Raw genomic sequence first — 56,743 nt, forward strand, 5'->3', positions numbered from 1 at the left:
GGCATGAAAATATGACTCCCGCAGCCTCACCCTCCGCGGTCACCCAGCAGAACCGTGACATGCGGACAGACCGCCCAAAACGCGCTATTGGCACCAATGCGCCGGATCTCCACCGCCGGGCCCGCTGTTCCTGGGATCGTCGGTACGGCTGGCGGGTGTTGGGGGGTGGGAGCGGGCGTTGGGCGAGGAGCGGGACGATGCGGACCGGGATAAGCCGACCACATCCCTGAGCCCATCGGCGGAGTTCCCGCCCCTGTCGGCGCAGGACGTCGAGGCGCTGCGCCGGTTCGGTGAGCAGTGGCAGGTCGAGGCACCGGTACGGGCGCTTCCGGTCGATCCCGAGCTTCCCCCCTCCGGGCCGAGTGCCGCCCACATCCGGCGGCCGAACGAGCGGTTCCGGCCGGACCAACCTGGCGAGCTCACCGCGACGCCGGCGGCGGAGTGGCCAGACACGCGCCTGGGCCGGCTGACCGTCCGCGTGCGCCGGGTGTTGCTCGGACCACCCCTGACCACCAAGGCCGTGCTGCGGGAACGGTTGCGAAAGCTTGTCGCGCTGCCGGTCCTGTCGTCCGACCTGCTGTCGTCGGTGGCGTACGGACCGGAGGCGTTGCTGACCGTCCTGGTCCTGGCCGGGAGCGCGGCCCTGGGGCTGTCCCTGCCGATGGCCGCCGTGCTGGTGGTGTTGATGTTGGCGGTCGGCGCCTCGTACCGGCAGACCGTGCGCGCCTACCCGCACGGCGCCGGCTCCTACCTCGTGGCCAGCGACAGCATCGGGCCGCGGGCCGGGGTGACTGCGGCGGTGGGACTCATCCTCGACTACGTACTGACCGTGGCCGTGTCGGTGTCGGCGGGAATCGCCGCGATCACGTCGGCGATGCCGGCGCTGGCCCCGCTGACCGTACCGCTGTCGTTACTGATCGTCGCCGTCCTGCTCACCGGCAACCTGCGTGGGATCCGCGCCGCGGGAAACATCTTCGCCGCCCCCACCTACCTCTTCCTGGGCGCGATCGGGGCGACGATCGTTGTCGGGCTCGCGCAGGCCGGAGCGCGCGGTTTCACCGTGGTCCAGCCGCCACATGTGCCCCCGACCGAGGCGCTCGGCGTGCTGCTCGTCGCCCGCGCCTTCGCCTCCGGCGCCACCTCGATGACCGGCATCGAGGCGGTGTCGAATGCCGTACCGGCCCTGCGGCCCACCGAGTGGCGCAACGCCCGCACGGTGCTCACCTGGATGGTCAGCTTCCTGGTACTCCTGTTCGCGGGCCTGATCTTGCTGATCTACCTCAACGGCCTGGTCCCCCGACCCGGCGAGACCATGCTGTCCCAGCTCGCACACCACACGTTCCCCACGGACCGTGGTATGTGATCATCCAGGCCACCACCGCGCTGATCCTGCTGCTGGCCGCGAACACCGCGTACAACGGTCTGCCCAGGCTGCTGTTCTACATGGCCCGCGACGCCTATGTCCCCCGCCGATTCCTTCAAATGGGTGACCGGCTGGCCCTCACCAACGGGCTTGTCGCCCTCTCCGTCGCCGCCGCAGTGATCCTCATCGTGTCGCGAGGGCGGACCCAGGCCCTGATCCCGCTCTACGCGGTCGGTGTCTTCCTAGCGTTCACGCTCTCGCAGATCGGCATGGTGAACCACTGGCGGCGGCACCGTAAGCCGGGGTGGCGGCGCAGTGCCGCGATAAACACGGTCGGCGCGACACTCTCGGCAATCGTGCTGGTCTCCGCCGCGGTCACCAAGTTCATCGCGGGCGCCTGGGTGGTGGTCATCGCCGTCCCGGCGCTCGTGTTCCTGTGCATACGGATACGACGGCACTACGACCGGGTACGGCAGGCGCTGTCCCTGCGCCCCGACGAAGGTGAGAAGGAGTTGACCCAAGAACTCGTCCCCAACAAGTACGCCACCTGCTCGTCGTCCCGGTCGCCCGGTTCGACGAGGCGAGCCTGCGTGCCCTGGCGTACGTGGTGTCCCTTGGCAAGCCATCACTCGCCATACACGTCAGCCCTGAAGACCAGGAAGCGGACCGGCTCCGCGACGAGTGGACCGCGTGGGGCGACCACATCCGGCTGGAAACCGTGGTGTCGCCGCACCGCGAGATCCTCGAACCCCTGACGCAGTACATCGCCCAGCTGCACGACAGGAGCCCGGACGTCACCCTCACGGTGGTCATCCCCGAGGTGTTCGCGGACACGCTCTGGCAGAAGATCCTGCACGCGCCGATCGAAAAACGCCTTCGCAAAGCCCTGCGTCGCATACCCGGCGTCGTCGTCACCAGCATGCCGATTCACCTGCGCAAAGCCTAGGTGTACCCGCGCTCAGACCTTGAACTGGACGATGCGGCGCGGCGGGAGCCCGGCCGCGGCGCGCGCCCGGCGGGTCCGCCACACCGCGAACGGCCAGAGGATCAGCGCGAGCGGGAGCGCCAGCGCCGTCCACCACGGCAGCCTCGCCACGGCGAGGAACCAGTCGCCACCCGCGTACTCACTGGTCACCGCCGTATCACCGATGGCGAACGCCTCGACCGGCTTGTCGGTCAGCACGGTGCCGGTCGCGCTGCGCCCCAGCGCGGTCAGCTCGCTGTAGCTCGCGTAGAGCGTGCCCCGGACGGTGGCGCCGTCGACCTTCCAGCTGGCGTCCTCGCAGGTGGTGGAGCCGTTCCCGGACCTGACCGACCGCTGCACGCACTCGCTCGGCAACGTGACCGTGACGGGCGTGCCGTGAGCCTCGGTGTACGCCGCGCTGTAGCGCTGGGTGACCGCGACGATCCCCACCGCCCCGAGCGCGACGAGCACACCGACGGCGAGCCAGATGACCAGCTCCCGCGCCGGGACGGCCCGGGCGCCGGAGGCTCGCGCGTGGGTACCGGCGAACAGCGCGGCGGGAAACACGAGCACCACGCCGAACGCCGTCGCGACGAGGCCGGCGACAGCGGTCGGCGCCATGAGCATGAGGCCGACACCGCCGAGGATCGCGAGACCCATGAGCACGAGCAGCACGACCGCGACAGCGGGCGCTGTGGCCCGGCCGACACTCTTAGTAGACGACATCCGTTCACCGATTCCCAGGCAGGGGTGCAAACGGCGAACAGCGTATCGATACGCAGAGTGGCGACCAACCCCTTTGCATGATCATGCAATGGGGTCTCCGCTACTTCTGGTAGCCGTAGTTGTCGCAGGTCCTGCGCTGGAAGACGCAGTTCTTGGTGCGCTTGTTCATGGTGGCGGCGTCCCACACGACGAAGGCGTCACCGTGCATCGACGACGCGCTCTTTCCCTCCTTGTCGGAGGAGAGGTAGTAGCCGGCCGGGGTTCCCTTCACTCCGTACTGGATGTCGAAGGTGATCGCCGGGATCTTCACCGGGTGGCTGCGCGGGCAGGCCTCCCCGAGCCGTACGACACGTGGTCCTTGTGGTTGGGGCTGTCCAGGTGCTTGCCGTCCCAGCAGTCCGGAAACTGCATCATGTAGTGCAGCGTGGCGTCCCCGCCGCAGATGGGCCAGTTGCCGTTGGTGCTGCGGGCGATGCCGTCGAGATCGCCGGGGCCGTAGAAGGCGCAGTAGAACTGCCCGCGCGCGCCGCGCGGTGTCGGCTGCTTCTTCTTGGCGTCGCCGCTGATCATGCGCAGGCCGTTGGGCATCGGCATCTGGCCGGCGGGGTTTTTCATCAGCGAGCGGTAGTAGACCCGGAAGCCCGTGGTCTCGACCGGCTTGCCGGTCCCGTTGTCGTAGAGGGTCGGCACCCAGTAGGCCGAGTGGTCCTGGACCGGCTTGCACGAGGTGGCCGTGAACTTCATCAGATCGCCGGCCACCGTGTCCGCGTCGACGGCCTTGTTGCCGACGAAGGAGTGCATGTGCGAGGCGCCCGGGAGGCCGGGGAAGACGATCGGGTCGTCCGGCCGCCGGTGGCTGTACTGGCAGTCCGCCCGGAACTCCGGGAGGTTGCCCACACCCGCCGGGACAGGGTCGATCTTCAACGCGTTGTACGCGTCCACCTGCGCCTTCCAGGCCGCGCGGTCGACGGGGAGCCACCCGGTCGGTGGGATCTTCGGCGCGGCAGCGGCCTGCGGCGTGGCGGAGGCCGACGGCGCCACGGTGGCGGCCGAGGCGGACGCGGTCGGCGGCGCGCTCGGCGACTCCCCCGGCGCGGCCGACGCCGACGTGTACGGGATGGCGTTGGCCGCCTTCGACGTTTCGGGCTCGGACCCGGTGCCGCCCAGGTACACCGCCGCGGCCCCGACGACGATCACGGCGGCGGCCGCACCCGCGATCACACCCCGCTTGCTCCGCGCGCCCCGCGCCGGCAGGTCCGGACGTGGCGGCGCCGGACTCGCCTCGGGTTCCGGAAACGAGATGTAGGACACGGGTCACTCCCCAACAAGCAAGACGCCACGAGTTGGCCTGACGGCCAGGGCCGCCGGAATGTTAGGCACTCCACGCCCGTACCTGATAGGTCTTTAAACCTCGCTTAAGCCATGCATTACGGCTTTCGCCGGCGCCCCCGACGTACGGCTCTCGTTGGCTGGGCCGGCATCGTCCGTTCGTGGTCGACCGGTAGGGTGCCCGGATGGCGGTCCGCATTGATGTCGAGGCGTTTCGTGAGTCCCTCCCACCTGCCGTGGCGCAGGCCGCCGAGCGGTTGCGGGAAGACGGCGGGCTCGGTGAGCTCGATCCGGTCGACGGCGGCGTGCGAGCGTCGTCCCTCACCCCGGACGGCGTGGTCCGGACCTGGGTAGGCATCGTCGACGGGGACTTCACCGGCAGGTGCACCTGCCCGGACGCGGGCGAAGACCTGTGCGCCCACGCGGCCGCGCTCGTGGTGGCCGCTGTCGCCGAAGGCATCCACCTCTCCGCGGACGCGACACCCCCGACGACGCGGACCGCGCCATCTTCGCGGAGGCGGTACGGCGGCTCACGCCCGAGCAACTGGCCCACCTGGTGGTGACAACCGCGTTGCGCGACGACCTCTTCGCCACCCAGCTGCTGAGCGAGGCGGGCCTGCTGGAGGACCCCACCGACCTCTAGTCTTGTCGCGGATAAAGATCCAAAATCAAGGACGTCGGGCTACCGCGATGTCCGTTGTGGTCCAGACCGTCGCTCCCGCGGCCTCACCCTTCGCTGTTGGGCAAGCTCACCCCAGGCGTCGTGGTCGGCCGACCGCGACCTTCGCTGCCGGGTCCGCGCTCCGGCCAGCCTTGACCTAGCTCGGCGGTTGGGCGGGTTCCATCCAAAGGGGCGCTCGGTTTTGCCTTGATCGACGCTACGACGGGCCGCCGTCTGGCAGATCGTGGTACCGAGCGGCCCCTCCGGGGGCAGTTGGGTACCACGATCTTTCGCGTACGCCCAGCCCGACCGCGCCGATCAAGGAAGCGGGTCCGCCCTGGCAGCAACAAAGTCTTCCCAAAGCCCGACGAGCCACTTCCGCAGAGCTCTGGTGATCGTTCGCCCAGAATCCGCGGGGTCGTCGGCGTGTCGTGTAGGTATCGGGCGAACGATCGCCAGAGAGATCCCCACCGGCGCGCGACACCAGGCGCACAACCCACCCGCAGTGCCGTCCCGTCGGCCCTCGACCCGCTTGCTCCTTGGAGCAGGCCAACGCCTGGGGCGCCACCACCCACAAACCCGGAACAATGGCACGGACGCTGGCGCCCCGGGCGTTGGCCTGCTCAGCTCTTGACGGGTCGAGGGCCGACGGGACGGCACTCCCCATCCCGGAGGCCGGAGATCCCCGCCGGAGGCAAAGAAGGGGTAACCGCAACCCCGAGGCCCACAGAGCGACCCACCACCTTGATGCCGAAAGATCTCCAGACCGGCCGGGGCGCTTCCGGCCGAGTGTCTTCTTTGGGATACAAGTGGACGATCGCTGTGCCCTTCGTCAATGATGGGACGCGCCGAAAGCATCTGTATTCACGGGGGAATCGTGGTGCTTCGACTGCATCTCACGACGGACGACCTTGCCCAAATTCGGGTAGCCACCGCGCCCGATCCCATGTGGGAGATCCTGCTCAGCCTGCACATGCTCCGAAGCCGCGCCGCATCGGTGACCTTCGGGGCGTGGCGCCGGGCGATGCGTGGCCGGCTGGCCGGCGCGGAGCGGGCGCGCATCGAGCCGCTGGTGCCGCTGGCGCCACCGGTCGGCTACTCGCCGGACTTCCTGACGCCGTCGCCGGGCGCGGCCGGTGCGGCGGACGGCATCGAGCGGGTCCTCGCGACGCCTCGGCGGCACCTGCGCGCCGATCTGACCCGGCTCGCGGCGCAGCGCCGCCTGCCCGGCTGGACCAGCGGGTTGGCCCGCGGTGACCCGCCGACCCTGCGCCGGCTCGGCGACGCGATGACCGTGTACCACCGAGTGGCGCTGACGCCGCACTGGGAGCAGATCCACGCCCGGTTCGACGCCGACCGGGCGCTGCGCGGGCGGCTGCTGCTCGACGGCGGCATCGACCGCCTGTTGAACAGCCTCAACCCGGCCATCCGGTGGCGCCCGCCGGTGCTGGAGATGCGGCACTACCGCGCCGACCGCGACGTCACGCTGGGCGGGCGCCCGCTGCTGCTGGTGCCGTCGTTCTTCTGCTGGGAGCACCCGATCAGCCTCTTCGACTGGGGCCGCGCGCCGATGCTCGTGTACCCGATCAGCCACGACGTGAGCTGGTTCGACTCCACCAAGCGCGGCGACCCGGAGCGCCGGCTCAGCGCCCTGCTCGGGCACAGTCGCGCCGCCGTGCTCGACGCGATCGCCGCCGGGGTCACCACCACCGAGCTGGCCCGCCGGGTCGGCATCTCGCAGGCCGGTGCCAGCCAGCACGCCACCGCGCTGCGCGACGCCGGCCTGGTGGTGACGGCACGGCTGGGCAAGGCCGTACAGCACACGCTCACGCCGCTCGGTGCGGCGCTCCTCAATGGTCCAAACAGGACGGTGGCCTGATTTCAGCGTGACGTGAAAGGAGTGGCTGGCTCCCGTACCGCGGGCGGAGGGTGACATGCACAAGCGCACCACAAAGCACCGTTCAGAAAGGACGGCAATGTCACTCCTCCGTCGTCTCGCCATCCTCGGCGCCGCCCTCACCGCGGCGGCCGTGGCCGTACTGGCCAATGCCGCGCCCGCCCAAGCCGCCGACGCGTACCCGTGCGGTCCGCAGTGGTGGCACTCGGGTCAGGGCGTGTACGTGCAGACGTGCCCGGACTGGTCGCCGGACAACTGGATCCCGGTCTACGAGTACAACAACGCCAGCTCGCGCCAGGTGGGCTCGATCTACGCTCCCGGCGACGACTGGTACGTCTGCGACTACCCGGGTGCGTCGCTGACCCGGCACGGCGCCACCAACAACTGGTGGGCGCTGACCGTCGCCGACAACGGTGCGGCCGGCTGGGTCAACGAGATCTACTTCCGCGGTGGCGGCAACAACGAGCCCGACGCCGCGCTGGTGGTCTGCCCGTTCTTCGCCTCCGGCAAGACCCTGCTGGGCGCGTCGGTCAGCTAAGCGAGGGCACTGAAAAGGTCCACCCCGGCCGCCTCGTGGCGCGGCCGGGGTGGGTCCACCTACCCTTGCGGGGTCAGCTGGCGTACGCCTCCAGCTCGAAGATCCGGGCCGCGCGGTCGCTGTCGCTCGTCGGGGTTATCACGTTCACGCGGATATATCGGGCGCTCACCGGGCTTATCGTGTGGGTCGTCGTGTCGGCGGTGTTGCCGCGCGCGGTCACCACCGTCGACCAGATGTTGCCGTCCTGGCTGACCTGGATGTCGTAGTCCCGGGTGTTCCAGGTGGCCTTCTCACCGCCGGCTCCGGAGTGCCGCAGCACGAACCGGCCGACCGTCTGGGCCGACTGGAGGTCGACGCGCAGCCACTTGCTGGCGCCGAGCGAGCACCACTTGTCCGAGTTGCCGCCGGTCCAGCTGCCGTTCACCGCCTTGGCCGGGGCCTCCGCCGCCGCGCACTGGCTGTCCGCGGTGGCGGGCCGGTTCAACGCCAGGTTGGTGCCGCCGGAGGTGGACGGGACGTACAGGCGCACGTCGGTCAGGCTCGCGCTGCCCTCGTACACGTTGGTGTAGAGGTCGCCGATGACGAACCAGTCCGGGTACGAGGAGCCGGCCGGCCACTGGTTGGGCCACGTGGTGCTGCCGTTGTAGTCGTTCTGCACCAGGTTGCCGTTGAAGCGGCCGTCGTACTCACTGGGCTTGACGTTGTAGTGCCAGATCGGCGCGTTGCCCACCACGAACGGGCGGTGGAAGCGGATCGTCTTCTGCCCCACGCGGGCGAAGTTGCCGGTCGCCTCCAGCACGTAGCCGGTGGCGTCCCGCTCGATCGCGAACGTGTAGAACGTGTTCGGCATCAGCTCGGGCTGGAGCTCGGCCGCCGAGGAGAGCTGCTGCTCGGCCACGCCACCGGAGCAGTTGGTCATGAACCACTGCGAGTTGCCCGCCAGGCCGCCACGGCCCGGGTTCCAGTTGGGCATGCCGCTGATCCACATGTTGACGGTGTTGAAGTTGCCGTCGCGGTAGTTGTAGTACGTGTTCGTGTTGGAGTTGCAGACGCGGCCGCCGGTACCGGTGCCGACGCGGTCGGGGTGCTGGGAGAACGAGTCCATCAGCACCTTGCGGCGGTAGTGCCAGAAGTGGTTGTTGCGCGGGGCGGGGTTGGCAAAGTCCACGATGGACATGAAGTGGAAGCCGTTGTAGCCGTAGTTTCCCCGGCGCACGTCCTGCCACTCGCAGTACGGCGCGGACGCCTCGCCGCTCCACCCTGGACTGTCCGAGCCCTCGCCCCACGGGTGCTGGGTCTTGCATCCTGTGGTGGAGTAGCCGTTGGTCCGCCCGTTGTAGTCGATGGTGCCGTTGCGCTTGCCGCCGAAGTCGAGCGTCTTCAGCTTGTACTCGACGCGGTAGTAGTCGGGCAGCTTCTGGGTCGGCCGCAGGATCACGCCGCCGGTGTGGTCGGGCACGTTCATCTTCGCGACGAACTCACTGCCCAGCGCCTCCCGGCTCAGCGAGGGAGGCGACTCGATGACGCCGTCCTTGTTCCAGTCGCGGGCCGAGAGCGAGGCGGTCAGCCACCCGTTCTGGCCGATCTGAAACTCCTTGCGGTACGTGTGGAACGAGTCGAACGCGGTCTGCCAGGCCGGCCCGTAGTCGTTGCGGTACCACTGCCCGTTGTCGTCCATGATGGTGTCGAACGGCTGCGCGTACGTCTCCCGCACCCACGGTGTGGTCGTCGGCAGCGCGTTGGCGAAGTTCTCGTTGTAGAGCAGCGTCCACCCAGGACGGACGGGATCGTCGGCCAGAGCGGGGGCGGCGGGCGGCACGACGGCACCCGCGAGCACGAGCACCATAACCGCGAGGGCCCGCTTCATCAGAAGGCCCCGTTCGGGTCGAAGTACTGGGACGCGTTCTCCTTCGTGACCTTCGGCGACGGCACGACGGTGTCCTTCTCCACCTGCTTGCCGTCGAGGATCTCCACCGCCCGGTCGAGGCCCATGCTGCCGATCTGGTCGGCGTCGTTGAGGCCGGTGACGGCGAAGTTGGTGCCGTCCATGATGGCCTTGAGCGCCTCGTTCTGGCCGTCCACGCCGGCGATGATGATCTGCTTCGCCTTGCCCGCGTCGGCGATCGCCCGCTGCGCTCCCAGGCACATCGCGTCGTTCTCGCAGAAGACCGCGGCGAGGTCGGGGTTGGTGGCAAGCAGGCTCTCCATGACGGTCAGCCCGCCGTCGGAGCCCCAGTTGCCGAAGTCGGGCGCCTCGACGAGCGTGATGCCGGGCTTGCCTTGCAGGACGCCCTTCACGCCGTTGGTGCGCGCGAGGCCGATGCTGTTGTCGGCCGGGCCGCCCTTGATGATGCCGACCTTGCCGCCGTTCGGCAGCTTCTCCGCGAGGAACTCGCCGTCCTGCCGGCCGATAGCCTCGTTGTCGGGGCCGATCCAGCTCGTGTACTCGCCGGTGGCGAACTTGCGGTCGACGAGCACGGCCGGCTTGCCCGCCGCCTTGATGGCGTTGAGCACGGCCGGCGCGGACTCCAGTGGGCCGCCGGAGATGATGACCGCGTCGACGTTCTTGCTGAGCAGGTCCTCGACGTTCGCCGCCAGCTTCGCGGCGTCACCGTTCGCGTCGGTGCTGATGATGTCGACGTTGCCCTTCTTCGCGGCCTGGGCCGCGATGGCCTTGTCCATGCCGCTGAAGTAGGGCCCGCTCAGCATGAAGTTGGCGACGCCGATGGTGTAGCGGCCGTCTGAGGCGGGTTCGTCGGAGGAGCAGGCGCCGCTGAATGCGAGCGCGCCTACGAGAAGCACCGCGCCGAGCCATTTGCGTGGTGTCATGTCAGGGTTCTCCCGGGGAGTCGTGTGCGCTGGACGAGAATCACGGCGATGATGATCAATCCCTTGAGGACCTGCTGCCAGAAGCTCTGCACGCCGTAGAGGTTGAGCAGGTTGTTGATCACCACCAGGACCAGGACGCCGCCGAGGGTCGCCTTCGCCGACCCGCGTCCACCGGCGAGGCTCGCCCCGCCGATCACGCATGCGGCGATCGCGTCGAGCTCGAACGCCACCCCCACGCTCGGCTGGGCGATGCCCACCCGGCTGGCGAGGATGACGCCGGCGAGCCCGGCACAACCGCCGCTGATGGTGTAGGCGAGGATCACGTACCGCCGAACGTTGATCCCCGCCAGCCGCACCGTCTCGGCGTTGCCGCCGATGGCGATGATCGAGCGGCCGGCCGGGGTGCGACCGAGGAACACCCCGCCGGCCAGGAACACGGCCAGCATGATGAGCGTGCTGACCGGGATGGGTCCGAGCAGCGCCGAGCCCAGCCGGAAGAAGGCCGGGTCCTCGGGCGCGATCGGGACCTCGGAGTAGACGAACGCCAGGCCGCGGATCGTGGTGAGCGCGGCCAGCGTCACCACGAACGGCGCCAGCCCGAAGCGGGCCACCAGCGTGCCGTTGATCAGTCCAAAGAGGATGCCGCTGGCGACGCCGACCGCCATCGCGACCGGGATCGGCAGCCCCGAGACGAGGCCGGCCGTGACGATGCCGGCGAACGCGACCACCGAGCCCACCGACAGGTCGATCCCGCCGGTCAGGATCACCACCAGCATGCCGAACGCCAGCAGCCCCGTCGTGACCATCTGCTTGAGCAGGTTGGTCAGGTTGGTCTGGGTGAAGAACGTGTCCGACGTCAAGGCCGCGACAAGAAGCAAAATCCCCACCAGGCCGACGAAGACGGCCTCCGCGGTGAGGTCACGGCCGCGGATCATCAGGCGAGGCATCCGGTACGCGCGGCGGGGCGCGGCGTCCACGGACTTCGACTCGGCCGTCGGGGTGAGCTGGTCTGTCATGCCGCTTGTCCGATCGAGTACGCGAGCACCTCGTCCTCGGTGGTGCGGTCCGGGTCGAGCTCGCCGGTGATCCGGCCCTGGTTCATCACCAGCACGCGGTCGCTGGCGCCGAGCACCTCGGTGAGGTCGGAGGAGATGAGCAGTACGGCCAGGCCGGTACGGGCCAGGTCGTCGACGATCCGGTACAGGTCGACGCGGGTGGCCATGTCGACGCCGCGGGTGGGCTCGTCGAGGATCAGCACCGTCGGCTCGCGCAGCAGCCACTTGGCGAGCACGGCCTTCTGCTGGTTGCCGCCGCTGAGCGTGGCGACCGGCATGCCCGCGCAGTGCGGCGGCTGGATGCGCAGCCGCTCGATCATGCCGGTGACCGCGCGCCGCCGCCGGCCGGTGTCGATCAGGCCGGCGCGGGTGGTGGTGTGCATGGTGGTGAGCGCGATGTTGTCCCGCACCGACATCCCGGGGACGAGGCCGGTCCGCTTGCGGTCCTCGGTGACGAGCGCCATCCCGGCGGCGACCGCCCGCTTCGGATCGCGGAAGCGCACCGGGCGGCCGTCCAGCCGGACCTCCCCCTCGGCCGGCTGGGTCGCGCCGAACAAACACTGGGCGAGCTCGCTGCGCCCCGAGCCGACCAGCCCGAAGAGGCCCACGATCTCCCCGGCGTGCAGGGTGAGCGACACCTCGCGGAACTCCCCCGCCCGGCTGAGCCCGCTCACCTCCAGCCGGGCCGCGCCACGGCCGGGCCGGCGGTCCGGGTAGATCTGCTCCAGCCGGCGGCCGGCCATCAGCCGGATCAGCTCGTCCTCGCTCGTCCGGTCCGGCTCGGTGACCGCCGCGACCTTGCCATCCTTGACCACGACGATCGAGGTGGCCAGGTCGAGCACCTCGGCGAGCCGGTGCGAGACGTAGATGACCAGCGTCCCGCGCGCGGCCAGGTCACGGACCAGCGCGTACAGGCGGTCGAGGTCGCTGCCGGCCAGGACCGCGGACGGCTCGTCCAGGATCAGCACCGTCGGCTCGCTGACCAGCGCCTTGGCGATCTCGACCATCTGCTGGCGGGCGACGGTGAGCCGGCCGGCGGGGGTACGCGGGTCGATCGCGTCGAACCCGATCCGCGCGAGCAGCTCGCGGGCCTGCCGGTGCGCGGCCGGCCAGTCGATCAGGCCGGCGCGGCGCGGGAAGTCGCCGAGCAGCAGGTTTTCCGTCACGGACAGCTCGGGCACCAGGCTCAGCTCCTGGTACACGGTGCGGATGCCGTACGCATGGGCGTCGTGCGGCGAGCGCAGCTCCACAGTGGACCCGTCGATGCGCAGCTCCCCGCGTCCATGGACTCGGCGCCGGAGAGGATGCGGATGAGCGTCGACTTGCCCGCGCCGTTCGCCCCCACAACGGCGAGCACCTCGCCCGACCGTCCAATGAGGTCGACGCCGTGCAGCACCTCCACGCCGCCGAACGCCTTGCGGACGCCGCGCAGCTCGAGAGTCATGCGAACGCGTCCATCACGATGATGGTCTTCTGCTTGGTGAGGTCCAGGACGGTGTCGTGCAGCCCCTCGCGGTAGCCGCCGGTGTCCTTGGTGCCGCCGAAGGGGAGGTTCTCCGCGCGCAGGGCGGTCGAGCCGTTGACGACCACGCCGCCCACGTCGAGCTGCTTGGCCAGCGTGAACGCCCGCGACACGTCCCGAGTGAAGACGGCCGCCTGGAGCCCGTACGGCGACTCGTTCGCCATCCGTACCGCCTCGGCCGGGTCGGCGAAGCGGGCCACCGGCGCGACCGGCCCGAAGATCTCCTCGGCGAACGCGGGGCTCTGTGCCGGCACGTCGACAAGTACCACCGGGTCGACGAACGCGTCCCGCCGCCCGCCGCCGGCCACCATGCGCGCGCCGTCGTCCACAAGCCGGCCGACCGCCGCCGCCACCCGCTCGGCGGCCTCGGTCGCGATCAGCGGGCCGACATCGGTGGACTCCAGCAGCTGGTCGCCGACGCTCAGCTTCGCGGTCTGGTCCACGAGGGACGCCACGAACGCGTCGTGCACGCCGTCCTGCACGTACACCCGCTTGACCGCGCAGCAGATCTGGCCGTTGCCGCGGGCCAGCCGGCCGAGCACCACGGCCTGCGCGGCGGCGTCGACGTCGGCGTCGTCGCAGACGATGAGCGCGTCGTTGCCACCCAGCTCCAGCAGCACCTTCTTGAGCGTGTCGGCGCCCCGGCGGGCGATCTCGCGGCCCGCGGCGGTGCTGCCGGTGAGGCTGACCGCGGCGATGCCGGGCAGCTCGGCGAGGAGCTGGGAGACCTCGACGCCGCCGGGTACGAGCTGGTGGGCACCGGCCGGCGCGCCCGCCTCCTCGACGATCGCGGCGATCCGCACGAGCGCGAGCGGGCAGCGGGCCGGTGGCTGTACCAGCACCGCGTTGCCGGCGGCGAGCGCGGCGGCGGCCTTGTGCGCGTACAGCTCGACGGGGTAGTTGAACGGGACGAGCGCGGCCACCACGCCCAGCGGCTCCCGCACGGTCACCGCGAGGTGCCGCTCCAGCCCCGGTACCGCGTCGAGCGGCACCTGCCGTCCGAAGATGCGGGTCGCCTCCGCCGCGTACCCCCGAAAGATCCTGATGGCCGCGTCGACCTCGCCGCGGGTCTGGAGGATGGGCTTGCCGTTCTCCGAAGCGAGCAGCCGCGCGAGGTTGTCCCGCTCCGCCTCGACGAGCGCGGCGATGCGGGTGAGCAGCGCGGACCGTTCGTGGGCGGGCAGCGCGCCCATCTCGCGCTGCCCACCCGCCGCGGCCTCGACTGCGGCGGCTACCCGCGCGGCGTCGAAGGCCTCGATCTCGCCCAGCACCTCCCCGGTGCCGGGGTTACGCACGGTGATGGTCGGCTCGGCAGGCATGGAAACTCCTCGGGCGTATGGGGGCGGCGGCGCGGCAGCTCGATCCATTTCGATGCGCATATTCGGGTACCGGCGATGTTGCGCCGCGCAAAACGTTTTGTCAATACATCCGATGTCTGGTGGGAAACCCGTAACACGTTGAGCGGGGATCGACGTTTCGCCGCGGTACGCGCGGGTAGCCGCTTCCGGTGACCTGCGTGGCGGCGTTGGAGGCCGAGGCATACAAGGTGCCCACCGAGCGGCCCGAGGCGGATGGCACCCAGACCTGGGCCTCCACGACCGCGGTCGTCGTTACCGTGACCGGGGATGGCGGGACCGGACTCGGTTGGACGTACGCCCCGGCCGCCGCGGCCGACGTGGTCCGCGACCTGCTCGCGCCGGCGGTGACCGGCACCGACCCGATGGACGTGCCGGGTGCGTACCGGGCGATGCGCCGCGCGGCCCGCAACGCCCTCGTCCCCGGCCTGGTCACCGCGGCCATCTCGGCGGTCGACGTGGCGCTGTGGGACCTGAAGGCGATCCTGCTCGGCACGCCGCTGGCGGCCCTGCTCGGCCGGGTCCGGCCAGCCGTACCGCTGTACGGGTCGGGTGGCTTCACCACCTACGACGACGAGACGCTCTACCGGCAGCTGAACGGCTGGGTGTTCGACGACGGCATCCCCAGGGTGAAGATCAAGATCGGCGAGTCGTGGGGGCACGCCGCGGATCGGGACCTGGCCCGGATGCGGATCGCGCGCGAAACCGTCGGCACGAACGCCGAGCTGTACGTCGACGCCAACGGCGGGTACACGGCCAAGCAGGCCATCCGCGTGCTGCGCGCGGCCGAGGACCTCGACGTGCGGTGGTTCGAGGAGCCGGTCTCCTCCGACGATCTCGCCGGCCTGGCGCAGGTGCGGGCCGAGGTGACCGCGGACGTGGCGGCCGGCGAGTACGGCACCGACCCGGTGTACTTCCGCCGGATGTGCGCGGCCGGCGCGGTGGACTGCCTCCAGGTGGACCTGACCCGGTCCGGCGGTTACACCGGCTTCATGTACGCCGCGGCGGTGGCGGACGCGTACAACCTCCAGGTCAGTACGCACACCGCACCGCAGCTGCACGCGCCGGTCGCGGCCGCCATCCCCAACGCCCGGCACATCGAGTGGTTCGCCGACCACGTACGCCTGGAGCGGATGCTCTTCGACGGGCTCGCCGACCCGGCCGGCGGCGATCTCGCCCCGCAGTACGAGCGCCCGGGGCACGGCCTCACGCTCCGCCGCGAAGACGCGGCACCGTACCGGACCGGCTGATGCGGCGCGGGGCGGTGAATCACCGGCCGCGCAGGCGGTTGGCGAGGGCGGCGACACCTCCGGCGGCGCTCATTGTCGCGCCGACGACCGAGCCGCGGTGCTTCGACAGCCACACTTGCGGACCGGCCTGACGGGACCGGTCGTCGAAGCTCCCGTGCGCGCCGTGGACATCGCCGTCCGGCCCGTCCACCGGCCGCCACAGGTTCGACGGCCGATCGGGATCGCGGGGTGCGTCGGTCTGCTGCGATCCGTAGCCCGTGCGCGCCAGGTAAAAGTCCATGAGCCTGGGAACCAGCCGGTTGCCGAGGATGCTCAAGGCGGTCGACCAGCCGACCCAGAACTCGCGGCGTTGCGGGTGGTCGGCGGCGAACACGATCGCGTCGGCGGCCACCTCCGGCTGGTAGATCGGCGGCACCGGCTGTGCGCGGCGGGGCAGCCGGGACAGCACCCAGTCGAACTGCGGCGTGTTCACCGCTGGCAGCTGGACCATCGTGACGTTTACGTTCGTCCGGTCGTGGATCATCTCGCAGCGCAACGCCTCGGTGAAGCCCTGGATCGCGTGCTTCGCCCCGCAGTACGCGGTCTGGAGCGGGATCCCCCGGTACGCCAGCGCCGATCCCACCTGCACGATGGTCCCCCACCTCCGGGGCACCATCCGCTCCAGCGCCACCCGCGTGCCGTTGACGTAGCCCAGGTAGGTGACCTCGGTGACCCGGCGGAACTCCGCGGGCGTGACCTCCTGGAACGGCGCGAAGACCGACGTGAACGCGTTGTTGACCCAGCAGTCGATCGGCCCCAGCTCCGTCTCGAACCGGTCGGCGGCGGCCCGTACCGCGTCGGGGTCGGACACGTCGACCGGGATGGCGAGTGCTTCGCCGCCGGCCGCGCGCACCTCCTCGGCCGCCTTCGAAAGGCCCGCCTCGCCCCGTGCGATCAGGCCCAGCTTGACCTTCCGCTGCGCGAACCGGCGAGCGACCGCCCGGCCCACCCCGGCGCTCGCGCCGGTCACCACGACGACGCTCGGATAGCTTTCGGCTCGCTTGTCGAAAAGCATCAGCTGCCACTCCCCCACGGCGAGGCGTTACCTCGCCGGCGAAACCAGCGTCCGGCGAGGTACCCGGCGGTGACAGCGGCCAGAAGCAGCAGCACCCGGGGCGTCGTCGCGCCCGCCCGAGCCTTGCTCAGACCTGTCTTCGGGTCGACGACGGTGCCAGCCGCGGCGCCGGCGACACCGGTCGCCCAGTCGGCCAAGTGGTCCTTCACTCGCGTGGCACCCATGCTTCCTCCTCAGCGTGTAGACCAACGGCGCAGCGCGTACATCAGCGCCGTGCCGGCGCCACCGATTGCGACAGCGGTGGTCAGCAGGCGTACCGGCCGCGGCGGTGCCGAGGGCCGGCGGGTCCAGCTCTCCTCCGGGATGCCGGCGCCGCCGTCGCCGTCCATCCCCGCGCGCAGCAGCTCGGCGAGGTGTACGCCGCGCCGGCCGCCGGCGTCGCTCTGCGCGATCTGGATCCGGCAGCTGAACCCGTCGGCCAGGATGGCGTCGCCCGGTCCGGCTTCGCGGACCGCCGGCAGCAGTACCCGTTCGGCGCACGCCTCGGACACCTCGTAGTGGCCTTGCTCGAACCCGAAGTTGCCGGCCAGGCCACAGCATCCGGAGTCGAGCACCTTCGCGTCGACCCCCGCCGCGGCAAGCACCGCCTGGTCGGCCTGGAAGCCGAGTACCGCGTGCTGGTGGCAGTGTGTCTGGACGTAGGCCGTGCGGGCCACCATCGGTGGCGTCCAGCCGGGGGTGTGGTCGATGAGCAGCTCGGCGAGTGTGACGGTCTGCCGGCGCAGCCGTCGCACGTCCTCGTCGTCGGGGAACAGCTCCTCGGCGTCGCCCCGGAACACCGCCGTGCAGCTCGGCTCCAGGCCGAGGATCGGGGTGCCGGCGCGCAGGTGCGGGCGGAGGATGTCCACGGTACGCAGCAACACCCGCTTGGCGGTGTCGAGCTGGCCGGTCGAGATCCAGGTCAGCCCGCAGCAGACCGGCTGCTCGGGTACCACGGCTCGCCACCCGGCGGCCTCGATAAGCTCGACCGCCGCCCGCGCGATCTCCGGGTCGAAGCGGTTGGTGAAGGTGTCCGGCCACAGCACCACGTCCCCACGCTCGCCGGTGCCGCGCGGCCCCCGCTCGGCGTACCACCGCTGGAAGCTCTGGGGTGCGAACACCGGCAGCTGGCGCCGGGTGTCTACCCCGGCCGCCTTCTTGGCCAGCCAGGCCAGGCCGGGTGCGTGCGCGAGGGCGTTGACAAGCCTCGGCGTCGTGGCGGAGACCACGGCCGCGGCGAGCGGCAGCCAGCCCATCGAGTAGTGGGCCCGGGGCCGCAGCCGACCCTCGTAGTGGTGGGACAGGAACTCGGCCTTGTACGTCGCCATGTCCACGTTGACCGGGCAGTCGACTTTGCAGCCCTTGCAGGCCAGGCACAGGTCGAGCGCGTCCTTGACGGCGTCCGAACGCCAGCCGTCGGCGATAGTGCCGCCGCGGACGGCGCCGTCGAGCATCTCGAACAGCAGCCGCGACCGCCCTCGCGTGGAATGCTCCTCCTCCCCCGTCGCCCGGTACGAGGGGCACATCACGTCGCCGGAGTGCCGGCGGCAGCGGCCGACACCGACGCAGCGGAGCACTGCCCGTCCGAAGCTGCCCTCGTCGTCCGGGTACTGGAAGTGGGTGGCCACGCCGCCGTGGTTGTAGTCGACGCCGAGGCGCAGGTTGGCATCCATCGGGTTCGGCGCGGTCACCTTCCCCGGGTTCATCCGGTTGTCCGGGTCGAAGATGGCCTTGAACCGACCGAACGCCTCGACCAGCTCCTCGCCGAACATCTTCGGCAGCAGCTCACCGCGCCCCTGCCCGTCACCGTGCTCGCCGGAGAACGAGCCGCCGTAGCGGACCACCAGGTCGGCCGCACGCTCCAAAAAGGACCGGAACCGCGCGACACCGTCCGGGTTCACCAGGTCGAACGGGATGCTGCAATGTATGCAGCCCTGCCCGAAGTGCCCGTACAGCGACGTCTCCGCCAACCCGTACTCGGCGAGCAAGCTCCCCAGGTCACGTAGGTAGTCGCCGAGGTCCGCCGGGGCGACCGACGAGTCCTCCCAGCCCGGCCAGGTATCGGCCATTCCGGATACCCGGGCGGTGGCGCCGAGCCCGGACTCGCGGATGTCCCAGATCGCCCTCTCGGCGCCCGGTTCGTCGAGGAACCTGACGTCCGCGTCGTCCCGGCTCTTGCCCAGATCGCGCAGCAGCCGGTCGGCGGCCGCGTCCACGTCCCGCCTCGTGTCGCCGCCCATCTGCACCAGCAGGTAGGCGCCTTGCCGCTGGGGCAGCAGACGCAGCGCCTCCGAGTTGAGGTGCTTGCGCCCTTCGTAGTCGAGGAGCTTGGGGTCGATGCCTTCCAGCCCGATCGGCGCGTGCGGCAGGATCTTCGGCACGTGGTCGCCGGCGGCCGCGATATCCGGGTACAGGAGGAGCACGACCGTCCGGGCCTTGACGACCGGCACCAGCCGCAACCGCGCCCGGAGCACCGTGACGCAGGTGCCCTCCGTGCCGACCAGCGCCTGCGCGACATGGAAGTTCTTCTCCGGCAGCAGGCTGTCGAGGTTGTAGCCGGAGACCCGCCGGGGGATCGGCGGATACCGCGTGCGGATCTGTTCCAGGTACTCGTCGCGCAGCGCGCGGAGCTGCCGGTAGACCTCCGCCTCGCGGCCGCCGCGCGCGACGATCCGCTCGTACGCGTCGTCCGGTGTCTCGCCGACCCACATCCGCGTGCCGTCGTAGAGCAACACCTCCAGCTCGACGATGTTGTCCACGACCTTGCCGGTGCGCTGCGCGGTGGCACCGCAGGAGTTGTTGCCGATCATGCCGCCCAGCGTGCAGTGGTCGTGCGTGGCGGGCTCCGGCCCGAAATTCCAGGCCGGTCCGCTTGAGCTGGTCGTTGAGCAGGTCGAGGACGATCCCGGGCTCCACCAGGCAGGTCCGGTTGCCTGCGTCGACCTCGAGGAGCCGGTGGCAGTACTTCGACCAGTCGATGATCACGGCGACGTTGGTGCACTCCCCCGCCAGGCTCGTGCCACCGCCCCGGGAGGTCACCGGCGCGCCGTACCGCCGGCACACCGCGACCGCCGCCACGCCCGCCTCCACGGTCCTCGGCACGACCACCCCGATGGGTACCTGCCGGTAGTTCGAGCTGTCCGTGGAGTAGGCGCCACGGGATCCCGCGTCGAAGCGGACCTCGCCGTCCACCTCTGCCGCCAAATCCCGTTCGAGGCCGGCGACGTCGATCTCGTCCGTGGCCGGGATGCGGACGGCCGGGTCCGGCAGCTGCACCGCGGTCACGCGCGCAGCTCGCTGATCTTGTCGCGGACCACCGTCGCCACGGTGGCCACCTTGTGCGGCTGACCGCGCAGGAACGCCTCGGTGAAGTACTTGGCCTGCTCGTACTTCACCTTCCCGGGCATCGGCGGCTCGTTCGGGTTGACGTCCACGTCGACGAGCGCCGGCCCGCTGTGGGCCAGCGCGTCCCGGACCGCGCCGGCGACGTCGCCCGGCCTGGTCACCTTCGCGCCGTACGCGCCGCACCCGCGTGCCCAGCTGGCGAAGTCGGCCTCCGGCTGGCGATGTCGCACCGCGTACTCCGGGTAGCCCAGGATGATCTGCTCCCACAGGATCTGCCCGTACGAGTTGTTGTTGTTGACGATCACCTTGATCGGCAGCTCGTGGCGGACGGCGGTGAGGAACTCGGCCATCAGCATCGCGAACCCGCCGTCACCCACGAACGCGATGACCTGCCGGCCGGGGAAGGCGTGCTGGATCCCGATCGCGTACGGCAGCCCGGGAGCCATCGTGGCGAGGTTGCCGGAAAGGTAGTACCGGCGGTCGCCCCGAATCGTCCACTGCCGCGCCGACCAGGTGGCGATGGTCCCCGAGTCGCAGGTCAGGATCGCGTCGTCGGCGGCCAGGTCGTCGACCACCCCCATCAGGTACTGCGGCGCGATCGGGTCCCGGCGCTCGTCCCGCAGCGACCTCATCTCGGCGCGCCAGTCGTCCATCTCCTTGCGGTACTTGGCCAGGAACGACCCGTCGCCTCCGCGCAACAGCGGCAGCAGCCCTCGCAGGCCGCGCTTCGCGTCCGCCGCGATCGGGGCTTCGACCGGCAGCCGCAGCCCGATGAGCGACGGATCGGAGTCGATCTGGGCCACACGCGCCTGACCCGGCTCCGGGAGGTACTTGGAGTACGGGAAGGAGGTGCCCACCATGAGCAGCGCGTCGCACTCCTCCATGGCCTCCTCGCTCGGCCTCGTGCCGAGCAGTCCCAACCCGCCGATGGTGACCGGGTGCTCGTCGGGCACCACCGCCTTCCCCGACAGCGTCTTGACCACCGGGGCACCCAGCTTCTCCGCCACCGCGATCACCTCGTCGCGCGCGTGCAGCGCACCCGCCCCGACCAGGATCACCGGCCGCCGCGCGGCGTTCAGCAGCTCGGCGGCCGCACCGAGCTCGTCCTCGCCGGGCGGCAGGTGCGGCCGGTCCAGGTTCGGCCTTCCATTTAGCGGCAAGCCCGGGCTCGGATGCCGGTACGGATCCTCGCCCATCGCCGCGACCTGGATGTCGTTGGGGAACGTCAGGTGCGACACGGTCTTCTTCACCAGCGCGTTGCGCACAGCCAGGTCCACCACGCCCGGCAGCTGCTGCGGATTGGTGACCATCAGGTTGTAGTCCGCCACGTCCTCGTACAGCCGGTCCAGGTGGACCTCCTGCTGGTACCGCGTGCCGAGCACCGACGTTTCCTGCATGCCGGTGATCGCCAGCACGGGTACGTGGTCCAGCTTCGCGTCGTACAAGCCGTTCAGCAGGTGGATCGCTCCTGGTCCGGATGTGGCGGCGCAGACGCCCAGCTTTCCGGTCGCCTTCGCGTAGCCGGTCGCCATGAAGGCAGCCGCCTCCTCGTGGTGTACCAGCACGAACCTGAGCTCCTGGGCGTGGCGGCGGAACCCCTCCATCAACCCGTTGATGCCGTCGCCGGGGAGGCCAAAAACGGTGTCGACACCCCAGGCGACCAGCCGCTTCGCAAGGCTCTCGCCCACGATCTCCGTCATTGGAAGCTCCCCCTCGCTCGCGGCAAACCGCCGTCCGCGCGCGGCTACCCGTCAGGGCAGCAGCCAAACGCAGGTGCTTTCATTCGCCGCTGATCGGACCCCGGTCTATCAAGCCCTCGTCCGGCCCGCTCGCGGTGGCCGGGAGGCGGGCGTGGCGTCGCTTGATCAGAGCCTCCCTCGCGATGGTCACGCCGATCACCACCAGCAGTGCGGCGACCGCCGTGACCGCCGGGATCAGGGTGGCCAGCGGCACCAGAGCGAAGCAGACGACACCGCCACCGAGGCAGATCCCGGCGATCTCGCGGAACATCCGCCAGCGGGTATAGGCGAAGGTGAACAGGAACAGTGCGGAGCCGCCGAAGAGCAGGACCGCCTGATCGCCGGTCAGCGCGCCGGCTGGCTCGAGCACCGCGTCGGCCAGTCCGACGGAGGTGGTGACGATGCCGAAGCTGAAGAGCAGGTGGCTGTAGATGAGGACCGCGCGGCGCAGGTCCGGCTGGTCCGGCGCCACTTCGAGTGCGCGCCGGATTTCCGGCAGGCCGTAGCGGAAGTACGTCCACCAGAGGGCGGCGGCCACCGCGTAGGCAGCGGCGATGGCGGTGAGTCGCAATGGCGTCAGCGTGCCCCCGGCGGCCACCATGCCGGTCTGGATCATGGATTCGCCGAGCACCAGGATGATCAGTAGTCCGTAGCGGTGGGTGTAGTGCAGGGGCTGCGCCCGGCGTGGAGCGACCAGGTAGCGCCCCGCCCAGGGGCTCAGCAGGTCGGTGGCGGCAGCGGCGGCCCAGAAGGCGATCCGCGCGGTGCCGTGCAGGAGGGCGCCGGTGAGCAGCAGTGGCCCGGTGACGAGGAAGACACCGTAGGGGCCGATGAACACCGACCGCCAGTCCGGGAGCCCGCGCAGGGCGAGGAAGGACAGCAGCGCCCGGGCAGCGAGGTAGACGACGACGAAGAGCAGCCCGAGGTCTTCGTACGCGTGCGGGATGGTCAAGGCCATCAGCAGGCTGCCGAGGCCGAGCACCAGGACGCCGAGCCGATCCACGAGGCTTTTGAGGTCACGCTGGTTGGCGTAGAGCGTCACGCCACCCCACGCCCAATAGACCGGAATGAATAGAATCAATGTCCGGACGATTCCCCACCCGCCGTGCTCGTCGTGCAGCAGGTGGGAAAACTGAGTGAGGGCGAAGACAAAGGTGAGGTCGAAGAAGAGCTCTTCCCAGATGACAATCTTGGGGGCGGTCCGGGAAGCGTCGCTAGCCTTCACGGCCCGAGTGTGACGGCCCGCGACGGCGCGTGGCGCCGAAGATCCACCACGCGCCGTCTCCCAAACTCACGCTCATACCGGCGGGGTGACGATTGTCAGAGGTTGTACCCGCCGGAGACCTCGATGTCCTGCGCGGTGATCCAGCGGCTTTCCTCGCCGAGCAGCATCGCGATGGCCATGCCGACGTCGTCCGGCTCGCCGATCCGGCCGAGGGCGGTCTTGGCGGCGATGCCGGGAATCAGGTCGGGGAAACGCTCGAACGCGTTGTCGCCGATGCGGGTGCGGGTGGTGCCGGGCGAGACGGAGTTGACGCGGATGCCCCGCCTGCTGAGCTCCTTGGCCATGTAGCGGGTCAGCACCACAAGGCCGCCCTTCATCGCCCCGTACACGGAGTAGCCGGCCTCCAGACTCAGGGGCTGGGTCGACGAGCTCGTGGTGTTGACGATCGCGCCGCCGTCGACCATCAGCGGCAGGAGCGTCTGCGTCAGGAAGAACGGTCCTTTGAGGAGTACCCGCGAAAGCCTGTCGAAGTCCGCCTCCGTGGTGTCCTCGATCATCGCCATGTGACCGGCCCCGGCGTTGTTGACCAGGAAGTCGAAGCTGTCCCGCTGCCAGGTGTCACGCAGCGCCGCGACCACCGAGTCGCGGAAAGCCGGAAACCTCGCGGAGTCGCCGAGATCAAGCGGGAGTGAGACGGCCGTGCCGCCGTCCTTTTCGATCGTCGCGACAGTGTCCAGCGCTCCGGCTTCGTTGCCCTGGAAGGTCAGGATGACGCCGGTCTCGCGCCGCGCGAGCTGGACGGCGGCGCTCTGCCCGATGCCCGAGCTGGCCCCGGTGACGATGGCGACGCGCATGGTTGAACCACCCGTTTCGTTCGTGGACTTGATCCCCGCAATAACAACATCTCCACCTGCGCGGGCAGTACACGAAAACTCGCAATGCCTTGCACATTCCTCTCCTCCAAAACCAATGAAGTCGAGCTACCGCGATGTCCGCGGTGGTCCGGACCGTCGCTCCCGCGGCCTCACCCTCCGCTGTTTCACAACCCCGCCCCGCCCGTGGGCATCCGGCGGCCCGTCGGTGGGCCGCCAGTCGGCGGGCCTCTGGAGCTGGGCGCACCGATGCGCCCGCCCCCGGGGCCGCGTCGGCGGTCGGGCGGTCCACCCCGGTCCTCCCGGCGCTGCCCACTCACCCGGCCCCTGACCACACCGGACCGCCGCGTGGTCGCCCCTGCGCGTCAGCGCCCCCGATCCAGGCCCGATTTCCGCCGCCCGCGTCGCGGCATCCCCGCAGAGTTCTGGATGCGCGGAGGGTGTGGACGCCGCCCGCTACTCCCGCAGCCTCACCCTCCGCGGCTGGCAAGCCCACCCCCGGGCCGCGGTCGGCGATCGGGCGCGGAAATCGGGCCTGGTCGCGGGCGCTGAGGCGCCGGGGGGGACCGCGCAGCGGCCTGCTCTGGTTAGGGGCCGGGTGAGTGGGCAGTTCCGGGAGGACCCGGCGGGTGCCCGGCCCACCCGTCCGAGGGCGGGCGCATCGGTGCGCCCAGCTCCAGAGGCCCGCCGACTGGCGGCCCACCGACGGGCCGCCGGATGCCCACGGGCGGGGCGGGGGTTGTGAAACAGCGGAGGGTGAGGCCGCGGGAGCAGCGGTCCGGACCACGACGGGCATCGCGGTAGCTCAATGTCCTCTGATCTGGATCTTTATCCGGGACATGACGCTGAGGCCACCCACTTCAAAAGTTCTCTAGCTCCTGGCCGGCGTACCGCCCAGGCACGGTTACAGGTCGTTCCCGGCGTAGGAGAGGTTGAAGCTTTTGTTGGTCAGGGGAAGTCCGGAACGATCGTGTCGGCGAGCGCGACCGGCAGGGCCGGCCAGTTGAGGAAGGACGGGTCGACGATCTTGACGCGGGTCAGGGTGCCGTCGGGCTGGGCTTCGACCCGGTGGACGACGGTGCCGCGCCAGCCTTCGACGATCCCGACCCCCGATGCCGGCCGGTCCGCACGTGGCTGTCGTACGCCGGCGGTGACCGTGCCGGCCGTGAGGGTGGGCAGCAGGGCGGCGAGCAGGGCGGCCGAGGCGCGGATCTCCTCGGCCCGGACCAGGAAGCGGGCCAGCACATCGCCGTCGCGGTGGACGGGTACGGCGAGGTCGTCGATGCCCGTGTGGGGGTGGGCGACGCGGGCGTCGAACGGCAGGCCGCTGGCGCGCGCGACGTAGCCGAGAGTGCCGATGTCGGTGGCTTGCCGGGTGCCGAGGATCGCGGTGCCCGTGAGCCGGTCCCGCACAAGCGTGTTGTCGAGCGCGACGGCGACGATCTCGGCGATGTCCCCGGCGATGGCTGTGACCGCGGCGGGGTCGGGGACGGTGAGCAGGTGGGCGCCGCCCGGGAAGACGCCGCCGCGCAGCAGCCGGTGGCCGGTGGTGTCGCGGTTGAGCCGCAGGAGCTGTTCGCGGATGCGTTGGGTGTGCGCGTGCGCGATGCCGTACCCGACGTCGTTGCAGATGGCGCCGATATCCGCGACGTGGTTGTGTAGTCGTTCCAGCTCCAGCAGGGCAGCCCGGGCGCGCTGCGCGGGGGCGGGCACGGTGATGGAGAGGGCGTCTTCGACCGCCAGGCTGTAGGCGAGGGCGTGGCCGACGGCGGTATCGCCGCTGACCCGCTCGGCCAACGCGACGCGCTGGTCGGCGGGGTGGCCTTCGAACAGCTTCTCGATTCCTTTGTGGACGTACCAGAGCCGGGCCTTGAGTTTGAGGATTGTCTCGCCGACCACGGAGAAGCGGAAGTGACCCGGCTCGATCAGTCCAGCGTGGACCGGACCGACCGGGATCTCGTAGACGCCAGGCCCTTCCACGGTGACGAACGGAAACGGCTCCGCGCCGGACAGCGAAGGGCGTGGTCCGGCGTCGGCGCGCATGGGGTACCAGCCGCTGGGCCAGTGCGGGTGGCGGACGAGGCGGCGTGGCAATGGATGGTTCTCCGGTTGGACGCCGTACAGGTCGTGCATCTCGCGTTCGAAGCGGCTGGCCGGAAACGACTGGGCGGCGAGGCTGGGCACGACCGGCCGGGCCGCGTTGGTACGCAGGTGCAGTTCGGTGCGCTGGTCCGGCGGGCCCGACGTGAAGAGGTACACGACCCGGATGCTGTCCAGGTCGTGGTGGGCGGCGACGACCGCGAGCCGGGCGCCGCCGCCGAGCAGCCGGGCGGCCTGCTCGGGCAGTTCGGCGGCGGTGACGTCGACGGCGGTGGCCGACGGCGGGTGTACTTCGGTCATGGTCACCTGCCCTGCACGATCGTGTCGGTGGCGGCCAGCAGCAGGTCGTGCAGCGGGCCGAGGCTGACGCCGAGCGCGGTCGCCGCGGCCAGACCGACCGCGAGCGGGACGATCGCCATCGCGCGGGGGCGGGCGGGTGCCGTGACCGGGGCTCCGGCTGGCGCGGGGTCCGGTGCGCCGAGCAGCATCGCGGCGCCGTGCCGGGCGATCGCGGCGAAGGCGACGAGGACGAGAGCGAACGCGGCGGCCACGGCCCAGCCCTGGCCGGCGGCGAGCCCGGCGCGGGCGATGCCGAGCTCGGAGGCGAAGAGGCTGAACGGCGGCAGGCCGAGCAGCGCCGCGACCGCGAGCCCGAACGCGCCGGCTAGGGCCGGATGGCGGCCCGCGAGCCCGCGGATGGCGGCGATCCGGGAGCTGCCGGACAGGTGCAGCAGCTGTCCGGCACCGCAGAACGCGACGGCCTTGCCGAGGCCGTGGCCGAGCACGTGCAGCAGTACAGCGGCCATGGCCAAGCGGCTGCCGGTGGCGGTGCCGAGGGCGACGAGGCCCATGTGCTCGATCGAGGAGTAGGCGAGCATCCGCTTGTAGTCGCGCTGGCTGATCAGCAGGATCGCGGCGACGGTGAGCGAGGTGAGCGCGGCGACGAGCAGCAGGGTGCGGGTGTAGCCGGGGCCGAGGACGGCGTCGGTGATGGCCTTGTACCGCCAGATGGCGTAGAAGGCGACCGACAGCAGGACGCCGGACATGAGGGCGGAGACCGGGGCGGGTGCCTGGCTGTGCGCGTCGGGCAGCCACGCGTGCATGGGGGCCAGGCCGGCCTTGGTGCCGAAGCCGACGAGCAGCAGGCCGGTGGCGAGCCGGACGAGGTCCGGGTCCAGGGCGGTGGCGTGGCCGGTCAGGTAGGTCCAGTCGAGGGCGGACGGGTCGCCGTCACCGCCGGCGGCCACCGCGGCCGCGTACACGCACACCGTGCCCAGGAACGCGACCCCGATGCCGACCGAGCAGAGCACGACGTACTTCCAGGCCGCCTCCACGCTGGCCCGGCTGCGGCGGTGCCCGACCAGGAACGCGGTCACGATGGTGGTGGCCTCGACGGCCACCCACAGCAGGCCGAGGTTGTCGGCCAGCACCGCCAGGCTCATCGCGGCCAGGAAAAGCTGGACCAGGATGAGGTACCGGCGGGCGGTGGCCGGGGTGGCGGTGCCGGCGGCTGACTCGTCGGCCAGGTGGTGCACGCCGGCCCAGCAGGCGATGGTGGCGACCGCGCCGATGACGACGAGCATGAAGGCGGTGAGCGGGTCGGCACGCAGCAGCCCGCCGGTCACCGCCGGTCCACTGTGTACCGTCGTGGCGAGCCCGACGCCGGCGCCGAGGATGCCGGCCGCGGCGGCGACTCCGGCCCACGCCGCCGCCCGCCACGGAAGCACCGCGGCGGCCGAGGCGGCCACGAGCGGCGCGGCGAGCGGCAGGTACAGGGCGAGCAGGTCGAGGGTGTCGGTCATCAGTCGTGCAGCTCTCGTAGGTCGTCCAGGTCGGTCCCGCCGAACACGGCCCGCAGCCGGGTGGTGAGCACCTGAAGCACAAGTACCGCCAGCAGCAGGTCGGCGCTGACGCCGAGCTCGACGACGAGGGGTACGCCGCCGGTGGCCAGGAACGCGACCGCGGCGATGCCGTTGTCGACCAGCAGCACGCCGACGATCTGGGAGACGGCGCGGCGGCGGGTGGCGGCCAGGAAGAAGCCGATCAGCACGACGGCGAAGCCGACCGGGGCGGCGCGGGCGGTCGGCGACGGCGCCAGGTCGACAAGCGGCCGGGCGGCGGTGTACGCGAGCAGGGTCAACGCCGCGGCGGCCAGCATCGAGGCGGCGATGTTGACCAGCGGTGCCGTCTCCCGGGCCTCGGGGATCCGGGCCAGTACCCGGCGCAGCAGCCACGGCAGCACGCCGATCTTGAGAATCCCCACCACGGCCGCCACGAACAGCGTCTCGGCGTGCCGGTGCTCGACGGCGAGCAGCACGGCGATACAGGTGAGGGCGGCGCCCTGGACGGTGAGCAGGGTGATCAGCGCGGACAGCTCGCGGCGCCAGAGCACGCCGACGGCGGTGAGCAGCAATAGGCCGCACGCGAGGTCGAGCAGCTGGTCGGTCATGGCTCTCCCCCGCTCAGGCCAGCACGGACGAGGCGATCACGGCCAGCAGGCCCAGCACGAACGAGCCGGCCAGCAGCTCCGGTACCCGGAACAGCCGCAGCTTGGCCACGAACACCTCGCCGGCCGCGACAAGGCCGCCGAGGGCGGCCAGCTTCACCACGAACACCCCGGCGGCCAGGACGAGGGCGGCCGGCTGCGCGCCGGAGGCCACTCCCCAGGGGATGAACAGGTTGGCCAGCAGGCCCAGCAGGATGGTCAGCCGCATCGACGCCGCCCACTCCACCAGGGCCAGGTCGCGGCCGGCGTACTCGAGCACCATGGCCTCGTGCACCATGGTCAGCTCCAGGTGGGTGGCCGGGTTGTCCACCGGCAGTCGCCCGGCTTCGGCCAGCGTGGCGATCGCCAGCGCCGCGGCGGCGAGGGCGCCGGCCGGGGTGAAGACGCGGGCCGGGTCGGTGGCGCCGGCTGCGACGATCGCGCCGAGGTCGGTGGCGCCGACCCTCGTGGACAGCGCGAACACGGCCAGCAGCAGCGTCGGCTCGACGAGCGCGGCGATGGTCATCTCCCGGCTGGCGCCCATCCCGCCGAACGCGGTACCGGTGTCCAGGCCAGCCAGCGCGAGCGCGACGGTACCGAGCAGCAGCAGCCCGACCACCACGACGAGGTCGGCTACGCCGGGCAGTGGGCCGGCCGTGGACAGGTACGGTGCGGCACCGGCGACGAGGACGCTGGTCGCCATCAGCACCACCGGGGCGGCGGTGAAGAACATGCCGGCGTCGGCCGGGATCACCGGCTCCTTGCGCAGCTGCTTACGCAGGTCCCGCCACGGCTGGGCGAGCCGGCCGCCGGCGCGCCCCTCCAGCCTGGCCCGCACGGCGCGCATCAGGCCGATCACCAGCGGGGCGACGGCCGCCACGAGCACGGCCTGGACCGCCGCCGTCACCCACGCGCTCACCGGATCACCCCGGCGACAAGGACCGCCACGAGGGCCGCGAGCATGTAGGCCAGGTAGCGGTGCACGCTGCCGTTCGCCAACCGCCGGCCGGCCCGGCCGACCGCGTCCGCCGCGGCGATGACCGGTCCGTACAGGTGCGCCTCGATCCGGTCCGGCAGCCGGCGCCGGTACGCCACGGCCCGCACGATGTACGCCGACTCGGCGGCCGGGGTGACGTCGACATCCTGCTCCGGCGCGAGCACGTCGTCGAAGACCCGCTGCAACGGCTCGGCGAACGACGTCGCGGTGTACTCCATCCGGGCGGTCAGCGGACCGTCGCCGCAGTCCCACGCCGGTGCCCGCCGCCGTGCCCGGCCCAGCGCCCGCCCAGCCGCCGCGAAGCCGACCGCCAACCCGATCACGCCGACCGCGACCCACAGCGGCGAGACGATCGAGCCGATGCCGGCCAGCCGCAGGTCGACGCCGCCACCGGCGAACAGTTCCGGCCCGGCCCGCAGTTCGCCGGCGATCCGTTCCAGCGCCGGCGCGGCCACCACCGGAACTATCGCGAGGCCGGCACACGCCGCCGCGGCCAGCCCCATGGCCACCAGCATCGACCTCGGTGACTCGACGGCCGTGGCGGCACCGTCACCGCGCGGCCGAGCCAGAAAGCCCGTGCCGAGCACCTTGACGTAGGTGGCCACGCCGACGCCGGCGGTCAGCGCGACGACGGCCACCGCGACCGGCGCGGCCACGGTCAGCACCGTGCCGGCCTGCGGGGCCTGGTGCAGCAGTGCCTGCAACAGCAGCCACTCCGAGACGAACCCGTTGCCGGGCGGCAACGCCGCCGCGCACAGCGCCCCGACCGTGAAGAGCGCCGTGGTGGCCGGCATGCGGCGGGACAGACCGCCCAGCGCGTCGAGGTCCCGGGTGCCGGTCGACCGCAACACCGAGCCGGCGCCGCAGAACAGCAACGTCTTGAATCCGGCGTGGTTGGCCGCGTGCAGCAACGCCGCGGCCAGCGCCACTCCCGCGACCCCGTCCTGGCCGGCGCCGGCCCACACGCCGGCGGCGGCGAGCCCGAGCAGGATCAGCCCGACGTTCTCGCTGGTGGAGAACGCGAGCAGCCGCTTCAGGTCGGTGGCCACCGCCGCTTGCAGGATCCCGTACAGGGCGGAGACCGCACCGAGGGCGCCGAGCAGCAGCCACCACCAGCGGGCACCGCCGCCGAGCAGGTCGAACCCGACCCGCACGATGCCGTACACACCTAGCTTGACCATCGCGGCGCTCATCAGCGCCGAGACGTGCGAGGGCGCCTCCGCGTGCGCGCGCGGCAGCCACGGATGCAGCGGTACCGCCCCGGCCTTCGACGCGAACCCCGCCAGGCACAGCAGGAACACTCCGCCGGCGGTCACTGGTGACAGCCCCGCCCCGGCCGCGCGGATCGCCGCGAACGACTCGCCGCCGGCGGCCGCCGCCAGCCGGGTCAGACCGAGCAGCACGGTCACGAACCCGGCCTGCGTCATCGCCGCGTACCACAGCCCAGCCGTGCGGACCGCGGGGCTGTGCCGGTGCTCGCCGAGCACCAACAGCAGCGACGTGACCGCCATCAGCTCCCACGCGAGCAGGAACGTGGACACGCTGCCGGCCGCGGGCACCAGGAGCATCGCCGCGACGAACACCGGCAGCACCGCCAGCGCGCCCCGCGCCGCCGGTCCGTGGCCGTCGCGGCCCAGGTACCCGATCGTGTAGACGCCGACAACCGCGGCGACCCCGCCGACCAGCAGCAGGAACCAGCCGGCCAGCGGATCGACCGCCAGCCTGACCCCGGCCAGCGGCAACAGGTCCGGCAGGTAGGCCTGCCAGACCGTGCCGGAGACCGCGGCTCCGCCGGCCGCCGCGCCGGCGATGCCCACCCCTGCCGTCGCCGCACCGACCACCGCCGGACCCCACCGGGCCGGTGCCGGCAGCGCCGCGATGGCGCCGGAGCCGGCGAGGGCGAAGGCGGCACCGAGCGCCGCGGCGACCGGGTTCACCGGCCGGACACGCCGCGCAACGCGGCCACGATCGCCGCCGGCTCCGGCGGGCAGCCGGGCACTCGAACGTCCACCGGCACGACGTCGCCGACCGGACCGAGTACGCCATGCCCGCCGGCGAACACTCCGCAGTCGCGGGCACAGTCCCCCACCGCGACCACAAGCCTGGGCCGCGGCATCGCCTCGTACGTCGCGCGCAACGGCTGGGCCATGTTCACCGTCACCGGACCGGTCACCGTCAGCACGTCCGCGTGCCGCGGCGAGGCCACGAGCCGGACACCGTGCCGCTCCGCGTCGTACACCGGGCCGAACGCCTGCCCGATCTCGATCTCGCAGCCGTTACACGACCCGGCGTCCACATGCCGCACTTGCACGGACCCGCCCAGCCCGGCCCCGAGGGCAGCCGCGGCGGCGGCTCGGGAGCCGGCTCGGCCGCCCGCCCCGCACGCCGGATCCTGCCCACTAAGCCCACCGTCCACCCCTCCCAGCCTCGTAACTTGCAAAACTTAGCAACTAGGCAAGACTGCAAATCCGGAGGGGCGGTGCTAGGCCTGCCTCGCAGCGGCGCCTAGAGCTTCGACAGGAAGCCTTCGGCTCGGTGGGCGAAGAGGTGGGCCCCGCGTTCGACGGACAGCTGGCGGGCCTGCTCGGCGGCGGCCCGGACGACGGCTACGGGCTCGCCGCGAGCGAGCAGCACCTGGGCTCGCAGCAGAAGGAGTAGGCCCTCGGCGTAGCGCTGGCCCTGCGCGTCGAGGAACCAGTCGGCCCGGTCGAGGACGGCGGCGGCCTCGACCGGCATCCCGGCCGCCAGCAGCATCTCGGCGACTAGCCCGTAATAGAAGGCTATGCCCCATCGCGGCGGGTCGAGCAGCGTCGCGACCAGGAGCTTTTCGGCCTCTGCCGCGGCGCCGGCCGGGTCGTCGCCGGTCAGGGCTCGCGTCCAGCACGATGTCTGCCGCAGGTACGGGTCGACGTGGACGAAAAGGTGCTCGGGGTCCGCGGCGAGCCACCGCTCCACCGCACGCCGCCCCAGGGCCGGGTCGCCCACCATCGACGCGGTCATGCCGGCGTAGTACGCCCAGACCGAGAGCGCGTAGGGATCGTCACCCACGATCGCCTCCGCGGTGTCGAGCAACGCCAACCCCGCGTCGACGTCACCGTGCAGCGCGGTCAACACCGCCTGCCACGCGGGCCAGGCCAGCTGGAGGTCGCGCCGGAGTGCGTCCTCCTCGCTGCGGGAGGAGTCGTCGAACATGGTCCGCTTGTCCTCGTGCAGGTACCGGAAGGCCTCGCCGATGTCGCCAAGGTCCCACTGGTGCAGGCCCCACGCTTGCCGGCCGTACGCACGCACGAGCGGATCGGAGGATGCCGTGCCCTGGTCGCGCAGCCGGTGCACCAGCCGGCCGCGGTCCATCTTGGCGGCATGGGCGGCCGCGATCCAGCGCGCGTAGAGGAAGTCCGCGGCCTCCGCCTCGCGGCCGAGGTGGCGAGCCAGGTGCTCGGCGCGCTCCAGCACGTCGAACGCCGAACCGCCGTACTTCGCCTGCCTCCTGATGACGACGGCGAGCAGCGTGAGCGCCGACAGTTCCAGCTCCGCCAAGCCCGCGTTGCGCGCCACCTGTACGGCCGACTCCAGGTGCTGGTTGGCGGCCTCGAACGCGGCCATGTTCGCCGCACGGCGACCCGCGCGCACCAGCACGGCCGAGGTGCGGGCCGGGTCCGCGAGCGGGCCGGCGGCCCACAGGTGGTGAGCCAGGCTCTCGGTGGCGGTCTCGCCGTCGGAGTCGTTCCACTCCAGCGCTTCCGCGACGCGGAGGTGCAGCTGGGTCGCCCGCCGCCGCGGCGTGGACCCGGCGACCGACTCGCGGACCAGGTCGTGCGCGAAGCGGTACGAGTATGGATCTCCAGGCGTCGGCCCGAGCAGGCCGAGCGCCTCCAGGGGTGCGAGATGGTGGAGGATCGCCTGGCCGTCGAGGCCCGCCGCGCGGGCCAGCACGCGGAGGTCGATGTCGCGGCCGACGATCGCGGCGACCTGTAGCAGGTCCTGGGATCCGTCGTCGAGGCCGGCCATCCGGTCGTGGACGACGTCGCGCACCGTGGACGGCACACCCGCCCGCGCCGCCGCGTCCTCGGTGAGCGCGCCACCGTCGGCGAGCAGCCGGGACAGCTCCCGGACGAAGAAGGGGTTGCCGGCGGTACGGGCATGGATACTGCGGGCGGCTCCAGAATCGGGAACCTCGCCGATTTCCCGGCGGACGAGCTCGGCAACCTCGGCCGGGCCGAGCGGGCCGAGCCGGATCCGGCGGTGGCCGGGCACCCGGCTCGCGGCGGCGAGTAACCGTGCCAGGTCGGAGCCGGGAGCCGGCGCGCGGTCACGCAACGCGCCGATGAGCACAGTGCTGGCGGGCAGGCGGGCCGCCAGGTGGCTGAACAGCTGCGTCGAGGCGGCATCGGCCCACTGGAGATCGTCGATCGAGAGAACCAGCGGACACCGCTGCGAGACCTGGCCGACGACACCGACCACCCGCTCGAACATGCGGAACTGGGCGCCGCTGTCGGGCAGCACCGGCCCGGCGAGGACGCCACCGGGTGGCTCCATGAGACGGCTCAGCTCGCCGGCGAGCCAGTCGTCGCGCGCCGCGCTGGGCATGCCGTCCAGGAGCGCGCCGACCACCTGCACCCACGGCCACATCGACGGTGCCCCGCCGCCGTCGAGGCAGCGGCCCCAGACGACGAGCGCGCCACGCTGATCCACCTCTGTGGTGATCTCCTCCAGCAAGCGGGTCTTACCCACTCCCGGTTCGCCTTCGACGAGGACGAAACCCGTACCACCGGTGAGCGCCGGTGCCATCGCCTGCCGCAGCACCGTCAGCTCCTCGACCCGACCGACCAGATCACCGGCCGGTGGCATACCCGCCGCCGCGGTGGCGGGCCGCGGCCACTCGACGGCGGCCAGGCTCTGGCTCAGCACCCGCTGGTGTGCGGCCTCCAGGGCTGGGCCGGGTTGGACGCCGAGCTCGTCGGCGAGCCGGGTGCGGACCGCACGGAACACCGACAGCGCCTCGGCCTGCTGCCCGGCCGCGCCCAGCGCGGCAATGAGGCTCGCCTGTACGGGCTCGTGCAACGGCGCCATCGTGGCGGCCAGCCGCAAGGCGGGCAGCACTCGCTGCGGCTGGCCCAGCGATATCGCGAGCTCGGCCGCCTCCACGCAGGCGTCGAAGAACACACCGTCCAGTCCGGCGAATAGGGACATGGTCGCGGTGCTCTGGCCGAGCCTGTCACCCGCGGAGCCGTGCCAGAGCCCCAGCGCCCGCACATAGCAGTCGAAAGCCGCATCGAGGCGCTGCTCCGCGAGGCGGGCCTTGGCTGCCTCGACGTGCTCCTGGAAGGTGACCATGTCGAGCATGCCGGGGCCGGCCACGAACAGGTAGCCGTTGCCGCGTCGCAGCAGGTACGAGCCCGGCTCCCGGGCAGTGAGGTCGGGCTCCAGCAGCCGCCGCAGCGCGCCGATGTACTTGTGGATGACGTTGAGGGCGCTGGCCGGAGCATCCTCGCCCCAGATCAGATCGATCAGCTCGTCGGTGCTGATCGGCCGACCGGCCTGGGCCGCCAGGAGGGCGAGCAGGTAGGCCTGCTGCGGGGGCCCCGCGTCAAGCTCCGTATCGCCGCGCCAGACCCGCAGCGGGCCCAGAATCTGGATACGCACGGAACTCCCACATTGTTTGACAATTGCCTACGGCCCATACGGGCGATATACGCAAAGTGCGCGGGACGAGTGTACTAGTGGATCACGGTTGGCCGGCCCCCCGTAGACTCTGCGCTGCGATTCGGGATGGGAGGTGGCGTGGCTACATCACTGCCTCCCTCCGGCGCGGACCTGTACCTCCAGGTCCTCGGTCCGCTGCGGGTCTGGCGCGACGGCGTCGAGCTGGACACCGGGCCGCCGCAGCAGGCCCACCTGCTCGCCCTGCTTGTCGCCAGTGTCGGCAAGCCGGTCGGTACAAGCGAGCTGATCGACCTGATCTGGGGCGACGACGCCCCAGCCTCGGCTCTCAACATCCTCCAGAAGTACGTCGGCAGGCTCCGGCGGCTGCTGGAACCCGCGCTGCCGGCCCGCGGACCCGGCTCTTACCTTCAGCGCCGTGGCAGCGGCTACGTCTTCGCGGCCGGCCCCGGCATGCTGGACGTCGTCACCTTCCAAGAGCACGTCGAGGCAGCCAAGGCCCGCCTCGCGGAGCAGCGCCTCGATGCGGCGCTCGACTGCTACGTGCAGTCGCTGGGGCTCTGGCACGGCTCCGCGGGCGAAGGTCTGAGCCACACGACCGCGACGTCGGTATTCGCCGCGCTGGACGGCGTGTTCTTCGACGCCTGCGTGGAGGCGGCCGAGCTCGCGGTATCGCGGGGGCAGGCTGAGCGCGTGCTGCCGCCTTTACAGCTAGCCGCTCGGATGGCGCCGTTGCACGAAGCGGTGCAGGCGAGTCTCGTCTCCGCCCTGGCCGCCACCGGCCAGCAGGCAGAAGCGCTGTCGGTGTTCGGGACGGTTCGCGCCCGGCTCGCCGAGGAGCTGGGCATCGATCCCGGCCCCGCGCTGGCGGCCGCACACCGGCACGTACTGAAACGGGCACCGGCGCAGGAAGCGCCCGCCAAGCGGCAGCCGGACCATGCCACCGTGACGCCGCCCGCCGACCGCCTGGTCGGCCGGGCTGACGAGCTCGCGGTACTGCGGCAGGCGGTGGAGCCGGCGCTTGCCGGAGGCACGGGGCTCGTCGTCGTCGAGGGAGAACCCGGCGTCGGCAAGACCCGACTACTCGAAGAGGCCGGAGCCGAGGCGGACCGGCACGGCGCGCTCGTCGTCTGGGGCCGCTGCCTTGAGGGAGACGGCACACCGTCGATGTGGCCGTGGGTCCAGGCCGTCGGCGCAATCCTCGACGACCTGCCTGACGAAGCGCGTGAAGAGTGGCAAGCCGGCGAGCTGGGCCGCCTCGTGGGAGCGCACGGCGGCGTGTCCGCGACGCCGGTACAGCCGGACAGCACCGCCCAGTTCCGCCTGTTCGAGCAGGCGGTCGCGCTCGTGGGCCAGGTATCGGTGCGGCGGCCGGTGGTGCTCGTCCTCGACGACCTCCAGTGGGCCGACACCGCCTCGCTGGATCTGTTCCGGCACCTGGCGGCCCGGCTACCGGCCGGCACCGCCGTGATCGGCGCGCTCCGCGACCGCGCGCCCGTGCCGGGCTCGGAGCTGGCACGGATGCTCGCCGCGGCCAGCCGGCTGCCGCGTCACCGGCGGATCCGGCTCGGCCCGCTCGGCCCGTCCGAGGCGGCCGAGCTCGTCCGTCTTGAGACCGGCCAGACTCCCGGCCCTGGCGCCGCTCGCGGCATATACGCCCGCACCGCCGGCAACCCGTTCTTCGTACGGGAGCTGTCCCGGCTCCTTGCCGACGGCGGCACCCTCACCGAGAGCGACCTGGCCTCGGCCGGGTTGCCGTCCACCGTGCGGGACGTGGTCTGGGACCGGATAGCCGGCCTCGACGACGAGGCCGTCGATCTGCTCCAGGCCGCCGCGCTCATCGGCCGGGACGTCGACCTCGCCCTGCTCGCACGCGCCGCGGACATCGACGGCCAGACCTGCCTCGATCGCCTCGAGCCGTTGGAAGCGCTCGGCCTGCTCGGTCCCACACCCGGCGACCCGTACTCGTTCCGCTTCGCGCACGACCTGGTCCGCGAGTCGGTCGCCGAAACCACGCCGAAGCGACGGGTGACCCAACTGCACCTGCGCATCGCGGACGCGCTGGAACACACGGTCGCGGACGACGAGCTGGTGGCCGAGCGTCTCGCCCATCACCTGTGGGCTGCCGGCCCACTCGCGGACCCGGCCCGGACCGCGGCCGCGCTGGTGCGCGCGGGCCGCCACGCGGCGAACAAGTCCGCGTACGAGGCCGCGGAGAAGCAGCTACAGACAGCCGTACACGTAGCGCGGACGACGGGCCTGGCGGAGCTGGAGCTGTCCGCCCTGTCGGAGCTCACCGTCGTCGTCGGGCGCTCCAGGTACGTCGGGACGGCACTCGACCTGCTGGAGCGGGGTGCGCAGTTGGCCCGCGACCTCGGCCGGGAACGGGAGGCCGCCGGTTTCCTCTTCTCCCTCTGGGTCGCGTACTCCCAAGGCATTCAGCTCGACCGCGCCGGCGTGCTCGCGCGCCGGCTGCTGGAGCGGGGCGAGGCGTCCGACGACGCGACCGTGCGCGCCTGGGGCTGGCACGCCTGGGGCTACCACCAGTGGGATGTCGGCAACATCGGTGCGGCGTTCCGTTACCTGAGCCGTACCGACGCGACGATGGTCGAGGACCTGGCGCGGAGTGAGAGGGACCCGCTCCGGCGCGATCTGTGGCTGGTCTGGCCCGTGATGCTCGCGATGATGACCGCGCTGCACGATGATCTCGACACGGCCCGGGCGATGTTCGACACGATCGAAGCCGCCGCGGGTGACGACCCGTATGTGATCACGGTCTGGGCCGCCTTCGCCGTCAAGGTCGCGGCGATGGCCGGCGACCCGGCGCGGGCACTGCGTGCGGCGGAGCGCGCGATCGCCCTGGATCCCGAGTTCTCCTACGTCTTCCTCGGCAGCTACCCGCGGCTGGCTCGGTGCTGGGCACGCGCCGTGACCGGCGACGACCCGGCTGGCGCCGCGGCTGTGGCGCAAGAGATCATCGCGGCGGCGCTGGCCGACCCGCCGCGCTCGGGCCTGACCACCTGGTGCGGGCTGCTCGGCGAGATGTGGTTGGTGGCTGGGAAGTTGGACGAGGCCGCCGCGGCCCTCGACCTGGCGGACTCGTACCTCGACGCGTACGGCCAGCGCTACGCCGAGGGTCTGCTGCTCCTGTTACGGGCGCGGCTGATGCAGGCTCGCGGCGAGCCGGTCGACACCGTCCGAGCCGCCGCCGAGCGGGCCCGGGCGCTGTCCACCGAGCGCGAGGCCCACCTATTCGCCCGCCGCGCCGAGGAGCTGCTGGCCGCGCTGCCCGAGGCGTGACGGCACCGCGCCGGCCAGCTCGGCTTCGGCGCGAGGGCGACGGCAGTAGTACACCAGCGCGGGCGGGAGGTTGGCCCACTCCGTCCGGCTGACGACGACCTCCTCGAACCGGGACCGCAGGGATCGGAGCAGTCGCCGGGCGGGTGGCGCCCACCGGGCGTGCACGTACGCGAACGTGGTGAACACACCGTGCTCCGGCAGGGCGGCGACCACAGTGGACAGCAGGTCGCGCTGACGGCTTTCGGCGAACGCCGCCCACGGAAGGCCGCTGACCACGACATCGGCCTGGCTGAGCCCGCGCTGCGCCAGCACGGTGGTGAGGTCTGTCGCGTCCGCGTGCACGACGTCGACCGCCGGATGGAGCGCGGCCAGCCGCTGCGCGAACCGTGGATTGAGCTCGACCGCGATGTGCCGACCGCGTCCCCCGAGGCGCCGCTGGATGGCTTCGGTGAAGGCGCCGGTGCCTGGTCCGAGCTCCACGACCACCGGGGAGCCGGTCCCGGGCACCGCCGCCGTCGCCACCCTGGCCAGCGCCGCGCCGCTCGGCGCGATCGCCCCGACGGTCAACGGGTCGCGCACGAACTCAAGGAGGAATGACACAGCTCAGTGCCTGACGTCCAATTTGGACGGCGAGTAGACCGCCCAGATGTGGAACGCGAGACCAGTGCCCCAAGCCAGGAGGGACCACACGGGCCAGAAGTGTTGCTCCGGGGTGAAAAGCCACCACACCAAGACCTGGATCAGATTGGCCAAGACATAGGAGAGGAAGTGGATGCGCAGGCCCCACTTCCTGGCGGATTCGCTCTTCTTCGATCTCATAGTCGCAGGGTAGGTCGGCGCACTTGACGGGCAGTGAACGGCTTCGTTCAGTACCCGTCAAGTACCCGGTCCTACGCTGACCGCGATCAGGACTGAGAATGGCACACATTGAAGGGTATACATCGATGACAACCACTCGCCGAACGCTTCTGGCCGGAGCCGCCGCGGTCACGACCAGCGCCGCGCTCGGAGCGCCCGCCGCGCAGGCCCACGCCCGTCACGAGAGCAAGCCGAAGCCGACCGTGGTACTCGTGCACGGTGCGTTCGCCGACGCTTCCGGCTGGAACGCCGTCGCCGCCCGGCTCATCGACGACGGCTACCCGGTCATCGCCCCCGCGAACCCGCTGCGCGGCGTGGCCACCGACTCCGCCTACCTGGCCAGCATCCTCGCCACCCTCGGCGGCCCGATCGTCCTCGCCGCGCACTCCTACGGCGGGATCGTCATCACGAACGCCGCGACCGGCAACGCGAACGTGAAGGCGCTCGTCTACGTGGCCGCGTTTGTACCCGATCAGGGTGACACACTGCTGGGCCTCCAGACGATGTACCCGGGAAGCCAGCTCAGCGAGGCGGCGCTGGACTTCCGTCCGCACGCTGCGGGCGTCGACGGATACATCAAAAAAGAGGTGTTCCGCGACGTGTTCGCCGGCGACGTGCGCCGGGCGACCACCGACCTGATGTGGGCCGGCCAGCGGCCGGCCGACGTGAGCACGCTCCAGGAGCCGTCCGGCGCCCCGGCCTGGAAGACCATCCCTTCCTGGTACCTGGTCGCCCGCGACGACAAGGTGCTTCCCGCCGCGGCGCAGCGGTTCATGGCGCGACGGGCCAGCGCGCGCACCGTCGAGGTCGGCACCTCGCACGTCGCGATGATCGCGCAGCCCGCCGCGGCGGCCGACCTCATCAAGCGCGCGGCTCGCTGACGAATCCGTAGAGGGGCAGCGATGTTCGAGCGGCTGGGGCGGGCGATGTTCCGCCGGCGGTGGTGGGTGATCGGCCTGGCCGTGGCCTTCATGGCGTTCGGCGGCATCTGGGGTACGCAGGTATTCGGCGCGTTGACCACCGAAGGGTTCGACGACCCGGCCAGCGAGAGCTCGCGTGCGGTCGAGCGTGCCGAGGCGACACTTGGCCGGACCGGCAACGACGTGGTCGTGCTCTACACAAGCCCCAGCATGTCGGTCGACGACCCGGCCTTCCAGCGGGCCGTCACCGAGACGCTCGACACGCTCCCCGACGACGTGGTGACCGGGGCCGTCACCTATTGGAGCACCAACAGCCCGGCCCTGGTCAGCCACGATCGGCACGCCACGTACGCGGTGCTGACCCTGGCCGGCGACGACGAGACGGGGCGCGGCGAAGGACTCGAGAAGATCGAGGACAAGCTCGCCGCGCCGGGCCTTTCGACCCAGGTCGGCGGCATCACCGCGGTCAGCCTCGACATCCGCGACCGGGTCGCTGCGGACATCGCCCTCGCCGAGACGATCTCCATACCGGTACTGCTGGTGCTCCTGGTGCTCGTCTTCGGCAGCGTGGCCGCGGCGAGCCTGCCGCTCGCGATCGGCGGCCTGGCCATCCTCGGGGCGTTCACCGCGTTGCGCGGGATGAGCTACCTGACCGACGTCTCGGTCTTCTCGATCAACGTCGTGACGATCCTCGGGCTGGGCCTGGCGATCGACTACGGCCTGTTCATGGTCGGGCGGTTCCGGGAGGAGATCGCCCGCGGGCTGGGCGTCGAGGACGCGATCGCCCGCACGATGGCCACCGCCGGCCGTACCGTCGCGATCTCCGGCGTCACCGTCGCGGTCTCGCTGGCCGGTCTGCTGATCTTCCCGATCACCTTCCTGCGCTCGATGGGCCTCGGCGGTCTCTCCGCGGTCGTGGTGGCGATGGTGGCGGCGCTGACCGTGCTGCCCGCCCTGCTCGCCATCCTCGGCCCGCGCGTGGAGGCACTCTCGGTGGGGCGCCTGCTCCGCCGCCCGGCGCCGACTCCCGCGCAGGGCGAGGTCGCGCGCGGATTCTGGTACCGCCTCGCGCACAGCATCATGCGCCGCCCGGTCTTCTACGCGGTCGGGGTGCTCGCGGTGCTGTTGCTGGCCGCCGCGCCGTTCCTGCGTGTCGAGTTCGGCGGTATCGACCCGAGGGTGCTCCCGGCGGGCACCGAGAGCCGCGTGGTCTCCGAAGCCGTCGACCGCGACTTCGTCCAGAACAGCCAGCTACCGATCGAGGCGCTCGTGACCTCGTCCGACCGGGCCGGTCTGGAGCGCTACGTCGCCGCCGTCCGGACCGTGGACGGGGTGACCGGAGCCGACGTCACGGGTATGTCCGGCAACGCGGCCCGGGTCACGATCACCTACCAGAGCGACCCGATCTCGGCGGAGGCGCGGGACCTCGTGAGCCGGGTCCGGGCCGTACCGGCACCGCCCGGCGGCCAGGTCCTGGTGGGTGGCCTGACCGCGCGGCTGGCCGACCAGCTCGACTCCGTGGGCAAACTGCTGCCCTGGATGGCGCTGATCATCGTCGGCGCGACGTTCGTCCTGCTGTTCCTCGCCTTCGGCTCGGTGGTGCTGCCGATCAAGGCGATCGTGATGAACGTCCTGTCGCTCGGCGCCTCGTTCGGCGCGCTGGTCCTGATCTTCCAGGACGGCCACCTGTCCGGCCTGCTGGACTTCACCTCCACCGGGACGCTGGAGGCGACCCAGCCGATCCTGGTACTCGCCGTCGTCTTCGGGCTGTCGATGGACTACGAGGTCTTCCTGATGTCCCGCATCCGCGAAGAGTACGACCGGACCGGCGACAACACCGCGGCGGTCGCGGCCGGGCTGCAGCGCAGCGGCCGGATCATCACCAGCGCCGCGCTGCTCATCCTGGTCGTGATCGGGCTCTTCTCCATCTCCGGCATCACGTTCATCAAGCTGATCGGCGTGGCGATGCTCATCGCCGTCCTGGTGGACGCCACGATCGTCCGGGCGCTGCTGGTCCCGGCCACGATGCGCCTGCTCGGCAGGGCGAACTGGTGGGCGCCGGCGCCGCTGCGGCGCTTCTACGCCCGCCACGGCCTCCGCGAAACCGCGGATCCACCCCCGCCCACCAGCGCCGACGTCACGGTCAGGGCTCGGGCATAGCATTGCCGGGTGATCGTGGGACGCCGCGCGGAGCTTGTGGCGCTGGACGTTCTGCTTGACGGGGCGGTCGGCGGTGCCGGTGGTGCGCTCGTCGTCCGGGGTGAGGCCGGGATCGGCAAGTCCGCGCTGCTGGAGTACACCGTGGAGCGGGCGGCGGCGCGGGGCGGGCCGGTGGTGAGCACGGCCGGGGTGCAGGCCGAGGTGCATGTGCCGTTCGCGGGGCTGCATCGCCTCCTGCGCACCGTGCCGGACCGGGGTGGCGCGGCGGCGGCCATGCTCGACGATCCCGACACGTTGCCATACCGCGCCGGCATGGCGCTGCTCGACCTGCTCGGTGAGGCCGGGGCCGCGGCGCCGGTGCTCGTGGCGGTCGAGGACGCGCACTGGCTCGACGGGCCGAGTTGGGAGGCGCTCGCGTTCGTCGCCCGGCGGCTGGGGCGGACCGGGTGGCGATGGTGCTGACCGCCCGGGACGGCGAGGACGTGGACCGCCGGTTGGCGGTCGCGGCGTTGCCGGAGGTGCGGTTGGAGCCGCTCCCCCGTACCGACGCCGCGGTGCTGCTCGGCCGGGTGGCCCCGGAACTCGGGCCGGCGCTGGCGGAGCGGGTGCTGGAGCACGCGGCGGGCAATCCGCTCGGCGTCGTGGAGTTGGGTGAGGCGGTTGCCCGCGCGGGCGGCGCGGCGCTGCTGCCGACCTGGCTGCCGCTGAGCACCCGGCTGGAGCGTACGTTTTCCGGGCTCGTCGCCGAACTGCCGGCGCAGACGCAGGAGTTGTTGCTTGTCGCGGCGCTGGACGACGGCGACGACCTCGACGAGATGCTGGACGCGTGCCGGCGCGTACTGCCCGGCGAGGTGGGGCCGGATCAGATCGAGCCGGCGGTGACCAGCCGGTTGGTGCAGGTGGACGACAGGTTCCGGGTGCGGTTCCGGCACCCGCTGCTGCGCTCGGCGCTGTACCAGGCGGCGACCGCTGCCCAGCGCCGCCGGGTACACGCCGCGCTCGCCGAGACGGTGGCCGCCGACCCCGAGCGGCGGGTCTGGCACCGCGCGGCGGCGGCGAGCGGACCGGACGAGGCGCTTGCCCGGGAGCTGACCGAAACGGCGCGGCGGGCCGGGCGCCGGCAGGCGGCGAGCATCGCGCTGGCCGCGTTCGAACGGGCGGCACGGCTCAGCGAGGACCGGGCGGCGCGCGGCCGGCGGCTGCTCGCCGCGGTGGAGGCCGCCTCGGAGCAGGGCGACGCGGTGACCGCGCTGCGGCTGCTGGGCGAGGTCGAGGAGCGCGACCTCACGCAGACCGACCGGGCGTGGTACGGCATGATGCGCGAGGTCTACCTGGCCACCGGCTGGACCGGCGGCGACCGGCTGTCCGCGTTCGCCGAAGGTGTCGAGACGATGTGCCGCGACGGCGACACCGAGATGGCGGTGGAGTCGGTGCTGGCCATCTGCCTGCGCGTCTACTGGTCCAACGCCGACCCGGAGACGGCCGCCCGGCTGCTGGCCGCGGCGGAGAGCCTCGACGGCGCGGCGGACGACCCGCGGCTCGTGGCGGCGGTGGCGCAGCTGGCGCCGGTCACGCGGGGCGCCTGGTGCCTGGAGCGGATGCTGGCCATCCGCGCGGAGGACGCCGCCAACCCGCGGGAGCAGTACGAGCTCGGCATGGGAGCCAGTGCGCTGGGTGCCTGCTCGCTCGCGGCCTCCTTCTACACGGCCGCCGCGGTGGGCCTGCGCGCGCAGGGACGTCTCGGCCTGCTCTGCAAGGTCCTGGTCAGCCATGCGATGAACGCCGCCTACCTCGGCGACGCGCGTACCGCCCTGACCCTGGTGGTCGAGGGTGAGCAGCTCACCCGGGAGACGCGGGAGAGCAACTGGGCGCCGACGGCGTGGATGGTGACCGGGTTCGCGCGGGCGCTGCGCGGTGACGTCGACGCCGCTCGGGAGCGTGCGGACGCCGCCGAGGCGGTGCTGCTGCCGGCGGGCAAGCACCCTTTGCTGGCGCTGGTGCGGCAGCTGCGCGGGGTCGCGGCGCTCGCCGCTGGGCGGCCCGAGGAGGCGTTCCGCGAGCTGTACCGGGTCTTCGATCCAGCGGACAACTCCTATCACCCGTACACCCAGTTCATGCTGGTCGGGCACCTGGCCGACGCGGCGGTGGGGTGCGGGGCGCTGGCCGAGCTGCGCGAGGTTGTCGCGGCGCTGACCCCGGTGGCGCGGGAGTGCCGCTCGCCGGCCCTGCTGCTCGGCGTCGGCTACGCCCGCGCGATGCTCGCCGACGAGGCGGCGGCCTTCGAGACGGCGCTGGCCGCGGACGAGCTGGTGGAGTGGTCGTTCGAGCGGGCCCGGCTCCAGCACGCGTACGGTGCGTGGCTGCGCCGCCAGCGCCGGGCGGCCGACTCGCGCCCGCTGCTGCGCGCCGCCGCGGCGACCTTCGACGCGCTCGGTGCGACGGCCTGGGCCGACCGGTCCCGGGCCGAGCTGCGTGCCTCGGGCGAGACGCTCCGCCGCCCGGTCGACCTGGCACAGAGCCTGACGCCGCAGGAGATCCAGATCTCCCGGCTGGCCGCCGAAGGGCTGAGCAACAAGGAGATCGCGGAGCGGCTCTTCCTGTCGCCGCGCACTATCTCCACCCATCTGTACCGGATCTATCCGAAGCTCGGCATCAAGTCGCGCGGCGAGCTGGCCCGCGTGCTGGCCGGCGCCGGCTGACCGGCGGTTCAAGCCCTCCTTCGCGGGTACCCCCGGGTACCCCGACGAGCGGAGGGAAGGTGTGGCCATGTCGCGGTCGCTGGGCGCGGCGGTGCTGTACGCGGCTCTGTGCGCGGTCCATGTGGCCGCCGCCGCGCTGCACAGTCAGTGGCTGGACATGGTGACCAAGCCGCTGCTGCTGCCGGCGTTGGCGTTGTACGCGATCGCGGCGCACCGGGAGCGCGGCGCACGGGTGAGCCGCCGGCTGCTTGTGTCGCTGGCCCTCGCCTGTGCCGGTGGCGTCGCCCTGTGGCTGGAGGGGTCCACCGCCTTGATCGTCGGGATGGCCTTCTTCCTCGCCGCGTACGCCATCTACGCCGCCGAGTTCATCCGGTCCGGCGCCGCCAAGCGCCTGCGCCGCTGGCCGCGGTGGCTCATCCCGGTCGGCTACGGCACGGCTGTGACCGGTGCGATGGGCTGGTTGTGGCGCGGCCTCAGCGAACGCGGCGTCGCGCTGCCGATGACCGGGTACGCCGCGTTGATGGCACTGATGGCGGCGACCGCCACCACGTGGGGCTGGCGCGTCGGCACGGGGGCCGGCCTGCTTGTCGCCTCGGACGCCCTGATCGGCATCGGCCTGGCCGAGGTCGCCGAGGTGCCCGGCCAGTCAGCACTCGTGATGGCGACGTACCTGCTGGGCCTGGCCCTCGTGGTCAGCGGCTGGACCGGGCGCGTCCTCGGGCCGCCCGCCCAGAGCCCCGCGATCTGAGCCCGCCGGGGGCCGCCGCCGCGTTTGCTGCGACGCGCAGCGGGTACGCGAAGTCAGATGAACACGACCAGCGTGTACCTACACGGCGGCCGACTCGACGGAACCTCCCGCAACGCGCCGCTCGGCCCCGACGGCCAGCCCAACGAGCGGATCGAGTTCGCGCAGCAGACACACGACGGCCTCTGGTACGTCGAGTACAAGCGCGACCGGCAAAGTGACACCGGCTGGCACTTCAGAGCCACTGGAAACGAAGAACGCGCCGACGAAGAGTAGCCCCGACGCCACCCGACGCCGCCGGGCCCGGACGAAAGCGTTCTCCGAGGCTGCACACCAGCGATCGTGGTATTTAGCTGTCGCTATAACCACAGCTAAATACCACGATCTGCCGGACAGCGTCTGGGTGCGGCGCCGGTCGAGCGTTCACGATTCGGCCAGCGCCGCTCAGTGCGCGGATGGGCCGGGGGGCGCGGCCTCACTGCCAGCGATGCCAGCCGAGGAGTTTGGGTTGTGTGGCGCGGAGGGTGAGGCCGCGGGAGCAGCGGTCGGGACCACCGCGGACGTCGCGGTAGCTCAAAGTCTTTAGATTCGGGCGCCTACGTCCGCGCCGTTCGCGGGGCGTAGGAACGATGACGTGGGGATGGAGCCGTCCGCGGCGCGGGGGCCGGTGATGGTGGCGGGGTCGGTGCTGGCCAGCGTCCAGGTGCCGCCGATGTCCCAGGAGTTGTTGGAGCCGGTGGAGGTGCCCATCGACACGTTGTTGGTGTTGGCGACGGCGAGGTTGCGGGTCAGCGTGGACGTGGAGCGGGAGACGTTGAAGCCGTCTTTGCCGTTGTCCCAGGCGGTGTTGCGTTCGAAGACGAGTGAGCCGGTGTTTCCGTTGTCGATGAATCCGCTGGCGGAGTTGCCCCACGCCATGCAGTTGCGGGTGATGTGGTTGACGGGTGGGCGGGGATCCTCGCCGCCGCCGTTCTTGAACCCGTTGCCGTCGCCGGTGTAGTTGGGCAGGTTCCAGTAGTTGTAGCCGTTGTCGTAGGCGACGCTGCCCTCGATCAGGATCGGCGACAGGAAGAGCCACGCGTCGAAGCCGTCGTCGGCGTTGCGCCACAGCCGCGCGCCGCGCACGACGTTGCCCGAGCCGGATCCCTCCTTGATCGCCAGGCCGTCGGCGCTCTCGCCGTTCTTGCGCGGGTCGCGGTTGTTGTAGCTGTCCAGGTTGATGATCTGGTTGCCGGACGAGGCGCCCTGGATGTGCAGGCCGGACTCGTAGTTGTCCCGGGTGATCAGCCGCTCGTAGCGGCCGTTGTTGGTGTCGACGCCGAAGATGCCGTACGGCCCGTTGATGATTTCCAAGCCGACGAACCGCCACCAGTCGCCCTCGACGTGCAGGGCACCCCGGTCCGGCCGGGGAATGCTGGAGTCCACCGCGCCCGGGGTGTAGGGCATGTTCTCGCCGTCGATGATCACGCGCTCGCCGTTGTGGTTGGTGAGCGTGATCGGCTGGCCGGAGGTGCCGTCCTTGGTGATCTTGATGGTCACGCTGGGTGCGTAGGTGCCGCCCCGCACCGCGATCGTGCCGCCCGCCGGGACGAGGTCGTGCGCGCGCTGGATGGTCAGCAGCGGCTGGGCCAGGGTTCAACGTTTCTGAGCGGGCGGCACGCGGATCAGCTGTTCGGTGGTGCCGAGTAGATCGAGGTCGTGTACTGGCTGACGGCGTGTTCGCGCAGGTGGGTGGCGAGGTCGGCTTCGCTGATCATGCCGACGATGCGCTGCTCGTCGTCCAGTACCGGCAGCCGGCGGATCGCGTTGTCCTCCATGATCGCGAGGACGTCCTCGATGTCGGCTTGCGCGTCGACCCAGATCGGTATCCCCTGCGCCAGCTCGCCCGCGGTCATTGCCTGCGGGTCGCGGCCCTCCGCGATACACCGCACGACGATGTCCCGGTCGGTGATGATGCCGGTGAGGCTTTCGTCGTCATCTTGGATCGGCAGGGACCCGACGTGCTTGTCACGCATCTTCTGCGCCGCCTCGGCGAGCGTATGCTGCGGCGCAATACACTCGGCACCCACGTGCATGACGTCGCGTGCGTTGGTCATCTCAATCCCTCGCTCTCGGCGGCTCTCTCCAGGCCAGACCCTTGCCCCGCATCTGACCCGAGTCGTATGCCCCACGCTGCCGGCCAGTAACGCGGCGGTGAGGAATGACGTGGGCGCGGGCGGGTACGCCGGGAGCATGAACACCTTGACCGAGCGGCGGGCGACGGCCCGCGGGCTGCTGAACCGCTACGGACGGGGTTTCGCCGACGCCTGCGGCTTCTCAGTCATCGCCAACCCGGCCAGCCTGTTCCAGCTGCTGATCCTGGCGGTGCTGACCAGTGGCCGCGGCGACTACCACAAGCAGGTCGCGCTGGCCCACAAGCTGCGCGAGCAGGGTTGGGACAGCCCGACCCGGCTGGCCGGCGCGCCGCACGAACGCCGCGTGCAGGTCATCCGCGCTGCCGGGCGGCGCGACGCCGAGCGGCTCGCGACCACCCTCGGTGACCTCGCGGAGGCCGTTGCCGACCGGTACCGGGGCGACCTGCGCCGCCTGCGCCGCGCGGCCGGCTACAAGCCGGACCAGGAGCGGCGGCTGCTGACCGAACTGCCCAACGTGAGCGACCGCGCCGCCGATCTGTTCTTTCAAGAGGTACAGGTGCTCTGGTCGGAGGTGTTCCCGTTCGCCGAGCGGCGCGCGCTGGCCGCCGCCCGCAAGCTCGGGCTCGCCACCACCACCGCCGAGCTGGCCTCGATCACGGGCGGGGACGAATCCGAACGACTGGCCTGGGTGGCCGGCGCCCTGACCCGCCTCGACCGGGAGAACGGTACGAACAAGTAGCCGGCCAGGGCCGACACGGCACCGCTCGCCCAGGGCGCCTGCCTGGACGAGCGGTGATGTCGCGTGGTGGTCGTTACTGGCGGTACCCCACCTCACCCCAGAGCAGGTAGTTGCAGTAGTTGATCGGGTGCACGCCGGTCAGCTGCTTGCTGCTGATGAAGCCGAGGACGCCGACGCCGGCGAAGTACACCGGGTTCTCCGCCAGCATCTGCTCCTGGACGACGCCCCAGTTCTTCTTCAGCGTGGCCGTGTCGCTCGGGTTGGTCCGCACGATCTCCTCGATCGCCGTGTTCGCCGTGGAGTTCTCCCAGCCGAACGTGTTGAGCACAGCGCCGGTGCCGAAGTAGTCGGTCGCGTCGGGCACCGCCGGCACCATGTAGAGGCCGTGCGGCAGCATCTGGTAGTTCTTGTCGCGGTTGTCCTGCGTGTACTGCGCCGCCGGGACCGCCTTGACCGTGATCTTCACGTTCTTGTACGTCGCCAGCTCGGCTTGAAGGTAGCTTGCCATCGGCGCCTGCTGCGGCGAGCTGATCGTGGTGTACACGAAGTCCACGGGCTTGCCCGCGGCCGCCAGCTTGTCGAAGAGCTCCTGCGCCTTCTGCCTGTTCTGTGCCGGCCAGTCGTACTTCGCGTCGTAGAACGGCGAGTGCTCCGAGAAGAGGTTCTTCGCCGGCGGCGTGCCGGTCGCGAACGCGTTCGCGGCGGCCTTCCGGTCGAGGGCCAGCGCGATGGCCGTCCGGGCGTCGGGGTCGTCGAACGGCGGCTTCTTCGTGTTCATCAGCAGGTTCTGGCCGCCACCGGTGTAGTTGCAGTAGTGGTTGACCGTGCTGACCGCCTTCAGCATGTTGTTGGCGTTGCCGCCGGTCGGCGCGGCGATCTGAGCCTGGTTGCCCTGGAGCGCGGACCGCTGCTGCCCGAGGTCGGGCAGGTACTGGTAGGTGATCGAGTCAAGGTAGGGCTGGCCCGCCTTGAACGAGGAGAAGTACGGGTTCCGCACGACCTTGATGGTCTGGCCCGGGTTGAGCGACTCGAGCTTGAACGGCCCAGCGCCGACCGGCTTGATGCCGAACTCCTTACCGGCCGCCTTGATCGCGGTCGGCGAGCCGATGGCGCCGAGGTTTTCCGCGATCACCTTGGGCAGGTAGGCGTTCGGATGCGGCAGCGTGACCTCAAGGTTGAGCTCGTCGACGACCCGCATCTTGAACTGCCGCGCCAGCGGACCGTAGAACGCACCGGAGGCCGGGTCCGCGATCCGCTGGTAGTTGAACATGATCGCCTCGGCGTTCAGCGGGGTGCCGTCGCTGAACTTGATGTTCGGGTTGAGGGTCATCGTCCAGACGGTGAAGTCGGCGTTCGGCGTCATCGTCTTGAGCAGGTAGTAGTTGGCGTCGCCGGTCTGCGGGTCCAGGTAGACCAGGTTTCCGTAGATCGCCGACATCACCGGGCCGTCGGTGAAGGACCAGAGCTGGTTGTTGGCCGGATCGAGCTTCGCGCTCAGGCCGTTCACCAGCATCGTGACGTTGCCGCCGGTCTTCGGGGCACCCGCCTGTACCGCCGTCTGGCAGTCCCCGCTCGGGCCGTTGGCCGAACTGTCGGCGTCACTACCGCCGCTGCTCTGGCACGCGGCGAGACCGAGGGTCCCGGCCAATACGACTGCCATGCATATGCTGGCGCGCCGGCGGTCCAGCCGCCGGAACACTCTCGCTGCCCCTGCCCGGGCCATTTTGTCCATGTGTATCCTTCAGGTCACGTAAGCGTGGACTTGGATGTGCGTCGTGGGCTGACACTCCCCTGCGAGCGCCGACGCCGTCAAAAGCGCTCGGATACTGGCGCCGCGGCGACCGCACCTGGGCGCGGCACCGTTCGTGTATAAGATCATATATAATTCGGCACCTGTGTCAAGGGTCACCGGCTACCCCGCCGGGCGCGATGAGCCGGTCGCCAGCCAGTCGACGACGAGCGCGGCGACCTCGGCGCTGTTGCTGTCGAGCATCAGCATGTGGCTGTTGCCGGTAATGCCGAGGTCGCCGAGGTAGGCGAAGTCGACCGCCGCGCCCCGCCCGCGCAGCCACGCGACCACAAGGCCGTCGGCCTCGCGCGTGTGGTCCCGGTCGTGCGTACCCGTGACCACCAGGACCCGGTGTCCGGGCAGCGGCGCCGGAGCGGGGCGATCGGCGTACGGCACCTGGACCGCCGCCAGCCTTTCCCGCGCCAGGCCGCTCCACATCGGCACAAGTGTTTTGAGGTACGCGTCCGGTGAGTACGCCGGAAACCTCGTGCTCGCGCCGACGAGCTTGTCGACCACGAATGACCGGTCCGGCACCATCCAGCCGGCCTTGGGAAACCGCACCGCGATTCCGCCCGCGACCGTGACGATCTCGTCGCCTTCGTCTTCGACCGAATCCGGCGGCGCCGCCAGGTCGAACGGCTGTCCCGGTGCCACCGCCACGAGGTGCGCGATCCGATCACCGTGTGATTCGAGCAGCGCGATCCCGTACGGCCCGGCCATCGAGTGGACGAGCAGGTCGACGGGGCCGCCGGCACGCTCGACCACGCGCCCGAGGGCGGCGCGGATGCTGGCCGAGCTCCACGACTCCGGGTCGACCGGGGCGCTGCGGCCGACCCCGGGCCAGTCCGGCACCAGCACGCGGTAGCCGGCGGCCGCGAAGTCGTACGCCCAACCGGGCCGGCCGTCCAGGGTCCGCAGGTAGTGCTCGCCCGTGTGCATGAAACCGTGCACGAGCACGATCGTCCGCCCGTTTCCGCCGCCCTCGGGCGGGACCTCGCGGACGTGGCACTCCCCTGGCACGTCCATTTTCGACCGTCCTCATTGGATTGGATCGGAGCTACATGTAGCGCGGCTGGCTGAACACCTCGTGCACCATCGGCTCGAACGTCGCGAGCGGCAGCGCCTGATACTCCGGGTCGAAGCTCTCCTGGTCGTAGCGGTCGCACCAGGACACGCAGGCGTCAAACCACTCGTGGTCCCGGTAGGCGTCCCGCGCGTTGCGGTCCTGCCGCGGAAGTGGGCGTAGTAGTACGTCTGGAACAGCCCGTGGTGCCGCGCGATCCAGACGAGCTCCGGGCGCACGAACGGCCGGAGCACCGCACCGATCATCTCGCTGTGCGTGTGCGGGGCGAGGTTGTCGCCGATGTCGTGCACGAGCGACATGACGACGTACTCGTGGTCGCGGCCGTCGTGCAGCGCCCGGGTCGCCGTCTGAAGGCTGTGCTCGTACCGGGTGAGCAAGAACCCGCCCGCCGGCCCGTCCAGCTCCCGCACCGCGGCGAGGATGCGGTCGGGCAGGCCCGCGCAGAACTCGGCGGCGTACGGCTCCAGGAGGTCGTAGTCTTCCTTTGTTCCGTCCGCCATCCGGGTGAACGAGACCGTGGGCATCAGTCGAGCACGCTTCCGATGAGACCCAGCTCGCGCCGCACGGCCCACTCCCACATGCCCGGCGCGTAGCCGCCCCGGCTGGCGATGACCGACTCGATCGACCTGCGCCCGTAGTCGGGAACCTGGCCGGTGCTCCCCAGCACCTCGCAGTACCACGCGATCTTGCAGCGCCACTCCAGCGTGAGCGCGTTGGTGTACGCCTGCGGCATGTTGTCTCCGACGACGAACACGCCGTGGTTGCGCAGCAGCGCGCACCTCGCCTTCCCGATCGCGGCCACCGCGTCGGCCACTGCGTCGTCGGCTTCGAGCACGCCCTGGAAGTCGTCGTAGATGACGTAGTCGGAGTCGGGGAGCGTGGCGGCGCGCTGGTCGTACACGCCCGGCAGGCGACCGGCCGTCGACCAGACCGTGGCGTACCGAGGGTGCTGGTGGACGGTGACGTCGGTGCCCGGGTGCGCCCGGTGGTACTCGAGGTGGAGCCCGATCGCCGGCGGTACCGACCACCGCCCGTCGAGCTTGTTGCCGTCGATGTCGATGCGGATGACGTCAGAGGCGCGGATCTCGTTCCAGCCGACCTCGAGCGGAACCGCGAGGAAGGTGTCGTCGGGTTGCCGGTACGTCAGGTGGCCGGCGTCCTGGTCGTCGTACCCCTCCCGGTAGAGCGCGCGGGCGAGGACCGCGACTTCGGCTTCCGGCGAGAGTTCGGGGGTCAAGTCGTTCTGGAGCATGGTTGTCCTCCGGTCAGCGGGTGACGCTGCCGAGGCCGTCGGCGCCCACCCGCACCGCGGACTCGTCGACGTTCGCCTCGCGCAGCGGCTGGATCGTCGCGTCCAGCCCGCGCACCGGGCTGGCCTCCTTGTACCAGGACTCGATCACGGCGTTGCCCCAGAAGTCGCGCCGGCGCGGGTCGCGCACGCTCCAGCGCAGCACCGGGTGGTCCGGGTCGCCCGTGAAGTAGTCACTCGTGTACACCTCGAGGCGGTGGCCGTCCGGATCGCGCAGGTACACGTAAAACGCGTTGGAGACGCCGTGCCGGCCGGGGCCGCGCTCGATGTGCTTTTCCAGCCCGACCGAGCCGAAGATGTCGCAGGTACGCAGCACCTGTGCGGCCTCGTGGGCGAAGAAACCGATGTGGTGCAGGCGCGGGCCGGCCCCGCCGGTGAAGGCGACGTCGTGCACGGTCTGCTTGCGGTACATCCAGGCGGCGTAGAGCTTCTCACCGTCTTCGATCGTCTCCGAGCACCGGAAGCCGAGCGACTCGTAGTGCGCGAAGGCCGCGGGGATGTCCGGCACGACGATGTTGAAATGGTCGAGGCGGGCTATCTCCGCGCCGTGGCGCAGGTCGTAGCGCTGGTGCAGCCGCTCGACCTGCTCGATCTCGTGGAAGAACTCGACCACGAAGCCCAGCGGGTCTTCGGCGCGGACGCTCTCCCCACGCCAGGCGTGGTGCCGGCCGGGAACCGCTTGACCGGGCACCCGCGCGCGGCGAAGAATGCCTCGGCCCGGTCGAGGTCTTCCGGTCGGCGCACCCGGAAGGCCAGCCGGTCCGCCGCGGGCGTCTCGCCGCGGCGGAGCACGAGGCTGTGGTGGGTCAGCTCGTCGAACCCGCGCAGGTAAAGGGCGTCGGCCTCCTCGTGCTGGACCACCATGCCGAGCATGTCGACCCAGAACCAGCGGGAGCGGGCGAGGTCGGTCACGACGAGCTCGGCGTACGCGGAACGGACGATGTCCGGGGCGGTCATCTCGAAACTCCCCTCGCCGGGACCGATCGAAGCCAGTATCCTACACAGGATCATATGTGATCTGCCCCGCCCGGTCGAGCGTGCGCGGCCGGAAGCTTCATCGGGTCAGTTGAGGTACATGCACAGATTCTTTTGCTGGACAACGGTATTGGAGTTGCCCATGCTTACCAGAACAAGCGGCGAGGGCGTCGAAGGCGGGCGGTGGTGAGCATGACGCGAGCGATCGGCGCCGGCGACGACATCACGCTCACCGAGCTCTGGGCCGACCCCTACCCGGCTTATGCCAAGCTGCGCCAGGACGAGCCGGTCGCGTGGGTGCCGGCGGTCAACCGGTACCTGGTGACCAAGCACCGCGACATCGTGGCCCTGGAGCGCCGCCCGGAGATCTTCAGCGCGGACGAGACCGGCTCGCTGATGAAGCGGGTGATGGGCCACACGATGCTCCGCAAGGACGGCCCGGCGCACGACCGCGAGCGGACCGGCGCGGAGGCGCCGATGCGGCCCCGGCCGGTACGCGACCACTGGACCCCGCTGTTCCAGAAGACCGCCGACGACCTGATCGACGGATTCGCCGAGCGCGGCGAGGCCGACCTGTTCCGCGACTTCGCCGGCCCGTTCGCCGCCCTCAACCTCGCGATGATGCTCGGCTTCGACGACGTCGCCGCGGCGGACCTTCAGGAGTGGTCGCAGGCCCTGATGGACGGCACCGGCAACTACGGCGACGTGGAGGCGGTGTGGCGCCGCGCGGAGGCGGCTGGCGCGGGCGTCGACCAGGCGGTGCTGCGCGCGGTCGAGCGGCTCGGCGCCCAGCCTCGGCCGTCGCTCATCTCCGCCATGCTGCACGCCGGCGACCCGCTCTCGGTCGACGAGATCCGGGCGAACGTCAAAATGTTCATCGGCGGCGGCCTCAACGAGCCACGCGACTCGCTCGCCACCGGGCTGTATGCGCTGCTGTGCCACCCGGACCAGGCCCAGGCGTGCATCGACGATCCCGCGCTGTGGCGGCGGGCGTTCGAGGAGACCATCCGCTGGGTCGCGCCGATCGGCATGTACCCGCGGCAGACCACCCAGGAGGTCGAGCTGGGCGGCACCGTCCTGCCGGCCCGGGCGAAGCTGGGCATCGTCCTCGCCTCCGCCGGCCGCGACGAGGACGTCTTCGACCACCCGGACGACTTCGACCTGCGCCGCAAGGCGACCCACCACATCAGCTTCGGCGGCGGCCCGCACTACTGCCTCGGGTCGTTCGCCGCGCGCGCGGAGGTGAGCCAGGTCGCCTGGCCGACGCTCTTCCGCCGGCTGCGCAACCTGCGTCTCGACCCGGACAACCCGGTCCGCTGGGGTGGCTGGGTCTTCCGGGGTGTGCTCAACCTTCCGGTCCGCTGGGACCCGTGACCCGGTCCCGCCCTCCCGTGCCGCCGCCGACCCCGCTCTCCCCTTCGAGAGGTAGCCCATCGTGCCGAACGTGAACTTCCGCCACCGCGACGGATCCATCGACGTCGTGGACGCCCCGCTGGGCAGCTCGTTGATGTCCGCGGCGATCAAGCACCCGGTAGACGGGATCATCGCGGAGTGCGGCGGCAACGCGATGTGCGCGACCTGCCACGTGTACGTCGACGCGGCGTTCGGCGACCGGCTCCCGCCGATGGCCGAGGAGGAGGACGAGATGCTCGACGGCACGGCCAGCGCGCGCACCGAGCGCAGCCGGTTGAGCTGCCAGATCGTGGTGACCGAGGAGATGGCCGGGATGACCGTCGACGTCCCGGCGGACCAGGTCTGACGATGACCTCGCGGGTTGTCGTGCTCGGCGCCGGGCACGCCGGGGTGGAGGCGGCCGCGTCGCTGCGCAAGGCCGGGTTCGACGGCGCGGTGACGCTCGTCGGCGAAGAGGACGCGCTGCCCTACCAGCGGCCGCCGCTCTCCAAGGACTACCTCGCCGGCACCCAGGACAGCCCGCTGCCGTTGCGCGGCGAGGGCTTCTACGCCGGCCAGGACGTCGAGCTGCGCACGGGCGAGCGGGTCACGGCGATCGACCGTACGGCGCGGCGGCTGATCCTGCGGGACGGGCCGCCGATCGGGTACGACCACCTGATCCTCGCGCTGGGCGCGCGTCCCCGCCCCTGCCGTTCGTCGACCCAGGCCTCGACGGGGTGCGCTACCTGCGGACCGTACACGACAGCGACGAACTACGCGGCCGGCTGGCTCCCGGCGCCCAGGTGGTCGTGATCGGCGGTGGCTTCCTCGGGCTCGAGTTCGCCTCGGTCGCCGCGGCCCGCGGGGCGGCGGTCACCGTCGTCGAGGTCGCGCCGGCGCTGATGGGGCGGTCGGTGTCGGCTCCGGTGGCGGACGCGTTCGCCCGGCTGCACCGCGACGCCGGCATCGAGCTGCTGCTCGGCGAGAGCGTCACGCGGGTCCGGTCGGCGGGCGGGCGGGCCGTCGCCGTCGAGACCGCCAGCGGCCGGGACATCCCGGCGGACCTCGTCATGGTGTCGATCGGCGCCGCCCCCAACACCGAGCTTGCCCGCGCCGCCGGGCTCGCGGTCGGCGACGGCATCCTGGTGGACGCCTGGCTGCGCACCTCCGATCCGGCCATCTCCGCGATCGGCGACTGCGCCCGCTGGCGGGTGGACGGCGGCACCCGACGCCTGGAGTCGGTGCAGAACGCCACCGACCAGGCCCGCTGCGTGACCGCGCGGATCGCGGGTGCCGGCCGTTCGTACGCGGCGGTGCCCTGGTTCTGGAGCGACCAGGGCGTCGGCAAGCTGCGGATGGTCGGCGTGCCGGGCGCAAGCGACACGGCCGTCGTCCGCGGCCGGCCTGAGTCGCTCTGCTTCTCCGTCTTCCACTTCGAGGAGGACCGGCTCACCTGGGTCGAGTCGGTCGGCGCGCCCGGCGACCACCGCGCCGCCCGCCGCCTGCTGGAGGCGGGCGCCGGCCTGTCGCCCGCGGAGGCGGCCGACCTGGAGACCGACCTGAAGGCGCTGGCCCGGTCGAGGACCGAGGCGGTACACCGGTGAGCGCGGACCTCACCGGTCCGCTGCGCGG

50 protein-coding genes and 2 pseudogenes (1 of these 52 only partly in view) are annotated in these 56,743 nt (G+C 71.4%); 20 read left to right on the plus strand and 32 right to left on the minus strand.

Going from position 1 to position 56,743, the window contains the following annotated elements; all coding sequences use genetic code 11:
- Positions 1-178: 178 nt before the first annotated feature.
- Genes Pflav_RS47380 through Pflav_RS45465 form a run of 3 tightly spaced genes read left to right on the plus strand, consistent with a single transcriptional unit; the run spans position 179 to position 2,309 of the window.
- Positions 179-1,363, plus strand: coding sequence for an APC family permease (locus Pflav_RS47380; RefSeq protein WP_269474499.1), 1,185 nt, complete (start codon positions 179-181; stop codon positions 1,361-1,363).
- Positions 1,360-2,118 (plus strand): APC family permease, encoded by a 759-nt coding sequence (locus tag Pflav_RS47385; protein ID WP_269474500.1) that lies wholly within the window; start codon positions 1,360-1,362, stop codon positions 2,116-2,118. Before Pflav_RS47380 ends, Pflav_RS47385 begins: the two co-directional genes overlap by 4 nt.
- Positions 2,085-2,309, plus strand: a complete 225-nt coding sequence (locus tag Pflav_RS45465; protein ID WP_232071384.1) for a hypothetical protein — start codon at positions 2,085-2,087, stop codon at positions 2,307-2,309. The genes Pflav_RS47385 and Pflav_RS45465 overlap by 34 nt, the downstream gene beginning before the upstream one ends.
- Positions 2,310-2,321: 12 nt before the next feature.
- On the opposite strand, the gene Pflav_RS13945 is transcribed toward Pflav_RS45465, so the two are convergent.
- From Pflav_RS13945 to Pflav_RS13955, 3 genes are all read right to left on the minus strand, one after another.
- A complete protein-coding gene (locus Pflav_RS13945) occupies positions 2,322-3,053 on the minus strand; it encodes a hypothetical protein (protein ID WP_173036550.1) in 732 nt (243 codons plus the stop codon).
- Between the two features lie 100 nt (positions 3,054-3,153).
- Entirely contained in the window at positions 3,154-3,363 is a 210-nt protein-coding gene (locus Pflav_RS13950; protein WP_173036551.1) for a hypothetical protein, read from the minus strand.
- Complete coding sequence (locus Pflav_RS13955; RefSeq protein ID WP_173036552.1) at positions 3,360-4,364, minus strand: DUF1996 domain-containing protein; 1,005 nt, start codon at positions 4,362-4,364, stop codon at positions 3,360-3,362. The genes Pflav_RS13950 and Pflav_RS13955 overlap by 4 nt, the downstream gene beginning before the upstream one ends.
- A gap of 203 nt (positions 4,365-4,567) precedes the next feature.
- Between Pflav_RS13955 and Pflav_RS13960 the strand changes: the two genes are divergently transcribed.
- The 3 genes from Pflav_RS13960 (at position 4,568) to Pflav_RS13970 (ending at position 7,478) form a co-directional block, all read left to right on the plus strand.
- Positions 4,568-4,945, plus strand: coding sequence for an SWIM zinc finger family protein (locus Pflav_RS13960; protein WP_173036553.1), 378 nt, complete (start codon positions 4,568-4,570; stop codon positions 4,943-4,945).
- Between the two features lie 978 nt (positions 4,946-5,923).
- Entirely contained in the window at positions 5,924-6,922 is a 999-nt protein-coding gene (locus tag Pflav_RS13965) for an ArsR/SmtB family transcription factor (protein ID WP_197938451.1), read from the plus strand.
- A gap of 97 nt (positions 6,923-7,019) precedes the next feature.
- Complete coding sequence (locus Pflav_RS13970; RefSeq protein ID WP_173036555.1) at positions 7,020-7,478, plus strand: hypothetical protein; 459 nt, start codon at positions 7,020-7,022, stop codon at positions 7,476-7,478.
- Positions 7,479-7,551: 73 nt separating this feature from the next.
- On the opposite strand, the gene Pflav_RS13975 is transcribed toward Pflav_RS13970, so the two are convergent.
- From Pflav_RS13975 to Pflav_RS13995, 6 genes and pseudogenes are all read right to left on the minus strand, one after another.
- Positions 7,552-9,345 carry a discoidin domain-containing protein gene (locus Pflav_RS13975; protein WP_173036556.1) on the minus strand — a complete coding sequence of 598 codons (1,794 nt, stop codon included), beginning with the start codon at positions 9,343-9,345 and terminating at the stop codon, positions 7,552-7,554.
- The gene (locus Pflav_RS13980) at positions 9,345-10,307 is read right to left on the minus strand and encodes a substrate-binding domain-containing protein (protein WP_173036557.1); all 963 of its coding nucleotides are present in this window, start codon (positions 10,305-10,307) and stop codon (positions 9,345-9,347) included. Before Pflav_RS13980 ends, Pflav_RS13975 begins: the two co-directional genes overlap by 1 nt.
- Positions 10,304-11,323 (minus strand): ABC transporter permease, encoded by a 1,020-nt coding sequence (locus Pflav_RS13985; RefSeq protein ID WP_173036558.1) that lies wholly within the window; start codon positions 11,321-11,323, stop codon positions 10,304-10,306. Before Pflav_RS13985 ends, Pflav_RS13980 begins: the two co-directional genes overlap by 4 nt.
- Positions 11,320-12,369 (minus strand): sugar ABC transporter ATP-binding protein, encoded by a 1,050-nt coding sequence (locus Pflav_RS13990; RefSeq protein WP_415624382.1) that lies wholly within the window; start codon positions 12,367-12,369, stop codon positions 11,320-11,322. The genes Pflav_RS13985 and Pflav_RS13990 overlap by 4 nt, the downstream gene beginning before the upstream one ends.
- Positions 12,367-12,731, minus strand: a pseudogene (locus Pflav_RS48690) (ATP-binding cassette domain-containing protein); the annotation flags it as partial. The pseudogene Pflav_RS48690 and the gene Pflav_RS13990, both read right to left, overlap by 3 nt.
- 71 nt (positions 12,732-12,802) lie before the next feature.
- Positions 12,803-14,203 (minus strand): aldehyde dehydrogenase family protein, encoded by a 1,401-nt coding sequence (locus Pflav_RS13995; protein WP_173036559.1) that lies wholly within the window; start codon positions 14,201-14,203, stop codon positions 12,803-12,805.
- Between the two features lie 197 nt (positions 14,204-14,400).
- Here Pflav_RS13995 and Pflav_RS14000 point away from each other — a divergent pair, with 197 nt between their 5' ends.
- Positions 14,401-15,489 (plus strand): enolase C-terminal domain-like protein, encoded by a 1,089-nt coding sequence (locus Pflav_RS14000; protein WP_232071385.1) that lies wholly within the window; start codon positions 14,401-14,403, stop codon positions 15,487-15,489.
- Between the two features lie 19 nt (positions 15,490-15,508).
- Here the strand turns inward: Pflav_RS14000 and Pflav_RS14005 are convergent, their stop codons facing one another.
- The 13 genes and pseudogenes from Pflav_RS14005 to Pflav_RS14065 form a co-directional block, all read right to left on the minus strand.
- Positions 15,509-16,543: an SDR family oxidoreductase gene (locus tag Pflav_RS14005; protein ID WP_173036561.1), complete on the minus strand. Its 1,035-nt coding sequence runs from the start codon at positions 16,541-16,543 to the stop codon at positions 15,509-15,511.
- Positions 16,543-16,767: a hypothetical protein gene (locus Pflav_RS14010; protein WP_173036562.1), complete on the minus strand. Its 225-nt coding sequence runs from the start codon at positions 16,765-16,767 to the stop codon at positions 16,543-16,545. Before Pflav_RS14010 ends, Pflav_RS14005 begins: the two co-directional genes overlap by 1 nt.
- 9 nt (positions 16,768-16,776) lie before the next feature.
- Positions 16,777-19,867, minus strand: a pseudogene (locus Pflav_RS14015) (FAD-binding and (Fe-S)-binding domain-containing protein).
- Positions 19,864-21,627 (minus strand): thiamine pyrophosphate-dependent enzyme, encoded by a 1,764-nt coding sequence (locus tag Pflav_RS14020; protein WP_173036563.1) that lies wholly within the window; start codon positions 21,625-21,627, stop codon positions 19,864-19,866. The pseudogene Pflav_RS14015 and the gene Pflav_RS14020 overlap by 4 nt, the downstream one beginning before the upstream one ends.
- A gap of 79 nt (positions 21,628-21,706) precedes the next feature.
- Positions 21,707-22,891 carry a low temperature requirement protein A gene (locus Pflav_RS14025; RefSeq protein ID WP_173036564.1) on the minus strand — a complete coding sequence of 395 codons (1,185 nt, stop codon included), beginning with the start codon at positions 22,889-22,891 and terminating at the stop codon, positions 21,707-21,709.
- 95 nt (positions 22,892-22,986) lie between these two features.
- Positions 22,987-23,745 (minus strand): SDR family NAD(P)-dependent oxidoreductase, encoded by a 759-nt coding sequence (locus Pflav_RS14030; protein ID WP_173036565.1) that lies wholly within the window; start codon positions 23,743-23,745, stop codon positions 22,987-22,989.
- A gap of 966 nt (positions 23,746-24,711) precedes the next feature.
- Positions 24,712-26,163, minus strand: coding sequence for a hydrogenase large subunit (locus Pflav_RS14035; RefSeq protein WP_197938463.1), 1,452 nt, complete (start codon positions 26,161-26,163; stop codon positions 24,712-24,714).
- A 2-nt stretch (positions 26,164-26,165) separates the two neighbouring features.
- Positions 26,166-27,665, minus strand: a complete 1,500-nt coding sequence (locus tag Pflav_RS14040; RefSeq protein WP_173036566.1) for a proton-conducting transporter transmembrane domain-containing protein — start codon at positions 27,663-27,665, stop codon at positions 26,166-26,168.
- A complete protein-coding gene (locus tag Pflav_RS14045) occupies positions 27,665-28,312 on the minus strand; it encodes a hypothetical protein (RefSeq protein WP_173036567.1) in 648 nt (215 codons plus the stop codon). The genes Pflav_RS14040 and Pflav_RS14045 overlap by 1 nt, the downstream gene beginning before the upstream one ends.
- Before the next feature lie 13 nt (positions 28,313-28,325).
- Positions 28,326-29,267: a respiratory chain complex I subunit 1 family protein gene (locus Pflav_RS14050; RefSeq protein ID WP_173036568.1), complete on the minus strand. Its 942-nt coding sequence runs from the start codon at positions 29,265-29,267 to the stop codon at positions 28,326-28,328.
- A complete protein-coding gene (locus Pflav_RS14055) occupies positions 29,264-31,282 on the minus strand; it encodes a proton-conducting transporter transmembrane domain-containing protein (RefSeq protein ID WP_173036569.1) in 2,019 nt (672 codons plus the stop codon). The genes Pflav_RS14050 and Pflav_RS14055 overlap by 4 nt, the downstream gene beginning before the upstream one ends.
- Entirely contained in the window at positions 31,279-31,761 is a 483-nt protein-coding gene (locus tag Pflav_RS14060; RefSeq protein ID WP_197938465.1) for an NADH-quinone oxidoreductase subunit B family protein, read from the minus strand. Before Pflav_RS14060 ends, Pflav_RS14055 begins: the two co-directional genes overlap by 4 nt.
- 89 nt (positions 31,762-31,850) lie before the next feature.
- Positions 31,851-34,988: a BTAD domain-containing putative transcriptional regulator gene (locus Pflav_RS14065; RefSeq protein WP_232071388.1), complete on the minus strand. Its 3,138-nt coding sequence runs from the start codon at positions 34,986-34,988 to the stop codon at positions 31,851-31,853.
- Positions 34,989-35,126: 138 nt separating this feature from the next.
- Between Pflav_RS14065 and Pflav_RS14070 the strand changes: the two genes are divergently transcribed.
- Positions 35,127-38,306, plus strand: coding sequence for a BTAD domain-containing putative transcriptional regulator (locus tag Pflav_RS14070; RefSeq protein ID WP_232071390.1), 3,180 nt, complete (start codon positions 35,127-35,129; stop codon positions 38,304-38,306).
- Here Pflav_RS14070 and Pflav_RS14075 read toward each other — a convergent pair.
- Together Pflav_RS14075 and Pflav_RS14080 are read right to left on the minus strand one after the other, a co-directional pair.
- A complete protein-coding gene (locus Pflav_RS14075; RefSeq protein ID WP_197938467.1) occupies positions 38,256-38,906 on the minus strand; it encodes a class I SAM-dependent methyltransferase in 651 nt (216 codons plus the stop codon). The two genes, Pflav_RS14070 and Pflav_RS14075, sit on opposite strands and share 51 nt — an antisense overlap.
- Positions 38,907-38,909: 3 nt before the next feature.
- A complete protein-coding gene (locus Pflav_RS14080) occupies positions 38,910-39,125 on the minus strand; it encodes a 2TM domain-containing protein (protein ID WP_173036571.1) in 216 nt (71 codons plus the stop codon).
- Between the two features lie 125 nt (positions 39,126-39,250).
- On the opposite strand from Pflav_RS14080, the gene Pflav_RS14085 reads away from it, so the two are divergent.
- The 6 genes from Pflav_RS14085 to Pflav_RS14110 all read left to right on the plus strand — a co-directional run bounded on the left by Pflav_RS14085 (position 39,251) and on the right by Pflav_RS14110 (position 45,964).
- Positions 39,251-40,045, plus strand: a complete 795-nt coding sequence (locus Pflav_RS14085; RefSeq protein WP_173036572.1) for an alpha/beta fold hydrolase — start codon at positions 39,251-39,253, stop codon at positions 40,043-40,045.
- 21 nt (positions 40,046-40,066) lie between these two features.
- The gene (locus Pflav_RS14090; RefSeq protein WP_173036573.1) at positions 40,067-42,244 is read left to right on the plus strand and encodes an MMPL family transporter; all 2,178 of its coding nucleotides are present in this window, start codon (positions 40,067-40,069) and stop codon (positions 42,242-42,244) included.
- A 9-nt stretch (positions 42,245-42,253) separates the two neighbouring features.
- Positions 42,254-42,706 (plus strand): ATP-binding protein, encoded by a 453-nt coding sequence (locus Pflav_RS14095; RefSeq protein WP_173036574.1) that lies wholly within the window; start codon positions 42,254-42,256, stop codon positions 42,704-42,706.
- Positions 42,697-44,943: a helix-turn-helix transcriptional regulator gene (locus Pflav_RS14100; RefSeq protein WP_232072672.1), complete on the plus strand. Its 2,247-nt coding sequence runs from the start codon at positions 42,697-42,699 to the stop codon at positions 44,941-44,943. Before Pflav_RS14095 ends, Pflav_RS14100 begins: the two co-directional genes overlap by 10 nt.
- Positions 44,944-45,010: 67 nt before the next feature.
- Complete coding sequence (locus Pflav_RS14105) at positions 45,011-45,691, plus strand: lysoplasmalogenase family protein (protein WP_173036576.1); 681 nt, start codon at positions 45,011-45,013, stop codon at positions 45,689-45,691.
- Positions 45,692-45,748: 57 nt separating this feature from the next.
- Entirely contained in the window at positions 45,749-45,964 is a 216-nt protein-coding gene (locus tag Pflav_RS14110; protein ID WP_173036577.1) for a hypothetical protein, read from the plus strand.
- Between the two features lie 306 nt (positions 45,965-46,270).
- Here the strand turns inward: Pflav_RS14110 and Pflav_RS47390 are convergent, their stop codons facing one another.
- Together Pflav_RS47390 and Pflav_RS14120 are read right to left on the minus strand one after the other, a co-directional pair.
- A complete protein-coding gene (locus Pflav_RS47390) occupies positions 46,271-47,227 on the minus strand; it encodes a right-handed parallel beta-helix repeat-containing protein (RefSeq protein WP_269474501.1) in 957 nt (318 codons plus the stop codon).
- Between the two features lie 125 nt (positions 47,228-47,352).
- Positions 47,353-47,784, minus strand: a complete 432-nt coding sequence (locus Pflav_RS14120) for a CBS domain-containing protein (protein ID WP_173036578.1) — start codon at positions 47,782-47,784, stop codon at positions 47,353-47,355.
- Between the two features lie 136 nt (positions 47,785-47,920).
- Here Pflav_RS14120 and Pflav_RS14125 point away from each other — a divergent pair, with 136 nt between their 5' ends.
- Entirely contained in the window at positions 47,921-48,562 is a 642-nt protein-coding gene (locus Pflav_RS14125) for a hypothetical protein (protein ID WP_173036579.1), read from the plus strand.
- A 73-nt stretch (positions 48,563-48,635) separates the two neighbouring features.
- On the opposite strand, the gene Pflav_RS14130 is transcribed toward Pflav_RS14125, so the two are convergent.
- From Pflav_RS14130 to Pflav_RS43565, 6 genes are all read right to left on the minus strand, one after another.
- Complete coding sequence (locus Pflav_RS14130; protein ID WP_173036580.1) at positions 48,636-50,222, minus strand: ABC transporter substrate-binding protein; 1,587 nt, start codon at positions 50,220-50,222, stop codon at positions 48,636-48,638.
- A gap of 252 nt (positions 50,223-50,474) precedes the next feature.
- Positions 50,475-51,377 carry an alpha/beta fold hydrolase gene (locus Pflav_RS14135; RefSeq protein WP_173036581.1) on the minus strand — a complete coding sequence of 301 codons (903 nt, stop codon included), beginning with the start codon at positions 51,375-51,377 and terminating at the stop codon, positions 50,475-50,477.
- Between the two features lie 12 nt (positions 51,378-51,389).
- Positions 51,390-51,959, minus strand: a complete 570-nt coding sequence (locus Pflav_RS14140) for a hypothetical protein (RefSeq protein ID WP_197938469.1) — start codon at positions 51,957-51,959, stop codon at positions 51,390-51,392.
- Positions 51,959-52,687: a class II aldolase/adducin family protein gene (locus Pflav_RS14145; RefSeq protein WP_173036582.1), complete on the minus strand. Its 729-nt coding sequence runs from the start codon at positions 52,685-52,687 to the stop codon at positions 51,959-51,961. The genes Pflav_RS14140 and Pflav_RS14145 overlap by 1 nt, the downstream gene beginning before the upstream one ends.
- A 13-nt stretch (positions 52,688-52,700) precedes the next feature.
- Positions 52,701-53,357: a VOC family protein gene (locus Pflav_RS14150; protein WP_197938479.1), complete on the minus strand. Its 657-nt coding sequence runs from the start codon at positions 53,355-53,357 to the stop codon at positions 52,701-52,703.
- Positions 53,279-53,701 (minus strand): VOC family protein, encoded by a 423-nt coding sequence (locus tag Pflav_RS43565; protein ID WP_197938480.1) that lies wholly within the window; start codon positions 53,699-53,701, stop codon positions 53,279-53,281. Before Pflav_RS43565 ends, Pflav_RS14150 begins: the two co-directional genes overlap by 79 nt.
- 210 nt (positions 53,702-53,911) lie before the next feature.
- Between Pflav_RS43565 and Pflav_RS14155 the strand changes: the two genes are divergently transcribed.
- From Pflav_RS14155 to Pflav_RS14170, 5 genes are all read left to right on the plus strand, one after another.
- Positions 53,912-55,093 carry a cytochrome P450 gene (locus Pflav_RS14155; RefSeq protein WP_173036583.1) on the plus strand — a complete coding sequence of 394 codons (1,182 nt, stop codon included), beginning with the start codon at positions 53,912-53,914 and terminating at the stop codon, positions 55,091-55,093.
- A gap of 70 nt (positions 55,094-55,163) precedes the next feature.
- The gene (locus Pflav_RS14160; RefSeq protein ID WP_197938481.1) at positions 55,164-55,478 is read left to right on the plus strand and encodes a 2Fe-2S iron-sulfur cluster-binding protein; all 315 of its coding nucleotides are present in this window, start codon (positions 55,164-55,166) and stop codon (positions 55,476-55,478) included.
- 2 nt (positions 55,479-55,480) lie between these two features.
- The gene (locus Pflav_RS47395) at positions 55,481-55,924 is read left to right on the plus strand and encodes an FAD-dependent oxidoreductase (protein WP_197938482.1); all 444 of its coding nucleotides are present in this window, start codon (positions 55,481-55,483) and stop codon (positions 55,922-55,924) included.
- On the plus strand, positions 55,849-56,715 hold the full coding sequence (locus Pflav_RS47400; protein ID WP_197938483.1) for an NAD(P)/FAD-dependent oxidoreductase: 867 nt from the start codon (positions 55,849-55,851) through the stop codon (positions 56,713-56,715). The genes Pflav_RS47395 and Pflav_RS47400 overlap by 76 nt, the downstream gene beginning before the upstream one ends.
- Positions 56,712-56,743, plus strand: the 5' end (the start) of a protein-coding gene (locus Pflav_RS14170; protein WP_173036585.1) for an MBL fold metallo-hydrolase. The gene runs 847 nt beyond the window's last position; 32 of the gene's 879 nt are visible here — the first part of the coding sequence; the start codon lies at positions 56,712-56,714; its stop codon lies off the right edge, out of view. The genes Pflav_RS47400 and Pflav_RS14170 overlap by 4 nt, the downstream gene beginning before the upstream one ends.

This window comes from Phytohabitans flavus (assembly GCF_011764545.1).
Classification (GTDB): domain Bacteria; phylum Actinomycetota; class Actinomycetes; order Mycobacteriales; family Micromonosporaceae; genus Phytohabitans; species Phytohabitans flavus.

What these genes read in the sequence shown, in the direction of transcription:
- Pflav_RS13980 (WP_173036557.1), bottom strand. Translation starts at nt 10,307, where the DNA reads ATGACACCACGCAAATGGCTCGGCGCGGTGCTTCTCGTAGGCGCGCTC.
- Pflav_RS14120 (WP_173036578.1), bottom strand. Translation starts at nt 47,784, where the DNA reads ATGACCAACGCACGCGACGTCATGCACGTGGGTGCCGAGTGTATTGCG.
- Pflav_RS14080 (WP_173036571.1), bottom strand. Translation starts at nt 39,125, where the DNA reads ATGAGATCGAAGAAGAGCGAATCCGCCAGGAAGTGGGGCCTGCGCATC.
- Pflav_RS43565 (WP_197938480.1), bottom strand. Translation starts at nt 53,701, where the DNA reads ATGACCGCCCCGGACATCGTCCGTTCCGCGTACGCCGAGCTCGTCGTG.
- Pflav_RS14030 (WP_173036565.1), bottom strand. Translation starts at nt 23,745, where the DNA reads ATGCGCGTCGCCATCGTCACCGGGGCCAGCTCGGGCATCGGGCAGAGC.
- Pflav_RS14040 (WP_173036566.1), bottom strand. Translation starts at nt 27,665, where the DNA reads ATGACCGACACCCTCGACCTGCTCGCCCTGTACCTGCCGCTCGCCGCG.
- Pflav_RS14145 (WP_173036582.1), bottom strand. Translation starts at nt 52,687, where the DNA reads ATGCTCCAGAACGACTTGACCCCCGAACTCTCGCCGGAAGCCGAAGTC.
- Pflav_RS13970 (WP_173036555.1), top strand. Translation starts at nt 7,020, where the DNA reads ATGTCACTCCTCCGTCGTCTCGCCATCCTCGGCGCCGCCCTCACCGCG.
- Pflav_RS14110 (WP_173036577.1), top strand. Translation starts at nt 45,749, where the DNA reads ATGAACACGACCAGCGTGTACCTACACGGCGGCCGACTCGACGGAACC.
- Pflav_RS14005 (WP_173036561.1), bottom strand. Translation starts at nt 16,543, where the DNA reads ATGCTTTTCGACAAGCGAGCCGAAAGCTATCCGAGCGTCGTCGTGGTG.
- Pflav_RS14130 (WP_173036580.1), bottom strand. Translation starts at nt 50,222, where the DNA reads ATGGCAGTCGTATTGGCCGGGACCCTCGGTCTCGCCGCGTGCCAGAGC.
- Pflav_RS14100 (WP_232072672.1), top strand. Translation starts at nt 42,697, where the DNA reads ATGGTGCTGACCGCCCGGGACGGCGAGGACGTGGACCGCCGGTTGGCG.
- Pflav_RS14105 (WP_173036576.1), top strand. Translation starts at nt 45,011, where the DNA reads ATGTCGCGGTCGCTGGGCGCGGCGGTGCTGTACGCGGCTCTGTGCGCG.
- Pflav_RS13975 (WP_173036556.1), bottom strand. Translation starts at nt 9,345, where the DNA reads ATGAAGCGGGCCCTCGCGGTTATGGTGCTCGTGCTCGCGGGTGCCGTC.
- Pflav_RS14020 (WP_173036563.1), bottom strand. Translation starts at nt 21,627, where the DNA reads ATGACGGAGATCGTGGGCGAGAGCCTTGCGAAGCGGCTGGTCGCCTGG.
- Pflav_RS14035 (WP_197938463.1), bottom strand. Translation starts at nt 26,163, where the DNA reads ATGACCGAAGTACACCCGCCGTCGGCCACCGCCGTCGACGTCACCGCC.
- Pflav_RS14135 (WP_173036581.1), bottom strand. Translation starts at nt 51,377, where the DNA reads ATGGACGTGCCAGGGGAGTGCCACGTCCGCGAGGTCCCGCCCGAGGGC.
- Pflav_RS14140 (WP_197938469.1), bottom strand. Translation starts at nt 51,959, where the DNA reads ATGCCCACGGTCTCGTTCACCCGGATGGCGGACGGAACAAAGGAAGAC.
- Pflav_RS13985 (WP_173036558.1), bottom strand. Translation starts at nt 11,323, where the DNA reads ATGACAGACCAGCTCACCCCGACGGCCGAGTCGAAGTCCGTGGACGCC.
- Pflav_RS14045 (WP_173036567.1), bottom strand. Translation starts at nt 28,312, where the DNA reads ATGACCGACCAGCTGCTCGACCTCGCGTGCGGCCTATTGCTGCTCACC.
- Pflav_RS14085 (WP_173036572.1), top strand. Translation starts at nt 39,251, where the DNA reads ATGACAACCACTCGCCGAACGCTTCTGGCCGGAGCCGCCGCGGTCACG.
- Pflav_RS13960 (WP_173036553.1), top strand. Translation starts at nt 4,568, where the DNA reads ATGGCGGTCCGCATTGATGTCGAGGCGTTTCGTGAGTCCCTCCCACCT.
- Pflav_RS13990 (WP_415624382.1), bottom strand. Translation starts at nt 12,369, where the DNA reads ATGGTCGAGATCGCCAAGGCGCTGGTCAGCGAGCCGACGGTGCTGATC.
- Pflav_RS13945 (WP_173036550.1), bottom strand. Translation starts at nt 3,053, where the DNA reads ATGTCGTCTACTAAGAGTGTCGGCCGGGCCACAGCGCCCGCTGTCGCG.
- Pflav_RS13995 (WP_173036559.1), bottom strand. Translation starts at nt 14,203, where the DNA reads ATGCCTGCCGAGCCGACCATCACCGTGCGTAACCCCGGCACCGGGGAG.
- Pflav_RS14010 (WP_173036562.1), bottom strand. Translation starts at nt 16,767, where the DNA reads ATGGGTGCCACGCGAGTGAAGGACCACTTGGCCGACTGGGCGACCGGT.
- Pflav_RS14155 (WP_173036583.1), top strand. Translation starts at nt 53,912, where the DNA reads ATGACGCGAGCGATCGGCGCCGGCGACGACATCACGCTCACCGAGCTC.
- Pflav_RS14090 (WP_173036573.1), top strand. Translation starts at nt 40,067, where the DNA reads ATGTTCGAGCGGCTGGGGCGGGCGATGTTCCGCCGGCGGTGGTGGGTG.
- Pflav_RS14125 (WP_173036579.1), top strand. Translation starts at nt 47,921, where the DNA reads ATGAACACCTTGACCGAGCGGCGGGCGACGGCCCGCGGGCTGCTGAAC.
- Pflav_RS47395 (WP_197938482.1), top strand. Translation starts at nt 55,481, where the DNA reads ATGACCTCGCGGGTTGTCGTGCTCGGCGCCGGGCACGCCGGGGTGGAG.